Here is a 57,671-nt window from a genome sequence, read left to right as displayed (position 1 = left end):
CGTGACAGCGTGCGTTGCCTTGGTCAGCTCCGTCAGAATCCAGCGATTGACGGCAAGCTTGGCGTTTTCCGGCTTGAAACCGGCGTCGAGTTTCACGCCATTCATCTGGGCAAAGCGTGTCGCGTTCCAGAGTTTGGTGCCGAAATTGCGATAACCCGCAATACGCGCCGGATCGAGCTTAACGTCGCGGCCCTGTGCAGCCATGATTGCAAGGGTGAACCGCAGCGCGTCGGCGCCATATTCATCCATCAGCTCCAGCGGATCGATGACGTTGCCCTTTGACTTCGACATTTTCGCGCCGTGCTTGTCGCGAACCAGAGCATGCAGGTAGACCGTGTGGAACGGGATCTCCTCCATGAAATGGAGGCCCATCATCATCATGCGGGCAACCCAGAAGAACAGAATGTCGAAACCCGTAACCAGAACGCTGGTTGGATAATAGGTTGCAAGTTCCGGCGTCTTGTCCGGCCAGCCGAGCGTCGAAAACGGCCATAGTGCCGATGAGAACCATGTGTCCAGAACGTCGGTATCACGCTCCAGTACAACATCTTCGCCATAGTGAGCGCGTGCGGAAGCCTTTGCTTCCTCTTCGCTCTTTTCGACGAAGCATTTGCCATCCGGGCCGTACCAGGCCGGAATCTGGTGTCCCCACCAGAGCTGGCGCGAGACACACCACGGCTGAATGTTTTCCATCCAGTCGAAATATGTCTTTTCCCAGTTCTTCGGGACGATCTGCGTGGTACCGTTGCGAACAGCCGCCATTGCAGGCTTGGCAAGTTCGGCAGCGTTTACATACCACTGGTCGGTCAGATAAGGTTCGATCGGAACGCCGCCGCGATCACCATGCGGAACGGCATGCGTATGATCCTCGATCTTTTCCAAGTAGCCGCGTTCGTCCATCAATTCGACGATGCGCTTGCGAACAGCAAAGCGATCCTGACCGTCCAGCTCGGCGATAAGCGCTTTGAGCTCCGGCGTCAGCTGGAGACCTTCGAGGAAATCATTATTGTCCTTGAGGGTAACTGCCGCCGCAGGCGTCAGAATATTGATGGCGCGCAGATCATTGCGCTTGCCGACCTCGAAATCGTTGAAGTCATGCGCAGGCGTGATCTTGACGGCGCCGGAACCGGCTTCCGGATCAGCATAATCATCGGCAACAATCGGAATATGGCGACCGACAAGCGGCAGCACGACGTCATTTCCAACCAGAGCGTGGTAGCGTTCATCCTTCGGATTGACCGCAACACCTGTATCGCCCAGCATGGTTTCCGGACGGGTCGTCGCAACGACGATATAGGTATGCGGGTTTTCCGGATCGAACGGGACATTTTCAAGCGGATAACGGAAATGCCAGAGATGGCCTTTCGTTTCACGCGACTCGACCTCGATATCGGAAATCGCCGTCAGCAGCTTCGGGTCCCAGTTGACCAGGCGCTTGTCGCGATAGATGAGATTCTGCTTGTAGAGCGAAACGAAAACTTCCAGAACCGCGCGCGACAGCCCTTCGTCCATGGTGAAGCGCTCGCGCGACCAGTCGCACGAGGCACCAAGACGGCGGAGCTGGTTGGAAATCATGCCGCCGGATTCAGCCTTCCACTGCCAGATCCGTTCGATGAACTTCTCACGGCCCATGGCATGACGGTTTGGTTCCTGCCGTTCAGCCAGCTGGCGCTCGACAACCATCTGCGTTGCAATGCCCGCATGGTCCATGCCTGGCTGCCACAGCACATTCTTGCCGCGCATGCGCTCGAACCGAACCATGATGTCCTGGATCGTGTTGTTGAGCGCGTGGCCCATATGCAGCGATCCGGTAACGTTCGGCGGCGGAATGACCACAGCGAACGGATCAGCTCCCGGCTTCGCGCCCGCACCCGCCTTGAATGCACCCGCTTCTTCCCAGCGTTCAGCAATTTTCGGCTCTATCGCCGCGGCGTCATAGGTCTTCTCAAGCATGGAATTATCCGGTCTTTATGCGCGATGAATGGATTGAAGGCTCAATAGCAACTAACAGCAGACAAATCACTTTAAAAGTGATTGTGCCCCCCTGCGGCCACTTTAAAAGTGAAAACCCGCCTGTTGCACAGACGGGTAACACTTCAACAGATCGGCTTATGCCGCTTATCGTTCGCCGCGAACCACGCGCTCGATTTCTTCCCGAACAAGCCGCTCAACAAGTGTCGGCAGATTATTGTCGAGCCAGTCCTGCAACATCGGGCGCAGAAGTTCCGCTGCTATATCGTCAAACGAACGGCGCGGTTCGGCCCGAACTGCGTGATTCAAGTCCTGAAATGCCGCTGCGACCTGACGTTCGGCGATCTGGGACAACATATGGGCAGCGGGTTGCATCTTTGCAACGGGCTCCGCAATCGGCGCTATGGTCTCGGGCTGAGCCGAAGCCTCCGGCTCGGCGGCAGCAGGTTCCAGTTCCATTTCTGCATCAAGTTCAGGTTCGAGCAGTTCGTCAACTGCTTCGGCAATCCCGGCTTCGACGGAAAGGTCGATTTCATCCAGCGATATATCCGCCTCATCTGACTGCTCCAGGAGTGAAGTAGCCCTGGCGTGGGAATGATCGTCGTTCCCGGCATCCAGGATGACTTCGTCCTCGTCATCGGCTTCGATTTCCGGTTCAGGCGCTACCTGTGACGGCTCGCTGATAGGGCCGCGCAATATCGGCTCTTCCTGGAACACATTGCGCATCATTGCTGGCTTTTCAGGCTGGGCAACGGGCTGCTCGGTGACTGGGCGACGGAATTCCGCAACCTCTCCACGAACTGGAGATGCCGCCGCGACCGGTGCTGGCTGGCGGGTGACATCGCTATCTTCAATGATCCTGCGGATGGAAGCGAGAATCTCTTCCATCGACGGTTCACGTGCTGCGCTGGATGTCTGTGCCATGGCTACTATCCGCTTTCCTGTATTGCGACATTGTCTGCAAAAGACAGAGAATCAATGGATTAAGGGTAGCGGACGATCCCCCGTTTGAGAATCCCCGGCCAAGGCGCAACGGTTCAAACTCACAGCTTTATGGATTTGTTAAGAATTGACAGCGCCAACAAATATCGAATCGGCAGCAAAATAAAAGGCACCCGAAGGTGCCTTTTCAAGTCTCATACAATGGCGAACAATCAACGACCGTCCGGCGTGCGCAGGCCGAACCACTTGTCCTTGACGGCCTTGTAATGTTCTTCCGGCTTGTACTCCGCAACCTGCAAGCCCATCTGGCTGGCGGTCATGCGACCGGTGGCATTCAGAAGAGCGTAGCTGGCAACAACGACGTTGCGTTCGGATTCGACCAGAGCGATCTGCGCCGTGATAAGATCGTTCTGCGCATTCAAGACGTCGAGTGTCGTGCGCTGTCCAACTTTGCGCTCTTCGATGACGCCATCGAGAGCAAGCTGTGCAGCGGAAATACCATCGCGATTTGCCTTGACCGACGCACGGGCAGCTTCGAGCTGCGACCAAGCCGATCCGATTGCCTGACGAACCTGATCGCGGACGACATCGACTTCGATGCGGGCCTGACCGAGCTGTTCCTTGGACTGACGAACCTGAGCCGACGTACGTCCACCAGTATAGATCGGAATGCTGACACCAACGCCGATGGAAGCCGAGTTGCCGTCTGTCTGCGAACCGCCTTCACCGGAGTAAGTATCGAGGCGGCTGGCGCTTGCTGTGAGACCGACGGACGGAAGCAAAGCGCCTTCCTGGGCCTTCACATTATATCCAGCGGCATTGACGGCGTACTGCGTGGCGAGAATGCCTGGATGTCCGGCCGTCGCAATAGAGAAGGCCTGATTAGGCGAGCTCGGCAGGTTCTTTGCCGCCGCTGCAGTTGCAAGCTTGTCCGGCTGAACGCCGATCACCTGCACATAGGTTGCTTCTGCCGATTTGACGTCAGCGCGAGCAGAATTCAGCGCAGCAACTGCGGTCGAACGGCTGGCGTCTGCTTGTGCAACGTCCGTACGGGTGCCCTCACCGACATCGAGGCGAGCGCGAGCAGCGCGAACCTGTTCGTTCAGTGCTGCAAGGTTGCGCTCACGCAGAACCGCGATCTGGCGAGACTGGTAGACATCCATATAAGCGGTTACCGCCTCGTAGAGTCGGTTCTGCTCTTCGTTGCGGAGGTTTTCACGCTGGGCGAAGACCTGCGTTTCTGCGGCGGCGACATTGTTCTTGGTTTGAAACCCATCGAACAGCATCTGGTTCAGCTCGATGCCGAACGTACCCGTCGTACGATACCCCCGACTTGAAGGTGTCTTGCCATGCCCTACGTTATAAGAACCGGTAATCTGCGGACGATAACCGGATTTGGCAATGGCCACGCCTTCATCCGTAACGCGGACGCCAGCGCGGGAGTAGTTCAGGTTAGCATTGTTCTTGTAGGCCTTCACGAGAGCGCCGGTTAACGTCTCCGAGAACGCCGCCTGCCCCGTTAAAATGGTGCCAGACAACAATGCTGCGGCCGCTACCAGTCCTTTGCACGTTTTGAACACCGGGTACCTCATATTAAGAACAAACGAATCCAACTATCGAACCGATCGGTTCGGGCAAATCCTAATAACCTCTAAATTCGGTTATTTCCATTGCCCCCGCCAGAGCTTGCACAAACAAATTCCGCAGCGTTGCAGAATTGTATCATCCGCTAAAATTAAAATTCGAACTGCGCAACGCGCTCGAATCCCGGCAGCGGACGAACCGCAGTGTTGAACACACCGCGTCCCGATGCAACACCATTTTCTTTAACGTAAATCCGCGCAACGCCAGCATTCCCGCGGCCCTCGACGGCGACCAAGCGTCCGCCATCCTTCAACTGGCCGAGAAGTGCGTCCGGAACAAAATCGACCGCGCCCTCAATGACGATCACATCATAGGGTGCTTCGGACGGATAGCCTGCCTGCAGTTCACCTGAAACGATCACAACATTGTCATAGCCCAATTCAGCGAGACGGGCCGTCGCAGCAGCCGACAATACGGAATCACTTTCCAGACCGATCACCGAACCAGCGAGCTTGGAAAGGATGGCTGCCGAATATCCGGTACCGCAGCCAACATCGAGAACGACGTCGGTATTCTTGATGCGTGCAAGCTGCACGAGTTTGGCGAAAGGCGAAGGTTCCATGATGTAGCGCGGCTGCTTGCCTTCGCTTTCAAGAAGCTGGTCTTCGTCGATATAGGCCAGAACCTGACGGGCGGCGGGAACGAAAGCCTCGCGCGGAACGGTCAGGAAAGCATCGATAACCGCCAGATCGGTTACGTCCGTCGTGCGAATCTGGTTGTCGACCATCTTTGTGCGAAGATCCTGGAAATCGGCTGCCATAGCCCTAAACCCTTCCTTGTCGCGGAATGCGATGTTTCATGCCATTGGAGCCCCGCGCTTCTTTCTTGACGCACCAGGAGCACCATAAACGAGATTTGCCGTTGATGTGGCAAAAATCACGGGTCCAGTCAATGAAACACAGCATTTGCGGCATTTATGCTCACTGATACCCGCTTCTTGTTACCAGCATCTGGATATGGAAATGCCGGAAAGCTTCCGCTTCCCGGCATCTCGGTGTCTGTTTTGACACACGGCCTGCCCGAAACCGTTTACGCTTTTCGGGATGGGCTCTATCGTTCGCAGCACTTTGAAACAAGCGCCCCTGAAATCACATTATTGAGCGTTCGATGCCGGATAACCGGCTGCAGCCAGTGCGGAAAGAACGGCGTCCTGCGAAACATTGCCGCCGAATTCGACCTCTTTCCTGTCGAGATCGATTTCGATTGGTGCCGTTGCATCAAGCTTGCGCAGCGCGACGGTAACGCTATCGGCGCAACCGCCACACTTCATCTTGGGAATGGAAAACTTCATCAATTCAGTCACTCCTTTCAGGACTGAACATAAGATGGGGCTTCCCATCGTGGTAAGGTCAAGAGCCAATCTGCCAATTCTTTTATGGCGCTTCGCAAGTCTCCGGAACGCTCTTTTCCAGCTCCAGCGGCGACTTGGTCAACGACCCCGTCATAATCTGCATCGGCTTGAAAGGCGGTTCCTCCTGCATGCCGGGATTTGTGAGATGGATCGTGTAGCAGCCTGTAAAGACTTCCTTTTTGCCATCTGTCGTTTCAGCTTCGATGGCTAGCGGCTGGCTCCAGTAGATCTGGCCTGCGCCGGGGTCCGGATCGGTCTTGCGCAGCGCCACCTTTACGCTCTTGGTGTTCTCATAGCCCTTTATGAAGGTATTGAAGTCGGGCTCCCGCCCCTCCTCGGAATAATAGCCATAGGCTCGGGTATATTCCTTGCGATTGATTGCATTGTAATAGGATTCGATCAGCGCCTGCGGTGTGGAGCGATCATCACGATAGTCCGGGACCGTTACGCCTCCGGCTGCATCCTGGGTCTGCTCGGAAGGTTTGGTTTCCTCAACCGGCTTGGCAGCTTTATCGTGCTTTTCCTCAACGTTTCTGGGTGTTTCTTCGGGCGCGGCCTTCGGCGGATTTTGCGCCAGGGCAATTCCAGCCGAAAAGCCTGCCAGCCCCGTGCTCAGAACGCCGATCACAGCAGCCAGCATCAGAGGTTTCATCCGGTCATTCGACATTCGCTTCTCCTCTTCCTAGCAAACTTATTGTGGAACGCTTCAGTGACGCTCCCGATTTGGTGTATTGCAGTAATGATGTTACAACACTAACTATAGTGAAAACGTGGCAGACGCAGAGGAAACTCAGCCTGTTGCGACATGATTGGACGATTCTTCGTCCATATGCCAGCACGATACCGGAAGAGAGAAAATGGGCCGTTTCGCAGTCATGACGCTAACTGACAAGGCAGCTGATCGCGTTCGCGAGATCATCGCATCACGGGACGGCGCTCTTGGTATCCGCGTGGGCGTAAAAAAAGGCGGTTGCGCCGGGATGGAATATACCATCGATCTCGTCACCGAAGCCAAAGCAGGCGACGATGTGATCGAGAAAGACGACGCAAAGGTTTTCATCGCGCCCGAAGCCGTTCTGTTCCTGCTCGGCACCCAAATGGATTTCGAAGTGACGACGCTGCGCACGGGTTTTGTCTTCAACAATCCGAACCAGACATCGGCTTGTGGTTGCGGCGAATCCGTAGAAATCAAAGCCGCCTCGCCGGAAAGCCTTCGCCAGATGCAAGGCGCGGCCTGATCCAGGACAAGGTGCTCGCCGATGGATGACGAAGCTCTTCGCGATTTGTTGCAGGACTTCGGCCCCATCAGCATCCGCCGCATGTTTGGCGGCAAGGGCATCTATCACCAAGGCCTGATCTTTGCACTCGTCGTCCGCGACGAGTTACTCTTAAAAGCTGACGAAGTAACCATCCCGGATTTCATTGACGCAGGCGCCACCCAATGGACCTATGAAGGTCGTAAGGGTGGTGATCCAATTGCCATGCCTTACTGGAGTGTGCCAAGCGAAGCGTTCGACGATCCGGAAGTGATGACGCACTGGGCCCGCCTTGCCTATGATGCAGCCCTGCGGAGCGAGAAAACCAAGCCAAAAAAGAAATCGGCTGCGAAGCGCTAGCCTGCAGCCGATTGATCCGTTTCCCTATTGCTTCCGTCAGATTCCCGTTGGAATCAACATGAAGGCAGGAATATCGTTGCCGAAACCTACAGGCGTCGGGCCGTCATCGTCACGATCACGACGACGCTTCTGCTCATGCTGCGGCTTGCCGCGGCGCTCATCATTGGAAGCGCGGATCGCATCGCGGCGCTCGCTGGCTTCGATGACTGGCTGCGGCTGTTCGGCAGGATCGAGAACTTCGACAGGCTTTGCCTTCGGCTTGTCTTTTGGCTTGTCCTTGCCCTTGGCATCCTTGCCTTTGCCACGAGCATTCTTGCCCTTGCGCTGATCGTCTGCCTCGTCAACGGCAGGCAGCGTCGACAGATCACCGTCGAGCCATTCGATCTTTTCGCCGATCATATTCTCGATAGCTGCAAGATACTTCGTATCGGAGGGCGTCACGATCGTGAATGCCTTGCCGGAACGTCCAGCGCGACCGGTACGGCCAATGCGATGAACATAATCTTCCGAATGAATCGGAATGTCGAAATTGAAAACGTGGCTCACATCGGGAATGTCGAGACCGCGTGCAGCAACATCGGACGCCACCAGCAACTGCAGCTTGCCTTCCTTGAAGTTCGCCAGCATGGTCATGCGCGCGCGCTGATCCATATCGCCATGCAAGGCACCGGCATTGAACTCGTGTCGCGTCAGCGAGCGGAATAGTTCGGATACATCTTTCTTGCGATTACAGAAGATGATCGCGTTCTTGAGCGTGTCGCCTTCCGCACGGATGAGATCGCGCAGAACCGCGCGCTTGTCCCAATCCTTCTTGCTGGACTTCACCAGACGCTGGGTTACAGTTTTGGCCGTGGATGAAGCTTTTGCAACTTCAATGCGCGTTGGCGAATGCAGGAACTGTTCGGTCAGCTTGGTGATTTCCGGCGGCATGGTAGCCGAGAAGAAAAGCGTTTGACGCGTAAACGGAATGAGCTTGCAGATGCGCTCGATGTCGGGGATGAAACCCATGTCGAGCATACGGTCGGCCTCGTCGATGACGAGAATTTCAACACCAGTCAGGAGCAGCTTGCCGCGTTCGAAATGATCGAGCAGGCGACCGGGCGTGGCGATGAGAACATCGGCACCACGTTCCAGCTTGCGTTCCTGTTCATCGAACGACACGCCGCCAATCAGAAGGGCTACGTTCAGCCGATGGTTCACACCGTATTTGACGAAATTTTCCTCGACCTGCGCTGCGAGTTCGCGGGTTGGCTCCAGAATGAGCGTACGCGGCATGCGCGCCCGCGCCCGGCCCTTTTCCAGAAGCGTGAGCATCGGAAGCACGAAAGACGCAGTCTTTCCGGTTCCCGTCTGCGCGATACCGAGAACGTCCTTGCGTTCAAGGGCTGGAGGAATGGCTCCTGCCTGAATAGGTGTGGGCGCAGAATATCCCGCCGCTTCTACAGCAGCGAGCACTTTCGGGGAAAGACCGAGTTCGGCAAATGTCGTCAATGGAGGCGCAGCTCTCTGGTTTGGAAATGATTTCCACCCATCCTGTCATTGCAGCCGCGTCATCGGGCGCAGGAACCAAGGCAGAATAAGGCGTCTGCAACGCAATATGCGTTTTCTTGCAGCATCGCGTACGTCCACAGCGTGCAAAAGTCAACTAAAATACCATCGAAAGATATCAAATTGCTTCGATTGTGCTGCAACAATCGAAATCAATGCGGAACTGGAACAAATTTATTCAAATTATCAAAAGCTAAAGAGCATTTGCCTAGCTGAACCGATGCACCACTTATCTGCCAAAACTAATGCCTGAACTGTTCTGTCAGGATGCGCTCGTCCCAGGAATGATTTCGGTCAAAGAGGATGGCTACCTGGCTGTTCGGCGCCTCCCGCACGGTTACAGACTTCACCGACTTGACTTCGTTATTGTCAGCGACCGCATTGACCGGGCGTTTTTCGGTTTCCAGCAAATCCATGCGAACGGTCACGTGCTTGGGTAGAAGCGCCCCGCCCCAGCGACGCGGACGGAAGGGGCTTACCGGGGTCAGCGCCAATAGCGGCGCTTCAAGCGGCAGAATGGGGCCTTGCGCCGAAAGATTATAGGCAGTGGAACCTGCTGGCGTCGCGACCATGACACCATCGCAAACGAGTTCGTTCAACCGCACCTTGCCGTCAATCGTTATCTTGATCTTGGCGGCCTGATAAGACTGGCGGAAAAGGGAAACTTCGTTGATGGCCAAAGCCTCGAAAGATTGTCCCGATTCCGTTTCTGCGACCATCACAAGCGGGCGAATGGTTTCCATTTGCGCAGCCAGAATACGTTCCGGCAGATCGTCCACGCTGAACTCATTCATCAGGAACCCGACAGAGCCGCGGTTCATGCCATAGATCGGCGTGCCGCTGTTCATGAAATCGCGAAGCGCCTGAAGCATGGTTCCATCGCCGCCAAGCGCGACGATGATATCAGCATCTTCGGCAGCCACATGGCCATATCGAGCGACGAGCTCTTTCTGGGCGACAAGTGATTCTTCGGTTCCCGATGACAGAAAATGAAGCGCGAGCGATTTATCTTCCATATTTACAGTCCCGAATCTGGCCCAACTCTGACAAGTTTGCCACTGTTTCCCCAACCCGCTATTGGCTATCACATGAAAAACCCGGTTGCCATGACCTGCATGCGATGAATTTTCGTTTTACACGCGCTGCATTTGTGCTAATCGGGCGCAAGTGCCCTTATAGCTCAGTTGGTAGAGCACCTGATTTGTAATCAGGGGGTCGGGAGTTCGAGTCTCTCTGGGGGCACCACTTTTCCAGCTGACACATGATATGCTGGCATCATTTAACGTATTTCTTATGTATCTGATGAGATCGCTGCCCTGCTCCGCAGGCAGTTTAATTTTCTTGACATCTTCACACCAAGAATAAATATTATATTATTATATGTTTTTAATTTATCTGTATTTTCCAAATTTCTTTTTTAACAAATTATATATTTGAAGATTTTAAAATGAAAAGATTTAAGATTGTTATTGCGACTGTTACGCGCAATCGCCCAAAAATGCTGATAAGTCTTTATCGATCACTTTCCGAACTGTACCTTCCAGGTAACGTAGATGCTGAATTTCTGGTTGTAGAGAATAATCAGGTCAGCACCTCAGACATCTGGCTTCAAGAAATCGCAACTCAGCTCGGCTCGCGCCCCATAACCTATTCACTTGAAACAAGCATCGGTATTTCATGTGCTCGCAATCGCGCGCTTGATTATGCAAAGCTGATCGGAGCTGACTTTCTTGTTTTTATCGATGATGATGAACAGGCAAAGCCGGATTGGTTGCAACAACTGTTCGCAGAGCAACAACGTTTGGATTTCGATATTGTCGGATCACCGGTAAGACCACAGGCGTTGGAAGGGCGATTGAATCTTTGGCAGAGATTGATCTGGTCGGGTGTTGAAAGAAACGGCACCAAAGCCGAACTAAGAGCCCGAAAGAAGTGGCAAGAGAACAGAGGCGATACCATCAAAGTGGCAACCGGAAGCTGGTTGGGCAAGCTCGATTTCTTCCGAAAAACCGGCTTGCGATTCGATTCTCAACTGGGGCTGACTGGTGGGGAAGACTGGAATCTCTGGCTAAAAGCCAAGAGATTGGGTGCGAAAACAGGCTGGGCTCCGGATGCAATAGTCTATGAGACAGTGCCTCGTTGCAGGATAAGCCTCTCCTACCACTTCCGCAGGAACCGGGATCATAATGCGACTGAATTTGCGCTGCGATACGACGAAAACCCGCAACAGGCGATGAAGCAAGTTCCTTTCAAGTTTTTCAGTCGTTTTTGGAAGCTGCTGATCGCAATTTGCACTCTCCCGTTCAACGGCGGACAAGCCCTTATTTCATCCGCAATGGCGCTGGGAGGGATTGTCGGGCTGCTTCAAGCCTGTTGCGGTAAGCGGCCCCTGCATTATGCGAAGACGACCGGCTTTTAGCGCGCTTCCCGTTACGGAATCAAAAATGCGGCCCAAAGAGCCGCATTTTTTTGTTTCGGTCAGATTTCAATACCAGCCGACGGCAACCTGAGCCTCCTCGGACATACGGTCCGGCGTCCATGGCGGATCGAATGTCATCGTGACCTCCACCATGGAAACACCCTCAACGGCGCTGACTGCGTTCTCAACCCAGCCCGGCATCTCGCCTGCAACCGGGCAGCCGGGAGCGGTTAGAGTCATTTCGATTTTCACGGTGCGATCATCTTCGATGTCGATCTTGTAGACGAGGCCAAGCTCGTAGATATCGGCCGGAATTTCCGGGTCATAAACCGTCTTCAGGGCCGCGATAATGTCGTCCGTCATGCGCAAGAGGTCTTCCTGCGGGATGGCAGAAGCGGAAAATACCGAATTGCCTTCGGCCTTTTCTCCGCCCTCGACAGGCGCGGTATCGGCTTTGTCCTGAACTTTCTGTTCCATATCGGTCATCCGAAAAACTTCCTTGCCTTTTCCAAGGCTTCCGCCAATGCATCCACTTCAGCACGGGTATTATACAGGGCGAAGGATGCACGGCATGTAGAGGTGACGCCGAAGCGTTTCAAGAGCGGCTGCGCGCAATGTGTTCCGGCGCGGACCGCAACCCCTGCCCGATCAATTACCATCGATACGTCATGCGCATGAATTCCCTCAAGCGCAAACGAGATGATCGCTCCCTTGTCCGGTGCATTGCCAAAAATACGCAATGAGTTGATCCGGCCAAGCTGCTCATGAGCATAATCACGTAAATCCTCCTCATGAGCGAGGATCGCATGACGACCGATCTTTTCCATATATTCAAGCGCAGCGCCAAGACCGATGGCCTGAACGATAGGCGGCGTACCCGCTTCAAAACGATGGGGCGGATGGTTATAGGTGACGTTTTCTTCCGTCACTTCCTCAATCATTTCGCCGCCGCCCTGGAAAGGACGCATCTTCTCAAGCATTTCCGAACGGCCATAAAGGACGCCTATGCCGGATGGTCCGTAAACCTTGTGGCCGGTAAAGACATACCAGTCGCAGCCAAGATCCTGTACGTCGACAGGCAGATGCACAGCCCCCTGACTGCCATCGACCAAAACCGGAATGCCGCGCGCATGGGCAAGTTCCACGATCTTCTTGATCGGCGTAACAGTCCCCAGCGCATTCGACATATGCGTGATGGCGACGAGCTTGGTGCGCTCCGTCAGACGTTTTTCGAATTCTTCGATATGGAAGATGCCTTCATCGTCTACCGGCGTAAAGACCAGCTTTGCGCCCTGCCTTTCGCGAATGAAATGCCACGGCACGATGTTGGAGTGATGCTCCATGATCGACAAGAGGATTTCATCACCCTCACCGATATTCGACATGCCATAACCATAGGCGACCGTGTTGATGGCTTCGGTCGCGTTTTTCGTGAAGACAATTTCGTCCACCGAACCGGCATTCAGAAAGCGCCGTACCGTTTCACGCGACTTTTCATAGGCATCCGTTGCCGCATTCGACAAAAAATGCAGGCCACGATGAACATTGGCATATTCGTTGGAATAAGCGTGCGTCACAGCGTCGATGACACTCTGAGGCTTTTGCGCCGATGCACCATTGTCGAGATAGACGAGCGGCTTGCCGTGTACTTCTCTCGAAAGGATCGGAAAGTCCCGGCGGATCGCTTCGACGTCATAGCGTGCTACAAGCGGATTCTTCTGGTCCATGATCGTTCCTCTTGCCGTTTCGGCAGGAAAAGGCAGAGCGTGCACCTGCATACTCTGCCTTAATCAATCAGGCGTGGGTGGCGAGCCAGTTGGACAGCACTTCTTCCAGTGCCTCAACCAGCGTTTCGTCTTCCAGCTCTTCGATAATCTCGGCGATGAATGCCTTGATCAGCAGGCCACGTGCCTCGTTTTCCGGAATGCCGCGGGCCATCAGATAAAACAGATAGTCCCTTGACAATTCGGCAACCGTTGCACCGTGACCACAGGCCACGTCATCGGCAAAGATTTCGAGTTCGGGCTTGGCATCGAACTCACCATCATCCGAAAGCAGCAGCGTATTGCAGGCCATACGGGCGTCGGTCTTCTGGGCGATCTGCGCAACGCGGATCATGCCCTGGAAAACGCCACGCGCACGGTCCTTGACCACGTTGCGAATGATCTGGGTCGAACGCGTATTTTCCACCAGATGGCCAACCGTCATGGTGATATCGGTGTGTGTGTCGTCGGCCAGAAGATTAAGACCACGAAGCTCGAAGTCGGAATCCTCACCCGTCACATTGACGTGCACTTCCTGACGAACCAGCTTGCCGCCCGCATTGACGATATAGAGCGTGAGCTTGGAGCCCTTGCCAATCGTCGCATTGAACTGCGAAAGCTGCGTTGCCTGACCGAAGTCGCGCAGGATGATCCAGAGGATTTCAGCACCGTCGCCAACGGTCACGTGGTTGACAGAGGTGGAAAAGGCATCGCCCTCGCCGCCATTCTGGCACTCCACGATGGTGCCCTTGACGTTCGCACCGATGCGAACAGGAAAACGTGTGTGTCCCTGTCCGGCCTTCTGGATGTTCTGAAGCTCCAGTGGCGCTTCCAGTTCGATGTCATCGGCGATGGAAACCATCCAGCCATCGCTGACATAGGCAGCGTTGATCTGGCCGATCGTATCATCAAAGCCGCGCGACCGAAGCTGGGTGACGAGTGAACCGTCAGCCAATGCCTCGCGAACAGGCGTCAGCGACACGCCTTCAGGCGCTTTTGCGGCAAGAGCTACGCCATTGCTTGCGGCAGCGACAAACGAACCGGCGATGAGCGCAGGCAATACCTGCGTTCCGGCTGCAGTGTCGAATGGAGCCACACCCTTCAGAAGCGTGCGGAAATCCGTATAGTGCCAGCTTTCGACGCGGCGGGACGGAATGCCGTTTTCCTTGAGTGTTTCGAGCGCCGCATCACGTGCAACGACAACATCGCCATTGCCCGGCAGGTCGCCCATGCGGTCGGCAAAACTGTCGATCAGCACGCTTTCAGCCGGCGTTCGCGGCTTGGCAGCCGGGGCGGTCTGGATATTCATGATCCATCCCTCCTCAGGCAGCTTCGCCGATTACATCGGCATAGCCATTTTCTTCAAGGTGCAGCGCAAGGTTCTTGTCACCGGACTTGATGACCTGACCCTTGTAAAGCACGTGCACGCTATCTGGAACGATGTGTTCGAGCAGACGCTGATAGTGGGTGATGACGATCACGGCACGATCCGGCGAACGCAGCGCGTTCACGCCTTCCGAAACGATCTTCAGCGCGTCGATGTCGAGACCGGAGTCGGTTTCGTCGAGGACGCAGAGGCTCGGCTCCAGAAGCTGCATCTGAAGAATTTCGGCACGCTTCTTCTCGCCGCCCGAAAAGCCGACATTGAGCGGACGCTTCAGCATATCCATGTCGATGCTGAGCTTGCCGGCAGCGTCCTTTACGCGCTTGATGAATTCCGGGATTTTCAGTTCCGGCTCCCCGCGCGCCTTGCGCTGGCTGTTCATCGCGACCTTCAGGAATTCCATCGTGGCAACGCCCGGAATTTCCATCGGATACTGGAATGCGAGGAAGATGCCCTTGGCGGCGCGTTCAGCCGGGTCGAGCTCAAGGATCGACTCGCCGTTATAAAGAATGTCGCCTTCCGTCACTTCATAATCTTCGCGGCCAGCGAGGATGTAGGAAAGCGTGGACTTGCCCGAACCGTTCGGACCCATGATCGCAGCAACTTCACCCTTGTTCACGGTGAGGTTCAGGCCGCGGATGATCTCGGTATCCGTGTCGGCGATTTTTGCATGGAGGTTCTTGATCTCAAGCATGAATGTAAACCTTGTTCTAATGCCAGGAAAAGGCTGGCCAGAAAATCTGATGCGAGATGGAAGGAGCGCGTCGGTTAACCGACGCTACCCTCAAGCGAAATGCCGATAAGCTTCTGGGCTTCAACGGCGAATTCCATCGGCAGTTCCTGAATGACTTCCTTCACGAAGCCATTGACGATGAGAGCGATTGCCTCCTCTTCCGGAATGCCGCGCTGCATCACATAGAACAGCTGGTCTTCCGAAATCTTGGAGGTGGTGGCCTCGTGTTCGAACTGCGCCGTGGCGTTTTTCGCCTCGATATACGGCACCGTATGCGCGCCGCAATCGTTGCCGATCAGGAGCGAGTCGCACTGGGTAAAGTTACGGGCATTTTCGGCCTTGCGATGGGCAGAAACCTGTCCGCGATAGGTGTTGTTCGACTTGCCGGCCGAGATACCCTTGGAGATGATGCGGCTCGACGTGTTCTTGCCGAGGTGCAGCATCTTGGTGCCCGAGTCGATCTGCTGATGACCGTTCGAAACAGCGATCGAATAGAACTCGCCGCGCGAATTGTCGCCACGCAGAATACAGGACGGATATTTCCAGGTGATCGCAGAGCCGGTTTCAACCTGCGTCCACGAAATCTTGGAATTATCGCCACGGCAATCGCCACGCTTCGTAACGAAGTTGTAGATGCCGCCCTTGCCGTCCTTGTCACCGGGGAACCAGTTCTGGACCGTCGAATATTTGATTTCGGCGTTTTCGAGCGCAATCAGCTCAACGACAGCCGCGTGCAGCTGATTTTCATCGCGCTGCGGTGCGGTGCACCCCTCCAGATAGGAAACATACGCGCCTTCATCAGCGATGATGAGCGTACGTTCGAACTGGCCAGTATTCTTTTCGTTGATGCGGAAATAGGTCGAAAGCTCCATCGGGCAACGAACGCCCTTCGGAACGTAGACAAACGAACCGTCCGTGAACACAGCCGAATTCAGCGTCGCGTAATAGTTGTCCGACACGGGAACCACAGAAGCCAGATACTTCTGCACCAGTTCAGGATGTTCGCGGATCGCTTCCGAAATCGAACAGAAGATTACGCCAGCTTTGGCAAGTTCGTCCTTGAAGGTCGTAACCACCGACACACTGTCGAACACGGCATCAACGGCAACGCGACCGGACGCATAGACATTGTCGGAAGGATTGCCATCGATTTCGCTCGGCTCGCCCTGCTTGCGAACGCCAGCAAGGATTTCCTGCTCGCGCAGCGGAATGCCAAGCTTTTCGTAGGTCTTCAGCAGCTCCGGATCAACTTCATCAAGCGATTTTGGACCGGACTGGTTTTTCGGCGCCGCATAATAATAGGCGTCCTGGAAATCGATCTTGGGGTAATCGACGCGCGCCCATGTCGGCTCTTCCATTGTGAGCCAGCGTTCATAGGCTTTCAGACGCCATTCTAGCATCCATTCCGGCTCGTTCTTCTTGGCGGAAATGAAGCGAATGATATCTTCGTTCAGGCCCTTGGGGGCCTTCTCGGCTTCGATCGTCGTCTCGAAGCCATACTTGTACTGGTCCACGTCAAGGCCGCGGACCTGATCAATGGTCTCCTGCACTGCAGGCATTGGCGTTCTCCATCCTCGTCGGGGTCAAGGCCCGACAGTTGCAAACGTCAAGGTGATATGTCTTGAACAATACCGCCTCAATATAGTGTGCGTGGCCCTTCTTTAAAACCTCTCTAAACTGAATTTCAAGCACCGGGTTCAAATTTGCCCCTAAAAATGCCGATTAAAACGATCAACTTAATGAAACAGTCCGATGAAACGGCGATTGCAGTCGATACGTCCCGGCTTTGATGCCTTGATTTCCTTTAAAGAATTGGAATTACCGGACAGTCGATCAGAATCATGCCTGCCCTTGCCCTGCGCATGTAGGAACATAGATAGCGAAAAGAAAGGGAGACCATGATGAGCACTCAAAATCTGCAGGACTATGTAAAGTTTCTCGAACAGCAGGTGAATGACGAGGGCCGCACCATCGAGCAACTGAAATTTTTTCAGGACGCCCACGACAAGTTCAATATTTCAAACGCCAGCGCTTCCGACGATATCGCCGCTGACATCGCCAAGCGGGAAGAGTTCAAAACGCGCTACGAAGGCTATATCGCCGCTGCAAAGAAGAAGCTCGGCCTCGATTTTTAAGTTGCAATCATGCCTTCCTGGCACGGCGCTCGATAATCTTGCGGAACACGCCGAGAAACGCATCGACTTGATCGGGCGTTGCTGTTGGCTCAAGCGACACGCGGATCGCTCCGAGACTGTCCCCATGTCCCATGGCCGACAGCACATGGCTGGGGCCGACTTTTCCAGATGAACAAGCCGATCCTGCCGAAAGAGCAATTCCGCCGAGATCAAAGGCGATCTGCACGGTTTCCGCCTTCTGCTCCTCAAGGGAAAAGAACGTCGTATTGGGCAATCTGCCAACCGACTTTCCGTATATCACCGCATCCGGGGCTATGGCCTCAAGTCCGGCTTCCAACTTGTCCCGCATCGCCGGGGACCAGCCATCATCGTCCAGTCGCGCCTTTGCAATATCAGCCGCAGCACCGAAACCCGCGATAAGCGGCAGAGCTTCCGTTCCTGCTCTATGCCCCTTTTCCTGACCGCCCCCGCGAACAAGCGCGCGCGGCATCATGAGATCGGAAATGGCGATAATTGCACCGACGCCTTTCGGGCCACCAATCTTGTGCGAGGAGATGATGAGGTAGTCGCCACAATTATCTGAAATATCTAATTTAATGCGCCCTGCCGCCTGAACCGCGTCGACGATATAAATGCCGCCTGCAGCCTTCACGATAGTGGCAATTTCCGCAATCGGCTGGATGATGCCGGTCTCATTGTTGGCGGCCTGTATGGCCACGAGTGGCAAACCCTGGCTTTTGTCGTGACTGGCGAGAACTGTTTTCAGGGCATCAAGTTGTACAATGCCATTTCCATCAACCGGCAGGACGCTGATGTCTTGCGCTGCAAACTGCCCCCCGGACAGCATGCAAGGGTGTTCCGTGTCACTCACATAAAGATGCGACAGGCGGACCGGTGAACGCCCCATCATGTAATTGGGTGTCAGCAGCGTCGATGCGGCTTCCGTTGCTCCAGATGTAAAGAAAACATGGTCTGGCCTGGCATTGACGAGCGCTGCAACGCTGCGGCGTGCCGCTTCAATGAGGGCGCGCGCAGCGCGGCCTTCACGATGCACGGAGGACGGATTGCCAGTAATGCCAAGAGCATTGATGACTGCATCCCGTGCCGCATCAAGCAACGGAGCACTGGCATTATAATCCAGATAGAGCCTCTTGCCGCTCCCGTTCACCGTACCTATCTCCTAAACAAAATTCTGGAAGCGCAATTTTCTTGAATTTTCAATCAAGAAAAGCCTATTAAGCCCCCATAGGAACTGAAACTCGCTTTCAGTCTGTCGAAATTTCAAACCGGTTCTAGAAGCGGCGTCCAACAACGTCAAGTTTCGTCGCCCCAGTCCGGTCTTCCCGTTACGAGCGGAGTACACATGCCAGAAGTTATTTTCAACGGTCCTGCCGGACGCCTCGAAGGTCGCTATCAGCCTTCCAAAGAAAAGAATGCTCCGATCGCGCTTATCCTTCATCCGCATCCGCAGTTCGGTGGAACGATGAACAACAAGATCGTTTATGATCTTTTCTACATGTTCCAGCAGCGCGGCTTCACCACGCTGCGCTTCAATTTCCGCGGCATAGGCCGCAGCCAGGGTGAATTCGACCATGGCGCAGGTGAATTGTCGGATGCTGCAAGTGCACTCGACTGGGTGCAGGCGCTTCACCCTGACTCCAAGACATGCTGGGTCGCCGGCTATTCGTTCGGTTCATGGATCGGGATGCAGTTGCTGATGCGTCGCCCGGAAATCGAAGGCTTTATTTCCGTTGCGCCGCAGCCGAACACCTACGATTTCTCCTTCCTGGCACCCTGCCCTTCGTCCGGTCTCATCATCCATGGCGATCAGGACAAGGTTGCTCCACCGAAGGACGTGCAGGCTCTGGTGGACAAACTGAAGACCCAGAAGGGTATCACAATCACCCAGACCACGATCCCCGGTGCGAACCACTTCTTCGCCGGACAGGGCGACGAACTCATTGAAGATTGTGCCGAATATCTTGATCGCCGTCTGGCTGGCGAACTGGTTGAAGCGCGTCCGAAGCGCCTGCGTTAAGCTTTACAAGAATTTCGCAAGTCGTTTTCCAGATTTGCAGCGTCTCATCCGGCGGGTCTCCCGCCGGATTTTTCATGCGATGCTACCATCGCAATCCAGTGATTCGTTCTCTCCAATCCATCTCATGAGCGTGACATGCCGGTTTATGCTATCCTCGCTATTGCCATCGTGTCCGAGGTCATCGGAACGCTCAGCCTCAAGGCATCAGATGGTTTCACACGATTGGGGCCGTCCCTGATCGTTGTCGTCGCTTACGGTCTGGCCTTTTACTTTCTCTCCATGACCTTGAAGAGCATTCCCGTCGGTATTGCCTATGCGGTCTGGTCCGGGATCGGTGTTACACTCGTGGCCCTGATCGGCTGGCTGGTGTTTGGCCAGAAGCTTGATCTTGCCGCAGTACTCGGCATGGGATTGATTATTGCTGGTGTCATTGTGCTCAATCTGTTTTCAAACACCGCACAATACTGAGACTAACCAACACCGGCTGCTTCCAATCATTGAAGCCAAATTACTGGTTCGCAACCCTCCAATTCGGGAGTTTCCTTGTTATTGGCGGTTGATTGGTGCTAAAGGCGGACTTATCAAAGGGATGTAAGCAGCCGCTTGCGACCAGTTTCAACTTCGCCTTATCAGTCAGGGAAAAGGAATGTCCGGTTTCAAATCCGATTTTCTTCGCACGCTTTCCGAGCGTGGCTTCATTCATCAGATTTCCGATGAAAGTGGCCTCGACGAATTGTTGGCCAAGGAAACCGTGACGGCCTATATCGGCTTCGATCCTACGGCTCCTAGCCTTCATGCAGGCGGCCTGATCCAGATCATGATGCTGCACTGGCTCCAGCAGACCGGGCACAAGCCGGTCGCACTGATGGGCGGCGGCACCGGCATGGTCGGCGATCCGTCCTTCAAGGACGAAGCCCGCAAGCTGATGACCGAAGATACGATTGCCGAAAACATTGCTGGTATCAAGCGTGTCTTCGCCAACTACCTCACCTTCGGTGACGGCGCGACCGATGCGCTTATGGTCAATAATGCCGACTGGCTGCGCAACATCAACTATCTGGAATTCCTGCGCGATGTAGGCCGTCATTTCTCGGTCAACCGTATGCTTTCGTTCGATTCGGTAAAGACGCGCCTCGATCGTGAGCAGTCGCTGTCATTCCTCGAATTCAACTACATGATCCTGCAGGCCTACGATTTCGTGGAACTGAGCAAGCGCTACGATCTGCGCCTGCAGATGGGCGGCTCTGATCAGTGGGGCAACATCATCAACGGTATCGATCTCGGTCACCGTATGGGAACCCCGCAGCTTTATGCCCTCACCTCGCCGCTGCTGACGACAGCATCCGGCCAGAAGATGGGCAAGTCGCTTGGTGGCGCAATCTGGCTGAACGCGGATATGCTGAGCGCCTATGATTTCTGGCAGTACTGGCGCAACACGGAAGATGCCGATGTCGAGCGGTTTCTGAAGCTTTACACGACGCTTCCGCTGGACGAAGTCGCCAAGCTGGCCGCACTTGAAGGCGTCGAAATCAATGAAGCGAAGAAAATCCTCGCAACGGAAGTAACGGCTATGCTTCATGGTCGTGACGCAGCCGAGGAAGCCGCAGAAACGGCTCGCAAGACCTTTGAGGATGGCGAATTGTCGGAAAATCTCCCGACAGTCGGCGTTCACAAGGCCACGCTGAACGGCGGCATCGGTGTGCTGGCATTGATGGTTCTGGCCGAACTTTGCAGCACCAATGGCGAAGCCCGCCGTCATGTCGAAGGTGGTGCCGTGCGCATCAATGACGAACCTGTCAGCGATCCTCGTATGACCATCGATGCGACTGCGTTGAATGACCAGGGCGTCATCAAGCTGTCGCTGGGCAAGAAGCGTCACGTGCTGATCCGTCCTGCATAAGCTGGACGACGATTGAACAAACAAAGCCGGGCCTCGTGCCCGGCTTTTTTGTATCAAAATTCGAAGATTGAGCGGAATATGCCCGGCGCAATGACGGAGATTGGATTGACGATCACCTGCGGCTGCTTGGCACTGCCCGCAAGCTTGTAGGTAATTCCGATCAGGCCGCGATCACGGCCATTGCCGAGCAACGCACCGACGATGGGCAGTTCACCAAACAACCGGTTAACGCCATAGGCAGGCATGAATGTTCCGGTGATCGACATGTTGCCCTGCTTGTCATAAAGCGTTCCCTGGAAGGTCGTGCCGACAGTCGGCCCGCGCACTACGCCCTTGGACAGGTTTAGATAGCCATTGCCCTTTTCAATCAGCGAAAAGCCGCGCTCGATATCAACGCGCGAAACGTCGATATCGCGCTTTACAGCCTGACTGAGACTTGTTCCGCCGTTCGATGGCGAACTGGAAACGATTTTCGCAAGACGCGGTTCGTTGATGATCGCAAAGTTGCGCGCATCGATCTGGCCACGCAACGGGCCGTTGCCCTGTGCCGCGAGACCAACCGTGATCTTGCCGCCGCGCATCTTGTCATAGAAGTCGAAGAAACGAAGAACCGCCCCCGCATCATTAGACTGCAACGAAATGGAGCGCGCATCGCCCTGATCGTTGTTCGTGGCAACAAAGGATTCACCGGACGACGTAACGGCATTGACCGAAACGCCCGAAACTTTGCTGCCCGCGCTTTCATAGGAAACAGCGACATTGCGTAGCGTTTCACTGTTAAAGCCACTGACTTCATCAATCTGGGCACTCACCACCACACGGGGATTGTTGGATTTACCCCCGGCGGCGCCCTTCTCGCCAAAATCGGAGACCTGCTTGATGAGCGCTCGTGCGTCGAACTGCGAACCACGCACATTGACCCGATAGCCGCCTCCGCTTTTGGTCGCCTTGACTGCAAGATTATCGTTTCGGTTCAGACGTATCTCGCTGAAATTCGCCGACTGGAAATCACCCTTTGCAATGGAAAGATCACCCTTCGCGCCAAAGGCGTCGCCTGAAAAGACAAGATTACTGATGTCCATCTTGCTCTTGTCGTCCGCGCTCTGGGCCAGGTCGAACGTCGCTTTTGCCGGAATGCCTGCGCCCTTGCGCCAGCCGAGCCAGGGGAGATCGATCTGTGTTTTGCCAAGATCGGCTGACACGTGGCGCTTGCCGCCATTCTCCATGCCGAGATCAACCGACATAGGACCGGAGAAGATGGAATTAAGACCCGGAAAAACCGCGTTGCGGGTTTTGTCGTCGATATCCAGCTTGACCTTCTGCTCGCGTTTGACCGGTCCGGAACGGTCTACAGGTTCGACCATACTGACCTTCGCAGGAACGCCATCCAGCTTCGCATCGGCAGTAATAATGGCGGCCGACTGATCCACCTTTATACTGCCTGTCGCATCGCTGACGGACGATCCCGCTATTGGCTTTGAAATGTCCAGACCGGTGAAGCCTATATCAGCGTTCCAGCGAAGCGTGCCGGGCGGTGGGTCCTTGGAAACGGCAAAACTCACCTTTACGCGCGATTTCACATCGCCCGTCACATCGCCGGGCAGAAACGGCACATTTTTCAGAACATCGATGGGCTTGTTTCCGGCAATTTCAGCAATAGCCGATGCCTCACCGGAGACACCCAGATCCAGTTCTGCAATCACGGGACGTTGCGGCCCCCAGGGGATTATCAGCGTACCGTCGGAAACGTCGACCTTACGATTATTTGGTGTGTAGGCTACGCCATCCAGAAGCTTGATGGTCGTATAGGCTCCACGGACCGATATTTCGCCATCGGCATCCCGCACAGGCGGCAGTTCACCAACGACGTCGAAGCGCGTATCGAAAACCTTGAAATCGGCCTTGATTTCATCACCCGTCAACGGTGGAGGAAGGCCCGGCCCGTTGAAGCGACCGCCCGCGAGCGAAATATCGATGCGGCTGTCCTTCAGGGTTCCGCCGAAAAGGTTCTTCAACACCCATTCGCGTGCACCATCGGCAACATCGATCGGCCATAGATGCTTGGCATCGGCAACCGGCATTTTGGGAATGCGCAGCATGAAGATCATTTCCGGCGAACCGGCGCCGAATCCCATGCTTCCTTGACCGAACAGTTCCCCGGTTTCCGTCTGAACATCAAGATTGGCAAACTGGATGCGTTGCTGATCCGCCAGGTAACGCCCGGCAATCCGCGTTGCGAAGGACAGTGGCGGATCAGTCGATTCCGCAGGCATACTTGTCGCCGATGTCGTCAGAACCTCGAATCGATATGTCGGTCCGCCAGTGTTGTTTTCGGTGTCCGGTTCCGGACCAAACGCACCGTTGAACTGTGCCTGCATTCCGCCAAGTTGCAGTCGCGACGACTTGATCTCGATTTTACGGCTTCCCACCGTGTGTTCGAGATTGAGACGAACGCCACCGCGCACGTCCTCCACTTTGCCGAGTTGCATATCTATGCCGTCAACGGCCAGTTCAGTCGCGATACGTTCGGGCTTATCACCATCGGCTGCCGATCCCATCAGCGACAAGCGGGCGGATGCTTCCAGCTCAAAATGGGCTGGATTGACACGATTGCCGTTTATGACCGGCGCAACTTCTGGCGGAGAGCCCAATGCAACAGGAATATCGCGGATATTCAGTTCAAAGCCGGCAAGACTGTTGTCACCTGCATGACGGTCGATCTTGCCATCCAGTGCAATTTTCTTGCCTATCCAGACGACGCTGCCGGTAATTCCGATCTTCCCGCCATTTTCGACGAGGCGGGCTTGTTCAATGTCCAGAACCTGCTGTTCATCGCCGACCTTGAAAGCAACGGTACTGTTGAAAATGCCTATGACATGCGTGTCCTGGGCGCGCAAAAGCTCCAGACTGCGACGCATGGCAGCGAAAAGCTCACCTGAAACCGCATCAAAATCGAGAATGCCATGTTCGTCGTAGGGCAGAGATTTCCAGAATCCCGGCCCCTTCGTTTCCGGCATTTCAAAGGAAACCCCATCCACTTCTAGCTGGGCTACGCGCACCTTGCCCGTCAAAAGGGGCAGTGGCGCCAGCCCCAGGCGCACGGATTTGATTCCGCTGATTTCGACGCCCTGCTTCGGATCGGCGATCGATACATCACGAGCTTCCAGCGCCACATGGCTATCCTGATCCAGCGACAGCGCCGCACTTCCGATGGAAGCGGAAGCACCTTCGCCGAGAATATGCGTCAGGCTTTTCTGTGCTTCATCACGCAGAAGATTGCTGTCGACACCGCTACGAAGAATGACGAAACCGGCACCAACGACAAGAACCAGAAGAATACAGATCGATAAAATCGCGTGGGAACAGCGCGATAGAATAGAACGGCTCGAACGCGCCGGGCCGGGCAAAAAGCCGTCCTCGCCATCGGCGGCGAGACGCTCGATTCTTTTCATCTCCCGCTTGCTGAAGCGGATCTTCTGCGGTTTCTCTGTCAACAACCCAGCCAGAAAAAGAGTGTCATTCCATACGACCCTTTAGAACTTGCTTCATTAAGTGATCGTAATTACCTGTTTTATAATTACTTTCTACCTGTACCGTGCGCTTGAAGCGGCAGCCTTGCGCCTCTCAACCAGCATCACAATGATGCCAGCATCAATGGTTGCACAAGCCCTGCCTGAATGCGATAGCTCAGACTGTAACAGGTGGTTTCCATCCTAATCCATAAAAGAAAGGCGCAGATATGGCTCATCCCCAAGTTGGCGATCCGGCACCAGATTTCACTCTGCCGTCGGATGGCGGCGAAATCTCCCTTTCGTCCCTCAAGGGCAAGCCGGTTGTTGTCTATTTCTACCCCAAAGACGATACTTCCGGCTGCACCAAGGAAGCGATTGCTTTCTCGCAATTGAAACCGGAGTTCGACAAGATCGGCACTCGCGTCATCGGTCTTTCCCCCGATAGTGCGACGAAGCATGCGAAATTCCGTAAGAAACATGACCTGACTGTCGATCTCGCAGCCGACGAAGATCACGTGGCGCTCGAAGCCTATGGCGTGTGGGTCGAGAAGAGCATGTATGGCCGCAAATATATGGGCGTGGAACGCACGACATTCCTGATCGATGCAGAAGGACGCATCGCTCGTGTCTGGAACAAGGTCAAAGTCGATGGCCACGCTGAGGCAGTTCTGGAAGCTGCCCGCGCTCTTTGAACGATGTCAAACAAGCCTTCATACGAGCAAACGCTGCGCGGCAATGCCATCCGCGCCATATCCGCCAGCGATCTCGACGAAAAGGTCAGGCTGACGCGAGAAACCGCTGCTCGCTGGTTCGGTCGCACGCTGTCGGTTCGCAGCCCCCTCGATCCGCCTTTGCCCGAGCGTCCCGGACGCCCCGAAAAGCCGGAGCTCTTACCTCCTCGTATGTTGAAAAAGCGGTCGCTCCACACGGAACACGGGCGCATCGCGCTGATGCACGCGCTCGCCCACATTGAACTGAACGCCATCGATCTTGCACTCGACATCGTTGCCCGTTTTGCATCCAAACAGATACCGCGCAGTTTTTTCGATGGTTGGATGAAAGTTGCCGACGACGAAGCGCGGCATTTCACGCTGCTGCGTGATCGCCTCAAGTCGCTTGGCGCAGACTATGGCGACATGCCTGCCCATGACGGGCTTTGGCAATCGGCGCACCAGACCCGCAACGATCTGGAAGCTCGTCTCGCTGTCGTGCCGCTCATACTCGAGGCCCGTGGGCTGGATGTCACGCCCTCACTACTCGAAAAGATGATCGAGACCGGCGACCGTGAGACCGCAGCAATTCTTGGCGTCATCTACAATGACGAGAAAACCCACGTCGCTGTTGGCGCTAAATGGTTTCGCTTCTTCTGCGCCCGAAACAAAATCGATCCGGCAGCGAGATTTCGCGAACTGGTTCGCGCCAACTTCCGTGGCGAGCTCAAACCACCCTTCAATGAGCTGGCGCGCGCCGAGGCTGGACTGACGCCGTCCTTCTACCGCTCTTTGTCGCCGGTCTCCATCTAGCCGTTTCAAAACTCTTCGGTAAAAACAAACCTCATCGCATGGCCCGCGCAAGCCTCGAATGTAAAGGTCTGTTAACCCTAATAAGTTGTAATCAAGTAAGGGAATCGAGAAGGGGCATGCGGCTGGCATGACTGGGAATCAGGCGAAAACATCGACGAAAAAGGTGTTCGGAGAGCGCAAGGAACCACCCGTCCTGATTATTGCGCGTGGCGAAAAGATCAGCCATTTCACATTTCGTCCATGGATGGCCGCTCTTGGAGGCGCTGCATTTCTGGCGCTTTCGGTGGGTTATCTCGGAGCAACAGCCTATCTGGTGCTTCGCGACGACCTGATGAGCGCCGGTATCGCACGTCATGCCCGCAACCAGCAGCTTTACGAAGATCGCATTTCAGCTCTTCGCACCGAGGTTGACCGCATTACCAGCCGGCAGATGCTCGATCAGCAGGTGATGGAGAACAAGGTTGCCGAACTGATGCAACGCCAGCAAACGTTGAGTGCACGTGACGGGAAACTTGCACCCCTGCTGGAACGAGCTTCGCAATTGCAGCCGATGCCGGAAATGCCGACGGAAAAAGCACCCGATCTTGAGCAGCATAGCCAGCTTATCCCCGATGAAGCGCTGGCTGGACGCGAATTTCCGGGTGTCGATCCAATCATCACTGGGCCTGTTCCTGGAAAATCTCCTACTGGAAAGCCTGACCGCCGCGCCGACGCTGGTTCCATCGGATTGCGTCTTTCGGGAGGACTTTCGGGTGAATCGACACTTGAGACTTCCGACAAGATATTGGCCACTATCACACAGAACCTTCATCGCATCGAAAGCGAGCAGAATGGCAAGGTCCGCGTTCTGGCTGACGCCGCTTATGAAAAGGCCGACAGCATTCTCGACACTTTGAACGCCGCCGGGCTGCGTATCGAAACGCCTGCCAATGCGGCTGTGGCCATGGGTGGGCCGCTTATCCCGGTTTCGTCGCCCGGTATGGTCATCAATGATTTCGACATGCAATTGCGCAACCTCGACAGCGCGCTTGATCGGCTTGATCAGGTGCGCAAGCGGGTGAGCGCACTGCCCCTGGCCAACCCGGCTCCGGGCAAGCCCGTAACGAGCCTGTTCGGCGTGCGCCGCGATCCATTTCTAGGTACGGCTGCCTTTCACTCCGGTATCGACTTTCGCGCCGCTTACGGCCAGACGGTGAAGTCCACCGCAGCGGGTAAGGTCGTGAAGGCTGGTCGTTTCGGCGGATATGGCAACATGGTCGAAATCGATCATGGTAATGGATTTTCGACCCGTTTCGCCCATCTGAGCAGCGTTCTGGTACGCGACGGTCAACAGGTTGCCGCCGGAGCCATTGTCGGGGAGGCCGGAAGTTCGGGACGCTCGACCGGCAGTCACCTCCACTATGAAGTCCGAGAAAACGGTCGGGCGATCAACCCCGTCAATTTCCTCAAGGCAGGCAAACAGATAGAGCCATTGCTCTAATATCCTGAAACGAAAAAACCCGGCCTCCGGCCGGGTTTCGCTTTCTGTACGCATGTTTGCGAATAATCAGTCGATATCGTCGATCATTTCACCGCCACCCTGAATACGGTGGGCCAGTGCGGCTTCCATGAATGGCGTAACGGAGCCATCCAGCACTTCCTGCGGGTTGGTGCTTTCAACGCCAGTGCGCAGATCCTTGACGAGCTGATAAGGCTGCAGGACGTAGGAACGAATCTGGTGCCCCCAACCGATCTCGGTCTTGGTGGCGTTCGCCGCGTCCGTCGCTGCTTCGCGCTTTTTCAGTTCCTCTTCATAGAGGCGAGCGCGCAGCATCGACCATGCCTTTTCGCGGTTCTTGTGCTGCGAGCGTTCCGCCTGACACTGCACCACGATCCCGGTCGCAATATGCGTGATACGCACTGCCGAGTCGGTGGTGTTGACGTGCTGGCCACCGGCACCTGAAGCGCGGTAGGTATCGATGCGAACATCCGCTTCAGTAACCTGCACATCAATATTGTCATCGATGACAGGATAGACCCATATGCTGGCAAAGGACGTGTGGCGACGGGCGTTGGAATCATAGGGCGAAATTCGCACCAGACGATGGACGCCCGATTCGGTCTTCATCATGCCGTACGAGTTGTGCCCCTTGACGAGAATGGTCGCGGACTTGATGCCCGCTTCTTCGCCTTCATGCACTTCCATCACTTCAACCTTGCGGCCGTTGCGTTCGGCCCAGCGCGTATACATGCGCAAGAGCATCGACGCCCAGTCCTGGCTTTCCGTACCACCGGCACCAGCATGCACTTCGACATAGGTGTCGTTCGCATCGGCTTCGCCCGACAGGAGCATATCGATCTGGCGACGGTCGATCTCTTCCTTCAGTTCGCGGATAGTTTTTTCCGCGTCCTGAATGATCGACTTGTCGTCTTCTTCTTCGCCCATGGCGATAAGTTCGATACTGTCGTTCAGCGTCTGTGTCAGATGGTTGATGCCATTGATACTGTCTTCCAGCTGCTGGCGCTCGCGCATCAGCTTCTGGGCTTCCTGGGCATCATTCCAAAGCGTAGGATCTTCGGCTCTCTGGTTGAGATAGCCGAGACGTTTTATCGCCTGATCCCAGTCAAAGATGCCTCCTCAGCAGGCTTATGGCCTGCTGGATTTCGTCAACCAGCGTCTCGATTTCCGCGCGCATGGGCAAATCGTTCCTTCAATATCATTCTGTTTATTTGAGAAGCTGAGCCCGTCGTTGAGAAGCTCAGACTTTCAGGCATGGACAGACAGTCCAAGCGCCGCGGACCATAGTGAGCACGCGGCGCGGTGTAAAGGGCAAAGCCCTGCTTTCCTGGTCAGTAAAGTCCGCCGGAACCCGAGTTGATCGCACGTGTTGCCTGCGGCGACTGCGGCGCAACCGGAGACCCCTCGCGGAAGGAATCCATGCCGATAACCGAATAGCTGTCCGATGGACCCGTACCCGGCTTGAAAGCTTCCATGATGACGTTCGGATCGCCGGGATTTGCACGCATGCCGGTCTTGCGGTTGATCGCGATGACCGTCATGCCTTCCGGTACGCGGAAATCCACTTTCGGCGTGCCAACCAGAGCCTGTTCCATGAAGGACTTGAACACAGGCGCTGCCAGACCACCACCGGTATTACCGCGACCGAGCGGCGTCGGCGTATCGTAGCCCATGAAGACACCAACCACGAGATCGGGGGTAAAGCCGACGAACCAGGCGTCCTTCTCATCGTTGGTCGTACCGGTCTTGCCGGCCATCGGACGGTCGAGGCTCTTCAAAATCTGCGCTGTACCGCGCTGAACGACGCCTTCCATCATCGAAGTGATCTGGTAGGCGGTCATAGGATCGAGCACCTGATCGCGATTGTCGATCAGCGTCGGCTCATCCTGATTTGCCCAATCCTGCGCATTGCAGCCCTCACACTGGCGGGCATCGTGCTTGAACACGGTCTTGCCGTAGCGATCCTGAATGCGGTCGATCATCGACGGGGTTATGCTCTGGCCGCCATTCGCCATGATGGAATAGGCTGTCACCATACGCAGGACAGTGGTTTCGCCAGCGCCGAGCGCCATTGAAAGAACCGGCAGCATCTTGTCGTAGATACCGAAGCGTTCGGCATATTCAGCCACCAGCTTCATGCCCATGTCCTGCGCGAGACGCACAGTCATAACGTTACGCGATTGTTCGATACCGTAGCGCAGCGTAGAAGGTCCGGAGAACTTGCCTGAATAATTCTTCGGTGCCCAAACGCCCAACGTGCCGCCCTGATTAACTTCCAGCGGACCATCAAGGACCACGGAAGCAGGCGTATAGCCATTATCGAGAGCCGCAGCATAGACGAACGGCTTGAACGACGAGCCGGGCTGACGATAGGCCTGCGTTGCGCGGTTGAATTCCGATTCCGCATAGGAGAAACCGCCAACCATGGCCAGAACACGACCTGTATGCGGATCCATGGCAACCAGTGCGCCTTCGAGCTTTGGCGGCTGCTGCAGACGGAAACGGGATTCGCCCGCCTTGGAGACGTAAACAATATCGCCAGCTTTCAGCACACCTTCCGGCGATTTCGCACTGGTACGCTTGCCGCCGATATTTACGACGCGCATCGCCCACTTCATATCGTCCGCAGCGATGAATGCGCGCTTGCGCTCCTTGCTGCGCGAGCCTGATGCCTCAAGCGACGGCTGCAGACCGATATCTGCGCCAGCGGCGGACACATTAAGCACGATGGCGAGCTGCCATTCCGGCACGTCCGCGTAGGACTGCATGTCACCGAATGCCGTACCCCAATCATTGCCGAGCTCGACATTCTTCATCGGGCCACGCCAGCCACGCGCCTCATCATAACGGAGCAGCGCCGCCTGCAAGGACTTGCGAGCTTCAACCTGCAAAGTCGGATTCAGCGTAGTACGGACTGAAAGGCCGCCTTCGTAAAGCGCATCGACGCCGTATTTCTGGATGATCTGGCGGCGTACTTCCTCGGTGAAATATTCAGATGCAAACACATAATGGGCGTCTGAACGTTCCTTCACACCGAGCGGTTGCTTCTTGGCTTCCGTCGCTTCTTCAGCAGTGATGTAGCCGTTTTCGTTCATCCGGTCGATCACCCAGTTGCGGCGCTCGATGGCGCGCTCTGGCTGACGGAATGGATGATAGTTGTTCGGGCCTTTTGGCAAAGCCGCAAGATATGCGCTTTCCGCGATGGAGAGTTCGCCAACCGATTTGTCGAAATAGGTCAGCGCCGCGCTGGCGATACCGTATGACCCCAGACCGAAAAAGATTTCGTTGAGATAAAGCTCGAGAATACGGTCCTTTGAATAGGCCTGCTCGATGCGCATCGCCAGAATAGCTTCCTTGATCTTGCGATCATAGGTCTGCATCGACGTCAGGAGGAAGTTCTTAGCGACCTGCTGCGTGATGGTGGATGCGCCAACAGGACGGCGACCGGAGCCCATATTCTTGACGTTCGTCAACATGGCGCGGGCGAGACCCGCAAAATCAAGACCATGATGTTCGTAGAAGGTCTTGTCTTCGGCAGAAACGAACGCCGCTTTCACGCGGTTGGGCACAGCCTGTATCGGCAGATACATGCGGCGTTCCCGCGCAAATTCCGCCATAAGACTACCATCCGAAGCGTGAACGCGCGTCATTACGGGCGGCTCGTATTTTGCGAGCACCTCGTAATCTGGCAAATCCTTCGTGAGACTTCCGACGTAAAGGGCGACGCCACCTGCCACGAGGAGCATCAGCACCGTTCCGATCCCGAAGAAATATCCGATAAGCCTTACCATAAATGCGGAATCCTGCCTTCAGATTATTCATATGATAAGGGTCAAAGCACAAACAGCCAACCCTTTAACCCAATTATGCCATATGGCAACCACTGGCTTAGTGACCAGCAAATGAGTCAAAGGCAAGATGGTTTACGTGTTTTTACCAATTTAACACGGTCACTTTTGTCCGCACGATGAAAATCCGCAAAACTGTTGCATGCATGCATCTTATAAGCTGGAGCGAATTTAAGGAGAATCTCCTTATTTCATTCCCCTACCCTTTGCTCATGCTTGCAGGATGTTTCAGCGTTTCGAATGCCTTGATTGCAATCGCCATGCGGTCCGCCAGTTTTTTGCGCCATTCAGGATTGCTGATCAGTTTTTCATCCTCGGCGTTGGACAGATAACCGATTTCGATCAGAACGGAGGGTACATCCGGCGCGCGCAGCACCTGAAAACCAGCAAAGCGATGCGGGTTATTGATGAGATTCACCTGCCCTTGCAGGGAATGAATCACCTTTTCAGCGAAGCTGAGCGAGAACGTATGCGTTTCGCGTCTCGTCAGATCGAGAAGAATGTCGGTGACCTCAGGCTGCTCCTCTGGTGCCGCGCCTGCCAGGGTGTCAGACTTGTTTTCGCGCTCGGCCATGGCACGGGCGACAGAGTCTGACGCCTTGTCGGAGATGGTATAAACCGTCGCGCCACGAATATCATGCTGGTTGATCGTATCGGCATGGATGGAGATGAACAGGTCCGCCTCATGCTGGCGGGCGATCCGCACGCGTTCTGAAAGACGCAGGTAAGTGTCGTCGTCGCGGGTCATCAGTACTTTGATGTTCTTGTCCTGCGCCAGACGATCCCGCAGCTCCTGTCCGAAAGCCAGTGTCAGGTCTTTTTCCTTGATACCGCTCAGGCTTTCCGCACCGCTGTCAATGCCGCCGTGACCGGGATCGATCATGACTGTGAACGAACGGGCCGCCTCATTCTGTGTAGATGCTTGAACAGGTTTTTCACTGCGATCCGTGGAACTTGTTATTTCCGCGTGGCCCTTCAGTAGGTCTGCAAACTCCCGATCCGAAGTCGCAACAATATCAGCCACAAGGCGATAGCCCGAGGCGCTTTCATTTTTCAGGACACGCAGATCCTCGACCTTGAACGGGCCGCTTAGTGTCAGGATGAGGCGCGAGCGCCCCTTACCCACCAGTCCGTAACGAACCCGCGATACCAGTCCCCGAGCTTCCAGACTCTTCTCATCAAAACCAAATCGTGTTTCAGGCAGGTCGACGACAAGGCGATGCGGATTATCGAGAAGCAAGGTCGATAGCTTTGGTTCGCGATCAAACATCACAACGATGCGCGTTCGCAGATCGTCACCGGCCATCCGGAATGTCAGCGCTGATAATGGAGATGTCACGCGATCGGCAGCGGAAACGGATACAACCTGCAACAGCAAAACCGACAAGAGAGCAAACAATGCCAGAAGGCATCGCAAACTCGACAATCGTGTCATAGCGTTTTCAGCGCTTCGAAAATGCATCGGCTGCCACAATCAAGAATCTCATTGAATGACCGGTATCAAAAACCGCGATACCGGCACGCTCGCCCCTGCACCATCTCGCCCGAATACCCATTAAAACACTCGTACAGAACTATAATTAATGAAGGATTTCCAGCCGTATTTCGACCTTGAACAGGGCCTATACTCAGCTTTCGGCAAAATTGCGATGCGAATGTCAAATGATATTCGCACTTGTCATCGTTCAAACGACGCCATAAAAGCTATGAAAGGTTTTGGGTGAACTATCAGAATCGTTTGCCGGTTCTCAAAATGAACCGCAAGGAATGATAGTGAAAACAGCGGCATATTCATTCGCCGCCCCCGATAACCGGCACAGAATTCAGCGGAGATGTGGCTCCCCCGCCCTCCGTTTCTATCGGCCGACTGCGCATCATTACGCGCTGTCGCCAACGCTCGAAAAGAGCAATGAGGTCGGCCCGGCTTTTTCGGGTCATATATGAGGTCGTTTCGTTCGGAACAGCTATGGGTCAAGCAAGACTGACCACTGCAAGCCTGAAGACCGTGATCGCCACGAGGCCGTCGCGCGCGGAGGCAGCAGCTTTTATTCCGACGAACCCAGAACCATCCGGCAGATGCAACGCAGTGAGCACGACAGCCCTCAGGGTTTCGTCCGGCGCACGCGTTTTGCGTCTTCGCGCCGGCAGGAAAGACAATAATGTCCAACAAAATGCTTATCGATGCCTCCCACCCGGAGGAGACCCGGGTTATCGTCACTCGGGGCAACAAGATTGAAGAATTCGACTTTGAGTCGGAACACAAGAAGCAGCTGAAAGGCAATATCTATCTCGCACGTGTCACCCGCGTCGAACCCTCGCTTCAGGCTGCGTTCGTGGAATATGGCGGCAATCGCCATGGCTTCCTCGCGTTCTCGGAAATCCATCCTGACTACTACCAGATCCCGGTAGCTGATCGTCTTGCGCTGCTCGAAGCGGAAGCCAAAGCCGCACGCGCGGAAGACGATGAAGACGAACCACGCGCCAAGAGCGAGCGCAGCGACCGGAACGATCGCTCGCGCCGCAACCGTCGTCGCGGTCGTCGTGACGGCCAGAATGGCGACGCGCAGGCCAATGCAGCCGACAAGGGATTGCCAGCGGCTGAGCCCGTCGGCCCGGCTTTTGAGAATTACGTGCCAGGCACACCGGCCATCGCCCTTTCTCAGAAAAGCGATGTGATCTCCGAAGCCATCGATAACGGCGACGAGGACGACATCGAACATGAAGAGGACATGGTTGAATCTGTTGGTTCGGAAGATGCACTTGAAGAGCTTCCGACGCCTGCCCGTACCAATCGTCGCCAGTACAATATTCAGGAAGTGATCAAGCGTCGCCAGATTCTTCTGGTGCAGGTGGTCAAGGAAGAGCGCGGCAACAAGGGCGCAGCTCTCACGACCTATCTTTCGCTTGCCGGACGCTATTCGGTACTGATGCCTAACACGGCACGGGGCGGCGGCATTTCGCGCAAGATCACCAATCCGCAGGACCGCAAGCGCCTCAAGGAAATCGTCAAGGAACTCGAAGTGCCGCAGGGCATGGGCGTGATCCTGCGTACGGCTGGCGCAAACCGCACCAAGGCGGAAGTCAAGCGCGACTATGAATATCTGATGCGTCTTTGGGAAAATGTACGCTCACTGACGCTGCAATCGACGGCGCCCGCCCTCGTCTATGAAGAAGGCAGCCTGATCAAGCGGTCGATCCGTGATCTTTATAACAAGGACATCTCGGAAATCCTCGTTTCCGGTGAAAACGGCTACCGTGAGGCCAAAGACTTCATGCGCATGCTCATGCCGAGCCATGCGAAGGTCGTCCAACCTTACCGCGAACAGGTCCCGATCTTCACGCGCAACGGCGTGGAAGCACAGCTCGACCGCATGTTGCTGCCACAGGTCACGCTCAAATCAGGTGGCTACCTGATCATCAACCAGACGGAAGCGCTTGTTGCCATCGACGTCAACTCTGGCCGGTCAACGCGTGAACATTCGATTGAGGACACGGCGCTGCAGACCAATCTGGAGGCAGCAGAAGAAGTCGCACGCCAGCTTCGCCTGCGCGACCTCGCCGGTCTGATCGTCGTCGACTTCATCGACATGGAAGAAAAGCGCAACAATCGCGCTGTCGAAAAGAAGATGAAGGACTGCCTGAAGGATGATCGCGCGCGCATCCAGGTGGGCCGTATCTCGCATTTCGGTCTTCTGGAAATGTCACGCCAGCGTATCCGTGCATCCGTACTGGAAAGCACGATGCAGGTCTGCCCGCATTGCGGCGGCACCGGCCATATCCGCTCGGATTCCTCCATGGCGCTGCATATTATTCGCGGCATCGAGGACTATCTGCTGCGTCACTCCGGTTTCGACATTCATGTCCGCACACCGGCTGCCTCGGCGCTTTATGTTCTCAATCACAAGCGCCAGCTTCTTGCCGATCTGGAAGGGCGTTTTGGTGTAGCGATCAGCATCGACGCCGACGAGAGCGTCGGCCACCAGCATTTCGTCATCGACAAGGGCGCGCCGTCGACACGGCCGATTATCCAGCCTCCGGTTCAGCCGATGGCCTACATCGAGGACGACATCGAAGATCCGGAAATCCCGGTCGATGAGGACGAAGCCGAAGAAGAAACGACGGCAGACGTTCAGGCTCGCGAAGATCGTGGTGACGAAGGTGATCGCAAGCGCCGTCGCCGTCGTCGCCGTCGCGGTGGTCGTGATCGCGAGAACCCGGAACAGGCTGCAAAGACCGATTCCGTTTCGGAAGATGCCTCCGACGAAGATGATGACGCCGATGACGCGCAGGATTCATCGTCTAATGCTTCGCTGAGCGAAGAAGATCGCCGTAAGAAGCGTCGCCGCGGTCGCCGGGGTGGACGCAAGAACCGTCGTGACGACGAACCGCGTACACGCAAGGTTCCTGATCCGGAATTCGTCGGTTATACGCCGGTTCTGCCGGTCAAGGCCAAGGAAGCTGTTGTCGAAACAGTGGCAGCGGTGGAACAAACGGCTGACGTCGCTGAAGCTGTAGTTCCGGTTACCGAAGCAGCAGTCGAGGAAAAGCCCGCCAAACCCGCCCGTAAGCCTCGCGCTCGCAAGTCTGCTAAGACTGAGGAAGCGGCTGAGGACGTCGTCGCTGCTGAAGCAGAGGAAAAGCCTGCCAAGCCTGCTCGCAAGACCCGTAGCCGCAAGAAGGCAGCCGAAGAAGCTCCTGCCGAGCCGGTAGTGGTCGCTGACGAACCTGAAGCGGAAACCGAGAAGCCGAAGCGGCGTACTCGCAGAGCTGCTGCGAAACCGGCGGTTGAAGTCGAAGAGACAGTTGCAGTCGAAGCAGAAGTGACGACAATTGCCGAGCCGCAGAAAAGCGCTGAGCCCGTTGTGACTTCGAGCGAGAGCGAAGACCAGAAGCCCAAGCGCGCTGGCTGGTGGCAGAAGAAGGGTTTCTTCTGAGACCCGTTTCATGATTGAAATGAAAAAACCGGCGGAAACGCCGGTTTTTCTTTATCTTTTAATACTGTAAATGGTTTGAAGGAGCCTGCTCAGGCTTTCTGCTGTGGCAACCAGCCTTCCAGGCGACGGACGGCTTCTTCCATTTCCTCAATCTTTCCAGCATAGGAAAAGCGCATCGTTCGATGCCCGTCCAGCGGGTCGAAATCCCGTCCCGGCGTTGCAGCAATATTGATTTCAGCAATCATCCGGCGGGCAAATTCCATGCTGTCGTTGGTAAAGCGCGAAACGTCACAATAGGCATAGAATGCACCGTCCATTGGTGCGGCCAGGCTGAGACCTATACGTGGAAGATGGTCCAGCAGGATGCGCCTGTTCTTGCGATAGCGATCCTTTACCCGCTCAAGTTCTGTCGTTGCATGGAAGGCTTCGATGGCAGCGCGCTGCGAAAGCTCCGGCGCAGAGATATAAAGGCTCTGGCTCAGTCGTTCGATTGCGCGGATATCGCTTTCAGGCAAAACCATCCAGCCAATACGCCAGCCGGTCATGCAGTAATATTTGGAAAATGAGTTGATGACCGTCACATCATTGGAAATCTCCAACGCTGTGACGTCGTCCGTCTCATAGGAAAGCCGGTGATAGATTTCGTCCGAGATGACCCGGATGCCCAGATCTCGGGCTGTTTCGATGATTGCCGTCAGTTCCAGCTTGTCGATGACCGCCCCGGTCGGATTGGCCGGACTTGCAAACAATACGCCTTTCAACGGCTTTTCAACATGTGCCGCTGCAAGCGCCTCGGCAGTCAATGACGCCGACGTTCCATTGCCCGTCGGTATTTCCACGACCTCGAGGCCTAGTGCCGTCAATATATTGCGATAGGCAGGATAGCCCGGGCGTGTAATAGCAACCCTGTCGCCCGGATCGAAATAGACCAAAAAGGCCAGATTGAAGGCAGCGGAGGAGCCGGTTGTGACCGCAATTCGTTCCGGCGAAACCGAAACACCGTAATGATCGGCATAATGCGCAGCAATCGCCTCTCTCAGTTCAATCAGTCCCAAAGCGTCGGTGTAACCGATGCGACCATCCTTCAAGGCACGTTCAGCAGCTTGTCGAACGACTTCCGGTGCCGGGTCGGCAGGCTGGCCTACCGCCATGGAAATGATTGGATGGCCGGCTGCGCGACGACGATTAGCCTCTGCCAGAACATCCATGGCATGGAAGGGCTCGACCGCGCTGCGGCTGGAAAGAGTGACCAACTTTACCTCCAGAAAATTGCGAGTTTCGCATTCTACATCCGCCGTATAATCGCCGGATTGGTAAAGCAACAGCACCTTTCGAGAAAATACGACCAAATTCCGAGATGGAGATTATCTCTCGCCTGCCTATCGATGATTGAATGCAAAGGCTATAAGATTCGTGCCGGTTTGAAGAAGGAAGAACAACACGATGGGGACGATGACTACACCATTCCCACCCAGAAGATTTTCTTTCCATAGTTTGGTTCGCCGTTCGGTTGCGGTGGCAGCCGCGATGTCCATAGCCGTTACCAGTGCCCTGCCCGCATTCGCGCAGTCGCGCGGCGGTGGTGTCCCCATCGTGCGCGACGCTGAGATCGAGGCACTCGTCGCCGACTACGCTGCGCCGATCCTCAAGGCTGCAGGTCTGGGTGGTCGCGGCGTTCGCGTTATTCTGGTCAATTCGCAAAGCTTCAACGCCTTTGTCGATGGACGGCGTATTTTCATCAATACAGGCGCGATCATGCAGGCGGAAACGCCCAATGAAATCATTGGCGTGATCGCACACGAATCGGGGCACCTTGCAGGTGGGCATCAGGAACGGTTGCGTGAGCAGTTGAGCCGTGCCCGCAACATGGCAATCATCGGTATGTTACTTGGTGTTGGTGCCGGTGTTGCAGGTGCCGCAAGCGGCAGCGGCAATGCAGCGGGCGCAGGCGCAGGCATCGCCATGGGCTCAAGCGAAGTTGCCATGCGCAGCGTGCTCAACTATCAGCGCACCGAAGAAATGACCGCCGATCGCCTGGCCGTGAACTATCTCAACGCCACCGGGCAGTCGACCAAGGGAATGCTCGATACATTTGAGCGCTTCGCATCAGCCTTGTCGCTTACCGGCACCCAGATCGACCAGTATCGTATCAGCCACCCTCTCCCGCGTGAACGAATTGCCAATCTGGAAGAACTTGCGAGAAAGAGCCCGTATTTCAACAAAGCCGATTCTCCGGCATTGCAGATGCGGCACGATATGGCGCGTGCCAAAATTGCCGCCTATTCGGGCAATATGGGCGCACTACAGCGCATGTTCCGCAGCAATCCCGGCGGGCTCCCTGCCCGTTATGGCAATGCCATCACAACATTCCTGAATGGTTCAGCCCGCGCTGCGCTGCCAAAGTTTGATGTACTTATCAAGGAACAGCCAAAGAACCCGTATTTCCAGGAAATGCGCGGTGAAGTCCTGCTGAAAGCCAATGATGCAGCAGGCGCAGCAAAGGCTTTCCAGAAGGCAGTTTCGCTCGATCCGCGCAAGTCACCGTTGCTGCGCATGAGCTATGGGCGCGCCCTTATGCTCACCGGTGCCAAGGCGAACATGCCGACGGCGATCAAGGAGATCAAGACAGGCATAGCCTCCGATCCGGAGTTTCCAGGAGGCTACGGTTATCTCGCGCAGGCTTATGGCCAGCAAGGTGACATGGCGCTCGCCGACCTCGCAACGGCCGATATGAACTACTATTCTGGCAAGCTTCAGCAGGCCCAGATATTCGCCATCCGTGCGCAAAAGCAGATGAAGCCCCGTTCACCCGAATGGCTTCGCGCGCAGGACATCATTAATGCCAAGAAAAGCAAGTAAGGCGGCATTTTGCGCCTGAAACCGGTATTCTAGACAGATTGGAATTTGGAATGAAGAATGCAGTTTCCATAACAGTTGCCAGCGGGGTTGTAGGCATCGCCGCTCTCGCATTGGGTTATTATGCAGGCACTGCCCGACAGGCTCCGGCCGCCGTGGACAGCCCTGCTGCTGTGGCCCCTGTGGCCCCTCCTGTGGCGATGAACCAGCAGGCCATTGAAAACGTCGTGCGCAATTATCTCATCCAGAATCCTGAACTGATGCTGGAAGTGCAAAGCGCACTTGAAACCAAGCAGGCGCATGCGGCGCAGGAACAGATCAAGCAGGTGCTGACGGCCAATCGCAGCACCCTTTATGATCCCAAGCATGATGCAGTCTTCGGTAATCCAGACGGCGATGTGACGGTCTATGAGTTCTTCGATTACAATTGCGGCTATTGCAAGCGGGCGCTGCCGGACATGGAAGCGATCCTGAAAACCGACAAGAACGTCCGGTTCGTCATGAAAGAATTCCCGATTCTCGGCCCGGATTCGGCCAAGGCGCATATTGTGGCACAGGCATTCAGAGCGCTGATGCCGGAAAAATACGCCGAATTCCATGAAGTGCTTCTGGGCGCGCAGGAGCGTGCAACGGAAGATTCCGCCATCGCCGATGCAGTGAAACTGGGAGCCGATGAAGCACAGCTACGCGACAAGATGAAGGATCCGGCCATCACCGGCGCATTCCAGCAGACCTATCAGCTGGCGCAACAGCTCAATATTACCGGAACGCCATCCTACATCATCGGTGATGAACTGGTTCCCGGCGCGATCGGTGTTGATGGGCTGGTCGAGAGAATCGCGGCAGCGCGCGCTGCAGCGAAAAATTAATCTGGTCGGCCATGGCTTGACTGGTCACTTTTGTGAAACAGTTTATGCCGTGGCATCCAATGTTTATGTTGCGAGAAGAGAAATTGCCGTATTGCCTGCTTATTTTGCAAAGAATAGCGGGAAAAACTGGTACGGCAAAACATCTGCAATGATTTAGAGGGTTTCGGCTTGCGTCCAAGCCCTCTATATGAAATGCGAAGTGTACCGAAATTTCGCGGTAACGCGTTATCAGTCGCGGACGGATATGGCAAAAACGGTTTTTGTTTTGAACGGCCCCAATCTCAACCTTCTCGGTAAACGAGAACCGGGGATATACGGTGTTGCAACGCTCGATAATATCGAGGCGGACTGCAAGCGTGAGGCTGAACAACTCGGACTTGATGTCGATTTCCGTCAGTCCAATTACGAAGGCGATCTGGTGACCTGGATTCAGGAGGCTGGCGATAAAAACGCCTATGTCCTCATCAATCCTGCCGCCTATAGTCACACTTCGGTTGCTATTCATGATGCAATCCGCTCGGCCAAGGTAACGGTCGTGGAAGTGCATCTTTCGAACATTCATGCGCGTGAGGCTTTCCGGCATCACTCCTATGTATCCGCAGTCGCCAAAGGCGTTATTTGCGGCTTTGGCGCGGAAGGATATCTGCTCGGTCTGCGCGCGCTTGCGGCAATTGCCAAAGAAGAAGAAAACAACGGGCAAAGCGTTAAAGGGGCCTGATATGTCCAGCAAAAATTCCGTCATCGACAAGGAAACGATCCGCGACCTGGCGGACATCCTCAACGAAACTGACCTTACCGACATCGAAGTGGAACACGGCGATCTGCGTATCCGCGTTTCGCGCAAGGTCACGGTTCAGGCCGCAGCGACAGTTATGCCTGCCGCAGCCCCTGTTGTTACTGCTGCTGCGCCAGTTGCTGCAGCCGCCGAACCAACCAAGGCTGATCTGTCGAAGAACGCCGTTCCGTCGCCGATGGTTGGCACCGCCTATCTCGCTCCGGCTCCGGGCGCCCGCAACTTCATCGAAGTTGGCGCACAGGTAAAGGAAGGTCAGACGCTTCTCATCATCGAAGCCATGAAGACCATGAACCAGATTCCAGCCCCGCGCGCTGGTACGGTCAAGGCCATCCTCATCGAAGACGCTCAGCCGGTTGAATTCGGTGAGCCGCTCGTCGTAATCGAATAAGACAGCAGATTACGGCTTATTCAATGAACGGGCAGCAAAGCGCAATGTTTCAAAAGATACTCATAGCCAATCGTGGCGAAATCGCTCTTCGCGTGCTCAGGGCTTGTAAGGAACTGGGCATCAAGACCGTCGCCGTTCACTCCACGGCAGACGCCGACGCGATGCATGTGCGTCTGGCAGACGAAAGCGTCTGCATTGGACCGCCGCCGTCGCGCGACAGCTATCTGAACATCCATCAGATCGTTGCTGCATGCGAGATCACTGGTGCCGACGCAATCCATCCGGGTTACGGCTTCCTGTCGGAGAACGCCAAGTTCGCGGAAATTCTTGAAGCGCACGGCATCACCTTCATCGGCCCCACCGCTTCGCATATCCGCATCATGGGCGACAAGATTGAAGCCAAACGCACTGCAAAGCGCCTTGGCATTCCAGTCGTTCCGGGCTCGGACGGCGGCGTGACGGATGACGTCGAAGCTGCACGCATCGCGAAGGAAATCGGTTATCCGGTCATCATCAAGGCTTCTGCCGGTGGTGGCGGACGCGGCATGAAGGTTGCCCGCACCGAGGACGATCTTTCGGTGGCACTTGCAACGGCTCGTACGGAAGCCGGTGCAGCCTTTGGTGACGATGCGGTCTATATCGAGAAATATCTCGAAAAGCCGCGCCATATCGAAGTTCAGGTCATGGGCGATGGCGCAGGCAATGCCATCCATCTGGGCGAACGCGACTGCTCGTTGCAGCGCCGCCACCAGAAGGTTTGGGAAGAAGCCAATTCACCGGCGCTCAACGCCGAAGCACGCGACAAGATCGGCATGGTTTGCGCCAACGCCTGTGCGGAATTGGGTTATCGCGGTGCGGGAACGATCGAGTTCCTGTATGAAGACGGCGAATTCTATTTCATCGAAATGAACACGCGCCTTCAGGTGGAACATCCGATTACGGAAGCCATCACGGGCATCGATCTCGTTCACGAGCAGATTCGCGTTGCAGCCGGTCTCGGCCTGTCGGTAAAGCAGAAGGATATCCGCTTCTCTGGCCATGCCATTGAATGCCGTATCAACGCTGAAGATCCGCTGACATTTGCGCCTTCGCCGGGGCTGATCACGCATTATCATACGCCGGGTGGCCTCGGCATCCGCGTGGATTCGGGCGTTTATTCCGGCTATCGCATTCCGCCTTACTATGACAGCCTTATCGGCAAGCTCATCGTGCATGGTCGCAATCGCGTCGAATGCATGATGCGTCTGCGCCGCGCGCTGGACGAGTTCGTGGTCGATGGCGTGAAAACCACTCTCCCGCTTTTCCAGGACCTGATTGCAAATCAGGATATTGCCAACGGCGATTACGACATTCATTGGCTGGAAAAATATCTGGCCAAGAAAACCAAGGGCGAAAGCGCCTGACGAAAATGACCGCAGGAGTGTCCCCGGACGACTATTCAATCGAACCGGAGTTGCTCCTGCGGGCCTATGCCACGGGAATATTTCCCATGGCTGAAGAAGCCGACGATCCCGAAGTCTTCTGGGTTCGTCCCGAGAGGCGCGGTGTCATACCCCTCGATGGCTTCCACCTACCGAAAAGCCTCCAGAAAACCATTCGCCAGGGCATTTTTGATATAAGGCTCGACAGCGATTTTGATGGCGTGATCGAAGGTTGTGCCAGCGGAACCGGCGAACGCGCGCGTACATGGATCAACGGTCCAATCCGCGAAGCCTATAAGGAATTGTTCGAGATCGGACATTGCCACACGGTCGAAGCCTGGCATGACGGACAGCTCGTCGGTGGGCTTTATGGCGTCACACTCGGACGCGCCTTCTTTGGTGAGAGCATGTTCACCCGCAAGCGAGATGCTTCAAAGGTCTGCCTCGCCTATCTGGTCCAGCATCTGGTCAGCCGAGGCTTCGTACTTCTCGACACGCAGTTCACCACGCCACATCTCGAAAGATTCGGCGCTGTGGAAGTTCCACGGAAAAAATATGAAAAACTGCTGGAAAACGCACTCGACGGAATCGCGCGTTTCTAACGCGCATCTTATCCGAAAACCGTTTCACACGTTTCGGGATGCGCTCTAGTGTGGTGGATTTGAATCCGAAATTCGTTCGCAACCCCGCTCCAGAGTGATACGAATTTCGGATTCAAATCCACCACACTAGTTGCGCTGATCCGGCGGCGGCACTTCCGACTTCTGCTTGCAGTCCTTCAGCCAGACGTCATAGATCGGATGCTCGACAGCATTGAGACCCGGACTATCGGCAAACATCCAGCCAGTAAAGATACGGCGAATCTTTCGATCCAGTGTGATTTCATCCACTTCAACGAAGCCATCCGTGCGCGGCGCTTCATTCTCCGTGCGCGAATAGCAGACTTTCGGCGTTACCTGAAGCGCACCAAACTGGACCGTCTCATTGATATAGACATCGAATGTCGTGATGCGTCCGGTGATTTTATCGAGACCCGAGAACTCAGCAACCGGATTGGTGATGCGTTCGGCCATGGCTGTCTGAAAGCTGCTGGTGGTCGCAATCAATGAAATCAGGGCGATTTGAACAGCCCTTTTGATCGAGTTTTTCCCGTTGCCAGCCGTGCCGTGAGATTGCTTCGTCAAAACGGAAATCCGCATCCAAAGGGTTTAAATTAAGCAGGAACAATTCCTAAGCATGAAATGTGACGATTCGTTGCCCTGTCGCAAGCCGCAATACAGCCATCGGCATGAAGCAAGCCGTCTATCCTCAAACCTTTTCTGCAATAGCGTCAAAAGGCGGACATATAAGAAATCCGGCGCGGATTAACGCGCCGGACAAAAATCAAAACCGATTATCAGTTGCCCGGTGTCCAGGCATCGTATTCGCCGGTCACGCGCGGACGCTCCGCAGGTTCCGTACCCGGACGAGCAATAGCGCCTTTCGGACGGTAAGCCAGCGGAGAACCGGTCAGGTTCTGCAGGTGCGGCTTCTGCCAGTCACGTGGCTTGTAGTCTTCCTTGGTAGGCGGCGTGTCGACGCGATGATGCATCCAGCCATGCCAGCCGGGAGGAATAGCGCTTGCTTCCGCATAGCCATTGAAGATTACCCAGCGACGCGTGCGACCTTCGGAGTCCTTGCCACCCTGATAATAGATATTGCCGAACTCGTCTTCACCGACGCGCTCGCCCTTGCGCCACGTATGAAACCGCGTGCCGAGCGTCTGGCCGTTCCACCAGGTGAAAACTTGCGTAATAAATTTCTTCATGACCTATTCCAGATCCATTATTGCCACAGGTGACCGAAACCACCGGGTTTTCTTGCTTATGGCCCTATCGACCGGCCATGGCAAGGGTCAAGTTGCCGCTGTCACAAGAGTATGATGAGCCCAAAACGCGACGCGCTTCAGGCTTCTACATGCCCACATGTCTTAATCCCCAAACCGGTCTCCACTTTGGGAGATATGCTTTACATATTCCAGCTCTCGAGCGACTTTTCCATCACCAGCACCGGCTCCTTGCAATTGGGATCACCCCAATCTTCATTGCGGCCGACTTTGGCATAGCCCTTGCGCTCGTAGAAGTTCACAGCTTTGGCGTTTCTCTCGATCACTTCAAGCTTCATCGTACGAACGTCGGGAAAAGCCATCTCTATTTCAGCGAGAAGCATCGTCCCGATACCCTGAACCTGTGTGTCGGGACGAACATAAAGCTGATGCAGCGAAGCCTTGCCTTCTTCCGACTGGCTGGCAAAAGCCATGCCGTCAATGCCGCCATTGCCGTTATCGGCAACGATGAATTCAGAATAGGGCTTCTTCAGATTGGCCTTCAGAACACCAATGCTGTGCCATTGGGCGGTAACGGCATCCACCGTTTCCCGCCCAAGGATGTCATCAAAGGTCGCGTGCCAGGTCGAGACAAGCAGCTCGTGCACTGCCTTGAGATCAGCCTCCGTCGCACTTCTGACCCACATCACTCTTCAATCCCGAGCTTGGCCTTGACCAGTTCATTGACAGATTGCGGGTTGGCTTTACCGCCGGTCGCCCTCATGACCTGACCGACAAACCAGCCGGCCAGTGTCGGCTTGGCTTTTGCCTGCTCCACCTTTTCCGGATTGGCCGCAATGACGTCGTCCACAGCCTTCTCAATGGCACCGGTGTCCGTGACCTGCTTCATGCCACGTTCTTCAACGAGTTTCTTCGGATCGCCACCCTCATTCCAGACGATCTCGAAAAGATCCTTGGCGATCTTGCCGGAAATCGTGCCTTCCTTGATGAGGTCGATGACAGCACCAAGCTGTTCGGGGCTGACCGGTGATTCCTCAATGTCCTTGCCAGCCTTGTTCAGCGCGCCAAGGAGGTCGTTGATGACCCAGTTCGCTGCGGCCTTGCCGTCACGACCGGCAGCAACGGCTTCATAATAATCAGCAATAGCCTTCTCGGTAACGAGAATCGATGCATCATAGATCGAGATACCCTGCTTCTCGACGAGGCGCTGCTTCTTGACGTCCGGCAGTTCCGGCAGGTCCACTGCCAGCGCATCCACGAATGCCTGGTCGAACTCGAGTGGCAGAAGGTCCGGATCAGGGAAATAGCGATAGTCATGCGCTTCTTCCTTGGAGCGCATGGACCGGGTTTCACCCTTTACCGGATCGAACAGGCGTGTTTCCTGATCGATGGAGCCACCGTCCTCGAGAATGGCAATCTGGCGGCGAGCCTCATATTCAATTGCCTGACCGACGAAGCGGATCGAATTGACGTTCTTGATTTCGCAACGTGTACCGAATTCACCGCCCGGACGGCGCACGGAGACATTCACGTCGGCGCGCATCGAGCCTTCATCCATGTTGCCGTCGCACGTGCCGAGATAGCGGACAATCGTGCGCAACTTGGTCAGATAAGCGCGTGCTTCATCGGAGGAACGCAAGTCCGGCTTCGACACGATTTCCATCAAGGCTACGCCAGAACGGTTCAGGTCCACATAGGACATGGTCGGATGCTGGTCGTGCATGGACTTGCCTGCATCCTGTTCCAGATGCAGGCGTTCGATGCCGATTTCCACGTCTTCGAACTGGCCCTTATTGTCCGGGCCGACCGAAATCATGATCTTGCCTTCGCCAACGATTGGCTGCTTGAACTGCGAAATCTGATAGCCCTGCGGCAGATCGGGATAGAAATAATTCTTGCGATCGAAAACCGACTTCAAATTAATCTGAGCGTTGAGCCCAATGCCCGTGCGAACCGCCTGCTTGACGCATTCCAGATTGATGACCGGCAGCATGCCCGGCATGGCAGCATCAACCAGAGAAACATTCGAATTAGGCTCTGCGCCGAACGAGGTGGAAGCGCCGGAAAACAGCTTCGATTCTGACGTGACCTGCGCATGGACTTCCATGCCGATGACGACTTCCCAGTCGCCGGTCGCGCCGGAGATAAAGCGTTTGGGTTCAGGTATACGCGTATCGATTAGGGACATTACTGGCTCGACAATACTGTGATTGGGCTGAAACTGATTGTTGTATTGGCTAGAGCAAAGCCCCACCGGATGCAAGCTTTTCAGCCACCATTTCCATGATCGCAAAACGAAAAGGCCGCGCTATGCGCGGCCTTTCCGAATTCATGCTGGGAGCAAAGATCAAGCCTCTTCGGACTTGCCTTCGTCAGCCTTCTTCTTAGGAGCGGCCTTCTTCTTCGCTGCAGCCTTCTTGGCAGGCTTTGCTTCCGAAGCTGCATCTTCGTCTTCAGCCGTCAGCTCTTCCTTCGAAACCTTCTTGTCGGTCACGTTGATATTGGCGAGCAGATGGTCAACGACCTTTTCTTCAAAGATCGGAGCGCGAAGGTTGGCAACGGCATCCGGCGTCTTGCGCAGGAATTCGTAGATTTCCTTTTCCTGGCCCGGATAGCGACGAACCTGATCGTAAACAGCGCGCTGCAGTTCTTCTTCAGAAACCTCAACGCCAGCCTTTTCGCCGATTTCCGACAGAACCAGACCGAGGCGCACGCGACGCTCAGCAAGCTTGCGATATTCTTCGCGAGCGGCTTCTTCAGTGGTTTCTTCGTCTTCGAACGTGCGGCCAGCCTGCTGCAGGTCGAAGTTGATCTGCTGCCAGATGTTGTTGAACTCGGCGTCAACAAGCTTCTGCGGCGTTTCAAACTGATAGTCGCCGTCCAGAGCGTCGAGAATCTGACGCTTTACCTTCTGGCGGGTGATCTGGCCGTACTGGCTTTCGATCTGTTCACGAACGACCTGACGCAGACGCTCAAGCGATTCGATGCCGAGCTTCTTTGCAGTTTCGTCATCGAGGACCAGTTCGTTCGGCTTGGCAACTTCCTTGACCTTGATGTCGAAGGTAGCTTCCTTGCCAGCCAGATGGGCAGCGCCGTACTCAGCAGGGAAAGTTACGTTGATAACCTTCTCGTCGCCAGCCTTGACGCCAACGAGCTGCTCTTCGAAGCCAGGAATGAACTGGCCGGAACCGAGAACGAGCTGTGCGTCATTGTCCGCGCCGCCGTCGAACGGCTCGCCGTCGAGCTTGCCCAGATAGTCGATCGTAACGCGATCTTCGTTTTCGGCCTTGCCCTTCTTGGTTTCGAAGGTGCGGGTCGACGAAGCGATGCGCTTGACCTGATCGTCAACTTCCTCATCGGAAATATCGACGACTTCACGGGTAACAGCGATCTTCGAGAAGTCCTTGACTTCGATTGCCGGCAGAACTTCGTAGTTCAGCGAAAAAACGAAATCGGCCTTGCCGTCGAGAACCTGTTCGGCCTCTTTTTCGTCTTCCGACATGATGACTTCAGGCTGTGTAGCCGACTTTTCGTTACGTTCAGCAAGAAGCGAACGCGACGAGTCATTGAGGATTTCGTTGACGATTTCCGCCATGAAGGACTTGCCGTACATCTTGCGGAGGTGAGCCGCAGGCACCTTGCCCGGACGGAAACCGTTGATCTTGGCGCGGTCACGCGCAGTTTCCAGCCGCTCTGCGAGCTTGGCTTCGAGGTCCTTGGCCGGAACCACGACTTTGATCTCGCGCTTCAGCCCTTCATTGAGCGTTTCGGTAACCTGCATGTTCAAACCTTCACTTCTTGTCATTGTCCCGCCGTTACCGGCCTGTTTGCCTTGTCGCGGGAGAGAAATTCTTTTGCCTTATGGCAGTTGGTGCGGATGGAGGGACTCGAACCCCCACGGTCTCCCGCCAGAACCTAAATCTGGTGCGTCTACCAATTTCGCCACATCCGCTTCTGAACCGATGTACATTCCTCAGAAGGCACCATAATTCGTCTCAGATATTGAACCGCCCCTCGAAAGCGCGCGTCTCTATATCATCCAATTTTCCCGGTTCAAAGGAAAAAAGCCGCCTGCCCTGCATAGATTTACAAGGTTCGATCAGGCTGAGCTCTTCCTGCCCTTTCCGTCTCTATATAGCGATCCTGTCGCGTCAGCCAACCCTTTTGAAACAGTGCGTGATGACAGGATCAATAAAGAGGCTCCTGATAGAGCTGCCTTCCGTCTTCCTGCAGGGCCTTAATGACCGGCATTCCCTTCGGATCAACCGCCACAATGGCGGTAATCCGCCGCTCTCGCTGACTGTCTTCAATCGCGCGTCCCTGCCCCTCGGGTACATAATATCGTTCAATGCCGAAATTGAGACGGATATTCGATTCCGGATCATCGGATATGGAATAGGCCGCCTCGCCCCGAATCTGCACTTCGCCCGCAGCGAGTTCTGAAAGCGGAACGAATGAGGCGCGTGAAAAGCGCGCTATTCCGTTTGCATCGGGCTTCACCACAACATACACGGTACGCGAACCGGCAGGGTGCTCACCCTGAATATCCTTTCGGGACAGACTGGAAATCTCGTAACCCAGAACAACGTATTCGCCGCGCATCAGGTCGCGCGGGTCGAAAGGTTCCGTCTGCAGCGTCACTTCCGCGCCTGAGCGCAGGACAGAGGCGCGTTTTTCTATGCCTGCATAAAGAATACCGGTTTGCAGCAATGCAGTGATGGTCGCCCCGACATAGAGCCATTTGAATCGAATAGTCATGGTAGGGCCTCCACGCTGCTTTTCTTTCCAAAGCGGTTCTCCATGCGCCGCACAAAAGCAGCCAGCAGCAGCACGAGAATACCCGCAGTCAGGAAAAACCCGGATGTTCCGATCATGGTGCCGACCGTCTCAAAAGCCAGATAGAGGACCTGGATCGAAAATGCGGCATAGGCGATGGAGCGCAGGCCGCCATTATTTCGACCAGCCACAGCAATCGCCCCGATCGCGAGCGCCAATATGAAGATGCTATATAATATGTCGCGGTCCAGACTTGCACTAACGCTGGAATAGGAGATCATCTGGTTGATCTGAAGCGTGACAAGCGCCAGCAATGCGAGAGCCAAGCCGTATGCCGCAAGCGGATGAGCGAAGCGGGTCAGTCTCTGCACCGTATCATGGGCAAAACCGTCAGCCAGTATCAGACCGATTCCCACGACCAGCATAAGCACCAGCACCGTATTGCTCTCATGCTCCGCATAGACGAGCAAAGCCCAGCCAATGGAGAACATTGCCCACAGATGGGCTGCGTGTCGCGAGCGCGTGAACAAGGCCGCTGCAGCGCCGAACAGCAAAAGCAGCGGTCCGATCCAGCGATAGGTCATGTCATCATAGGACGACGTATCAAAAACGTAGGTCGAAAGATAAAAGCAGGCGACACCGGCGCCGAAAGCCGCCAGTACCGGCGCGCGTAGAAGAAAAGCCGAAACCAGAACGCCTACGGACCAATAGATTGCGGCGGAATGGATGTCGCCGGACAAATGATACATTTGCCCCACAAGCGCCAGCCCTGCCCCGAACGATGCAGCACCCACAATATAGAGCGTAGCCGGAAACAGCTTGTCACCACGAGACTGCCGCCAGGCTCCACCGAGATAACTCACCCAAATAAGAACGAATATGAGGCCGATGCGCATGAGGCGCGGCATTTCCTGCCAGTTCGCGGCAACCAGCATGATAACGGCTGCGCCGAGAAGCAGCCCGCCAAGCGTGGCCAGAACGGAACCAAGGCTGAAGACCGAAGCGCGCTTTTCAAGGTCGGCATTCAGTTTCGATGCTGTTTCCGCATCGATCAGACCGTCCCGCTGCCATCTCTCGATCAGGCGTTCAACAGAAATGGAAAATGACAAATTAGCTCCTGGTCATTCTGTCAGTTGTTGCTGTCGCAACCGTAAGCGTTTGAGAACATATAGGAAACTGCGCTGCCGGCAAAGAGTGGATCAAATCGCTTTGCGGCAATTTTGTGCCATACCAGTCTAATCGATTTAACGTGTCGTGCAGAACCCGCAGAGCAGCTATGCAAACTCGGGTCTGCAACCTGCGAAAACAATAGCTTATATCATGGGCAACAAACGAGATGAATTGAACAGAACTCCAGTTCCTCAACGATGAAGGAATAGCACGATGAACCTCCTCCGCTCTTACAACAACTGGCGCCGTTACCGCGACACCGTCAATGAACTCAGCCAGCTCTCCACCCGTGAGCTGAACGATCTTGGCATCTCCCGCGCGGACATCCCGTTCGTGGCTCGCCAGACCAAGGCCCGTTAAAGACCAGGGCTCGCTAATTCAACGAGCTTTAAAGTTTCTCCAAGTCTGGATCCTCCTCCCACCAGACCTGGTTCATCGCAGAGCCATCCTCCTCCCAGGTTTTGCGATAACAAGGCCGGTTCTCCTCCTCCCAATGCCGGTCTTACCATAATGGCATCCGTCGCTCCTCCTCCCGCGACGGATGCCATTTCTTTTTGCGGCATGATTCCCATCCTTGGCGAGCCTTCTCCATTGAAGGCGTTCAGCAAAGGCGATAAGGGAATGGCCCATGTTAAACACATCCGATCTTTCTCCCGTTCACGTCGTCGGCGGCGGCCTTGCCGGTTCTGAAGCTGCATGGCAGCTCGCGCAGGCGGGCGTGCCCGTCATATTGCACGAAATGCGTCCCGTGCGCGGCACCGATGCCCACAAGACCGAGCAGCTTGCCGAGCTCGTCTGTTCCAACTCTTTCCGCTCGGATGATGCCGAAACCAATGCCGTCGGCGTTCTTCACGCCGAAATGCGCCTTGCCGGATCGCTCATCATGGCGTGCGCCGATGCCCATCAGGTCCCGGCCGGTGGCGCATTGGCTGTCGACCGCGAAGGCTTTTCACAGGCCGTCACTGCCAAGCTTGAAGCCCATCCACTGATTACAATCGTTCGGGAAGAAGTGACCGGTCTTCCGCCAGAGGAATGGGGAACGACCATCGTTGCCACCGGACCTCTGACCGCGCCTTCACTGGCTGAAGCCATCCAGGCGCAGACCGGTGCTGATGCTCTGGCCTTCTTTGATGCCATTGCTCCGATCATCCATTTTGATTCGATCAATATGGATGTCTGCTGGTTCCAGTCGCGCTATGACAAGGTTGGCCCCGGCGGCACCGGAAAGGACTATATCAACTGCCCCATGGACAAGGAGCAGTATGAGGCGTTCGTGGCCGCATTGGTCGAAGGCGACAAGACCGACTTCAAGGAATGGGAAGGCACACCCTATTTCGATGGTTGCTTGCCGATCGAAGTGATGGCCGAACGCGGACCGGAAACCTTGCGTCATGGGCCGATGAAGCCGATGGGCCTTACCAACGCCCATAATCCGACTGTGAAGGCTTATGCCGTCGTGCAGCTCCGTCAGGACAATGCGCTCGGCACGCTCTACAACATGGTCGGTTTCCAGACGAAGCTGAAATACGGCTCGCAGACCGGCATCTTCAAGATGATTCCGGGTCTGGAAAATGCGGAATTCGCCCGCCTCGGCGGTCTTCACCGCAACACCTATCTGAACTCTCCCGTGCTGCTCGATGGTACGCTTCGCCTGAAATCACGCGAAACACTGCGCTTTGCCGGCCAGGTGACGGGTTGTGAAGGCTATGTCGAATCGTCAGCCATCGGATTGCTGGCAGGTCGTTTCACTGCGGCAGAAAAGCTGGGGCAGACATTGACGCCACCGCCGGGAACAACCGCATTCGGTGCCCTGCTCGGTCATATAACGGGTGGGCACATCGTTGCCGATGACGAACCGGGCAAGCGTTCGTTCCAGCCGATGAATGTGAATTTCGGCCTGTTCCCGCCCGTCGACGTTCCGAAGCCGGAAGGCAAGCGTCTGCGCGGCAAGGAAAAGACTGTTGCCAAGAAACGCGCGCTTTCCGCACGTGCTCTGGCTGATTGCCGTCAATGGCTGGACTTGGGGCTGGGCTCGGGGCTAGGACCGGCTGAGTGATATTGCGATGGGCTTCGTTCGATTGAACTAAAGCCCATCGGCTCTGGCTGCTCAGAAATTGGCTCTAAACATGAGCCATTGCTTTCGGATGGCAGAAATGTCCGCCACCTTTTCCGCAGCCTGTGCGCCCAGGCGTTCGATTGCTCGCAGATAGGCCGGAACAAGCGCCAAAGGCAGAAACGCTGGAACAAGGCTCTTCGGCAGCTGTGACTTGTTCTTCTCGAAAATCGCCAGATGTTCACGCGCGAAAGCAAGCATGATGCTGATCACGCGCTCGACAGCAGCCTTGTCTTCGCCAGCAATGAAAGTCTCGCGGGTCACACCGACTGCCTGCAACATATCGGCAGGTACATAGAGCTGCCCACGCCGCCGATGAATAGGCATAAGGCGAAGCAAGCCGGTTACGGCCTGTGCCACGCCAGCATGGCCGGTTGTTTCCGTCTGCGCCTGCGCGGCATCCCTGTCCAAGATAAAGCCGGCTAACTGGATGATAGCCGATGCGGTTTCACCGCAATAACCTTCCAGATCATTGCAGCTGGGCATCGGGTCATCATAAAGATCGAAGATGCGCGCTTCGCAATAATTGTCGAAAGCAGTTTGCGGCAGTTCATATTTTTCAATGGTGCCGATCAGCGCTGCGGCAACGGGATGCGCTTCTGCACTACCCCTCGCCTCGCCGTTGATGAGATCGCGCCACCATTGCAGCCGGACTTCACCCGGTAGCGGTTCGTGGACCAGATCACGGATACGCGCAACTTCCGCATTAAACGCATACAACGCAGCCAAACCGCCGCGACGATCCTCCGGTGCATAAAGCACTGAAAGATAACGATCCCGGTCAGCTTCGCGTAGCAATGCCAGGCAATGAGCCTCATTCTCGTTCATGATGTCAGTCTACAGCAATCAAGGCTGCCGCGACTGCGCGATCTTCGGCCAGCAGCACATTATAGGTGCGAACGGCAGCGCCCGTGCTCATGGGATCGGAAGAAATACGGTGTTCGCGCAGGATAGCGCGAACGTCTTCGGGGATACGGCGCAGATCCATGCCTGTGCCCACCAGCAGAATTTCAATATCGGATGCCTGTTCAAGGATCATCTTTAGATCGGCTTTGCCCAGTATCGGCGGTGTCGCAGGTTCCCAGCCGTGAATGCCCGAAGGCAGGCAAAGAATGGAGCCGCGATGCGACATTTCGGCGAAACGGAAGCCCCCGTCGCCATAGGCATCAATGGGAGCTCGGCCAGGAAAATGGGCCTCGCGTATCTCTATCCCTTTGGCCATTTTCAGCTTTCCAAATTCAGCGATTGCGCCAGTTCATCATCCATTTGATCGCTGGATTCATCCGGCCCGCGCGGCTTGAGGCCGAACTGAACCAGCAATGGAGCGGCGATGAAGATCGATGAATAGCTTGCAACAATAATACCGACGCTGAGCGCCAGCGCAAAGCTGCGGATATCCGCGCCACCGAAGGCATAGAGCGGAATATGCGCCAGAAATGTCACAAAGGACGTCAGCAAGGTACGCGACAGTGTCTGGTTGATCGAGGCATCGATGATGGCAGGCAATGGTGCGCTTTTATAGACCCGCAGATTCTCGCGCACGCGGTCGTAGATCACGACCGTATCATTCAACGAGTAACCAATGATCGTCAGGATTGCCGCGACGCTCCACAGATTGAACTCCATGCGAAACACGATGAACATACCCGCAAGGATGATAACGTCGTGCAAGGTCGACAGCACCGCGCCAAGCGCGAGTTGCCAGCGGAACCGAACCCATACGTAGATGAAGATGCCGATCAGCGACAGAATAACCGCCAGAATACCGGCGCGGGAAAGCTGTTCCGAAACTGTCGGGCCAACGACTTCAACGCGCTGGAACGAATAATCCTGCTCGAACTCTCCACGCAGTTTCACGGCGACGGTTTGTTCGGCATCGTCGCCAACTTCCTGACTGCCTATAATGACAAGGGCAGAGCGCGGGGACTTTGCCGGCAGGACACGGGCGCTTTCGATGTTGAGTTCGGTAAGGCGCTCGGTGATATCCTCAAGGTTGGCGTCGCCGCTTCGGGCCTGCAACTCGACCATTGAGCCGCCACGGAAATCAATGCCGTAGTTGAAGCCGATATTGACGAACAGCGCTACCACGATGGCGCAGGCCAGCACCGAGATGCCGAGCGTCACGAATTGCAGACGCATGAACGGAATGTGCGTTACAGTCGGAACCAGTTTCAGACGACGCTTCGGCACTTCCTTCGGCTTGGCCGTGCGCACCCACTGCGCGATCAGCAAGCGAGTGAAGGTAAGCGTCGTGAAAAGCGTGGTGCCGATACCAACCGCCACCGTCAGCGCGAAGCCATGAACCGTTCCCGATCCGAGCAGGAACAGGACAAGCGCTGCAATAAGTGTGGTTAGGTTTGCGTCGATGATAGTCGAAAGAGCGCGATAGAAGCCGGATTCCATCGCCTGAACAACAGAATAGCCTTTGCGGCGATCTTCGCGCACGCGCTCATAAATCAGGATGTGGGCGTCAACGGCCAAGCCGATCGTAAGCACCAGACCGGCAATGCTGGCGAGACTGATCGAAGCGCCGATCAGCGAGAGTATGGCTGTCAGGATGATGATGTTGACGGCCAGCGCGATCATGGCGATCACACCAAGGATTCCGTAGGACAAGACCATGAACAAGCCGACTAGCAGTGCCGCAAGCAATGCTGCCAGTGCAGCAGCGCTGGCATAGTCTTCGCCCAAAGCCGATGCGATCGTACGTTCTTCCAGAACCGTTACGTTTTGTGGCAGCGCACCGGACCGCAGCACAACCGCCATGTTGTTGGCGGCCTGAAGATCGAAAGCACCTGAAATCTGCAGCTCGTTGGTGTCGAGCTTCTCATCGACAGCGGGCGCGGAAACGATCTGGTTGTCAACGACGATAGCAAAGCTACCACCAACCAGATGCGATGTTGCTTCGGCAAGGCTTTTGCGGCCTGCATCGTCCAACGTCAGTGTGATGAGAGGCTCAGTATCGTCGTCCGACAGCGTCGCCTTGGCGTCAGTCACATTGGCGCCAGTCAGAATCGGCTGCTTCTTGACGAGATAGCCGACCGGCGGATCGTCATAGGAATAAATGATTTCACTGTCAGCCGGTGGCGTGCCACGAATGGCGTCATCCGGCGACATGGTGCTGTCTACAGCGCGGAAAGAGAAGTCGCCGCGAACGCTGAGAATGTCTTTCAGAAGCTGCGCGTCATAAACGCCGGGAACTTCGACCCGAATCTGATTGCGGTTTTCCGCTTCAACAAGAGGTTTGCCATAACCAAGCTCCTCCAGGCGCTGCCGCATAATATTGGCTGTGCGCTCGAGGTCGCCTCGTCCCGCATTCTGCACTTGCAGGACCAGACGAGAGCCGCCGGAAAGATCAAGCCCGAGGGCGATCTGCTGCTTCGGCAGGAAATTTGGCAGCTTCGCCAACGTTTCACGCGAGAAAAAGTTAGGGGATGCGATGATGAAACTCACGAGAACCGCGAGCCAGATCAGGGCAGATTTCCAGCGTGAAAAATAGAGCATAGAGCAGCAATTCCGTATCAGCTTGGATAGAGCATGCCGGAGTTCACCTGTTGCGAACCGCTCTCCGGCGTCGTGGCACGCGCATCGTATATTAGCGCACACCGAATAATGCGCAGGCCCCGGTTATGGAAATCTTACCGGGGCCTGCGTGTCGTAAAAAGAATTACTTGTTCTTGTTGTCGGCGACGGGCTCGCCTTTGACGCGAACATCCATCAGCGTGCTGCGCATGACGCGAATGCGAACGCCTTCAGCGATTTCGACTTCAAGTTCGTTGTCGTCAACAACCTTCTGTACCTTGCCGACAATGCCGCCGCCGGTCACGACGGTATCGCCGCGACGAACCTGGGTCAGCATTTCCTGACGCTTCTTCATCTGGGTCCGCTGCGGGCGGATGATAAGGAAGTACATGATCACGAAGATCAGGATGAACGGCAGAATGCTCATGAGCATATCTGGTCCAACAGCGCCGCCGGATGCCTGAGCGAAAGCCGGTGTTACGAACATTAGGAACTCCTCTGAAGTCTCGAAGACAAATTATTATCGGCATTACAATGGTTAGCGCGCCAAATGCAACCGGCGATGACCTCGCCTGCGCCAAGGTCGCACACTTTTCGCCTCCGCTGTGACATGTTAAGCCGTTACCCCTATCATCAGGGGCATGAAATGACGACCGAAGACATACTCAGCCAGAAACTGGACCGTTTGATCGCCGCTCTGGAACGCATTGCGCCACCGGAAGCCAAAACACCCGATCTTGATGCCGCAGACTGCTTTGTCTGGGCTCCCGAACGACTGACCCTGGATCCGGTCAGCCATGTTAACCGAGTGGATATCGCACTGATCCGTGGCGTAGATTTGGTACGTGACCAGCTCGTAGACAATACCCGCCGCTTCGCAAAGGGATTTCCAGCCAATAATGTGCTGCTCTGGGGCGCGCGCGGCATGGGCAAATCCTCGCTCGTCAAGGCTGCGCAGGCCAGCGTGAATGCAGAAATGCCGGACCGCGTTCCGCTCAAGCTGATCGAAATTCATCGCGAGGATATCGATAGCCTTCCAACATTGATGAACCTCATCAAGGAAACGGACTATCGCTTCATCCTGTTCTGCGACGACCTTTCCTTCGATCATGACGATACGTCCTACAAATCGCTCAAGGCGGCGCTTGAAGGCGGCGTGGAAGGTCGCCCCGGCAA

General features: G+C 55.4%; 51 protein-coding genes and 2 tRNA genes (2 of these 53 only partly in view). 21 read left to right on the top strand and 32 right to left on the bottom strand.

Annotation, left to right across the window (positions count from 1 at the left end):
- The 6 genes from F9K94_RS02020 to F9K94_RS01995 all read right to left on the bottom strand — a co-directional run.
- A protein-coding gene (locus F9K94_RS02020) for a valine--tRNA ligase (RefSeq protein WP_151643347.1) crosses the window boundary here: on the bottom strand, nt 1-1,953 show its 5' portion. 780 nt of this gene lie to the left of the window's left edge; 1,953 of the gene's 2,733 nt are visible here — the first part of the coding sequence; its start codon is at nt 1,951-1,953; the stop codon falls past the left edge of the window.
- Between the two features lie 165 nt (nt 1,954-2,118).
- Entirely contained in the window at nt 2,119-2,895 is a 777-nt protein-coding gene (locus F9K94_RS02015; protein WP_151643345.1) for a PopZ family protein, read from the bottom strand.
- Between the two features lie 230 nt (nt 2,896-3,125).
- A complete protein-coding gene (locus tag F9K94_RS02010; RefSeq protein WP_151643343.1) occupies nt 3,126-4,505 on the bottom strand; it encodes a TolC family outer membrane protein in 1,380 nt (459 codons plus the stop codon).
- Nucleotides 4,506-4,648: 143 nt separating this feature from the next.
- On the bottom strand, nt 4,649-5,317 hold the full coding sequence (locus tag F9K94_RS02005; RefSeq protein ID WP_061346377.1) for a protein-L-isoaspartate O-methyltransferase family protein: 669 nt from the start codon (nt 5,315-5,317) through the stop codon (nt 4,649-4,651).
- 333 nt (nt 5,318-5,650) lie between these two features.
- Nucleotides 5,651-5,851: a heavy-metal-associated domain-containing protein gene (locus F9K94_RS02000; RefSeq protein WP_151643341.1), complete on the bottom strand. Its 201-nt coding sequence runs from the start codon at nt 5,849-5,851 to the stop codon at nt 5,651-5,653.
- A 79-nt stretch (nt 5,852-5,930) separates the two neighbouring features.
- Entirely contained in the window at nt 5,931-6,575 is a 645-nt protein-coding gene (locus tag F9K94_RS01995; protein WP_151643339.1) for a hypothetical protein, read from the bottom strand.
- A gap of 190 nt (nt 6,576-6,765) precedes the next feature.
- Here F9K94_RS01995 and sufA point away from each other — a divergent pair, with 190 nt between their 5' ends.
- The gene (gene sufA / locus F9K94_RS01990; RefSeq protein ID WP_109988210.1) at nt 6,766-7,146 is read left to right on the top strand and encodes a Fe-S cluster assembly scaffold SufA; all 381 of its coding nucleotides are present in this window, start codon (nt 6,766-6,768) and stop codon (nt 7,144-7,146) included.
- 21 nt (nt 7,147-7,167) lie between these two features.
- Nucleotides 7,168-7,524, top strand: coding sequence for a TfoX/Sxy family protein (locus F9K94_RS01985; RefSeq protein WP_061346381.1), 357 nt, complete (start codon nt 7,168-7,170; stop codon nt 7,522-7,524).
- Nucleotides 7,525-7,560: 36 nt separating this feature from the next.
- Here F9K94_RS01985 and F9K94_RS01980 read toward each other — a convergent pair whose 3' ends face one another.
- On the bottom strand, nt 7,561-9,015 hold the full coding sequence (locus F9K94_RS01980; protein ID WP_061346382.1) for a DEAD/DEAH box helicase: 1,455 nt from the start codon (nt 9,013-9,015) through the stop codon (nt 7,561-7,563).
- 299 nt (nt 9,016-9,314) lie between these two features.
- Nucleotides 9,315-10,088, bottom strand: coding sequence for an NAD kinase (locus F9K94_RS01975; RefSeq protein WP_061346383.1), 774 nt, complete (start codon nt 10,086-10,088; stop codon nt 9,315-9,317).
- 153 nt (nt 10,089-10,241) lie between these two features.
- Here F9K94_RS01975 and F9K94_RS01970 point away from each other — a divergent pair.
- Both F9K94_RS01970 and F9K94_RS01965 read left to right on the top strand, forming a co-directional pair.
- Nucleotides 10,242-10,317 (top strand) — tRNA-Thr (locus F9K94_RS01970).
- A 202-nt stretch (nt 10,318-10,519) separates the two neighbouring features.
- Nucleotides 10,520-11,491: a glycosyltransferase family 2 protein gene (locus F9K94_RS01965; RefSeq protein WP_151643337.1), complete on the top strand. Its 972-nt coding sequence runs from the start codon at nt 10,520-10,522 to the stop codon at nt 11,489-11,491.
- A gap of 66 nt (nt 11,492-11,557) precedes the next feature.
- On the opposite strand, the gene F9K94_RS01960 is transcribed toward F9K94_RS01965, so the two are convergent.
- From F9K94_RS01960 to sufB, 5 genes are all read right to left on the bottom strand, one after another.
- Nucleotides 11,558-11,977, bottom strand: a complete 420-nt coding sequence (locus F9K94_RS01960) for an SUF system Fe-S cluster assembly protein (RefSeq protein WP_010661287.1) — start codon at nt 11,975-11,977, stop codon at nt 11,558-11,560.
- Nucleotides 11,974-13,218, bottom strand: coding sequence for a cysteine desulfurase (locus tag F9K94_RS01955; RefSeq protein WP_151643335.1), 1,245 nt, complete (start codon nt 13,216-13,218; stop codon nt 11,974-11,976). The genes F9K94_RS01960 and F9K94_RS01955 overlap by 4 nt, the downstream gene beginning before the upstream one ends.
- A gap of 67 nt (nt 13,219-13,285) precedes the next feature.
- Nucleotides 13,286-14,563, bottom strand: a complete 1,278-nt coding sequence (sufD, locus tag F9K94_RS01950) for a Fe-S cluster assembly protein SufD (RefSeq protein ID WP_151643333.1) — start codon at nt 14,561-14,563, stop codon at nt 13,286-13,288.
- Nucleotides 14,564-14,576: 13 nt separating this feature from the next.
- Nucleotides 14,577-15,332 carry a Fe-S cluster assembly ATPase SufC gene (sufC, locus tag F9K94_RS01945; RefSeq protein WP_012092132.1) on the bottom strand — a complete coding sequence of 252 codons (756 nt, stop codon included), beginning with the start codon at nt 15,330-15,332 and terminating at the stop codon, nt 14,577-14,579.
- 74 nt (nt 15,333-15,406) lie between these two features.
- Nucleotides 15,407-16,930 (bottom strand): Fe-S cluster assembly protein SufB, encoded by a 1,524-nt coding sequence (gene sufB, locus F9K94_RS01940; protein ID WP_061346386.1) that lies wholly within the window; start codon nt 16,928-16,930, stop codon nt 15,407-15,409.
- A 342-nt stretch (nt 16,931-17,272) separates the two neighbouring features.
- On the opposite strand from sufB, the gene F9K94_RS01935 reads away from it, so the two are divergent.
- Nucleotides 17,273-17,506 (top strand): hypothetical protein, encoded by a 234-nt coding sequence (locus F9K94_RS01935; protein ID WP_151643331.1) that lies wholly within the window; start codon nt 17,273-17,275, stop codon nt 17,504-17,506.
- A 7-nt stretch (nt 17,507-17,513) separates the two neighbouring features.
- On the opposite strand, the gene F9K94_RS01930 is transcribed toward F9K94_RS01935, so the two are convergent.
- Nucleotides 17,514-18,674 carry a cysteine desulfurase family protein gene (locus F9K94_RS01930; protein WP_151643330.1) on the bottom strand — a complete coding sequence of 387 codons (1,161 nt, stop codon included), beginning with the start codon at nt 18,672-18,674 and terminating at the stop codon, nt 17,514-17,516.
- A 195-nt stretch (nt 18,675-18,869) separates the two neighbouring features.
- On the opposite strand from F9K94_RS01930, the gene F9K94_RS01925 reads away from it, so the two are divergent.
- The 3 genes from F9K94_RS01925 to tyrS all read left to right on the top strand — a co-directional run bounded on the left by F9K94_RS01925 (nt 18,870) and on the right by tyrS (nt 21,444).
- Nucleotides 18,870-19,544 (top strand): alpha/beta hydrolase, encoded by a 675-nt coding sequence (locus tag F9K94_RS01925; protein ID WP_061346388.1) that lies wholly within the window; start codon nt 18,870-18,872, stop codon nt 19,542-19,544.
- Nucleotides 19,545-19,679: 135 nt separating this feature from the next.
- Nucleotides 19,680-20,012, top strand: coding sequence for a DMT family transporter (locus tag F9K94_RS01920; RefSeq protein ID WP_151643328.1), 333 nt, complete (start codon nt 19,680-19,682; stop codon nt 20,010-20,012).
- Between the two features lie 178 nt (nt 20,013-20,190).
- On the top strand, nt 20,191-21,444 hold the full coding sequence (tyrS, locus tag F9K94_RS01915; RefSeq protein ID WP_151643326.1) for a tyrosine--tRNA ligase: 1,254 nt from the start codon (nt 20,191-20,193) through the stop codon (nt 21,442-21,444).
- Between the two features lie 53 nt (nt 21,445-21,497).
- Here tyrS and F9K94_RS01910 read toward each other — a convergent pair whose 3' ends face one another.
- Nucleotides 21,498-24,896, bottom strand: a complete 3,399-nt coding sequence (locus F9K94_RS01910) for an AsmA family protein (protein ID WP_151643324.1) — start codon at nt 24,894-24,896, stop codon at nt 21,498-21,500.
- 287 nt (nt 24,897-25,183) lie between these two features.
- Between F9K94_RS01910 and bcp the strand changes: the two genes are divergently transcribed.
- The 3 genes from bcp (at nt 25,184) to F9K94_RS01895 (ending at nt 27,959) form a co-directional block, all read left to right on the top strand.
- Nucleotides 25,184-25,648, top strand: coding sequence for a thioredoxin-dependent thiol peroxidase (gene bcp / locus F9K94_RS01905; RefSeq protein ID WP_061346391.1), 465 nt, complete (start codon nt 25,184-25,186; stop codon nt 25,646-25,648).
- 3 nt (nt 25,649-25,651) lie between these two features.
- Nucleotides 25,652-26,479 (top strand): ferritin-like domain-containing protein, encoded by an 828-nt coding sequence (locus tag F9K94_RS01900; protein WP_151643322.1) that lies wholly within the window; start codon nt 25,652-25,654, stop codon nt 26,477-26,479.
- 127 nt (nt 26,480-26,606) lie between these two features.
- Nucleotides 26,607-27,959, top strand: a complete 1,353-nt coding sequence (locus F9K94_RS01895; RefSeq protein ID WP_151643320.1) for a M23 family metallopeptidase — start codon at nt 26,607-26,609, stop codon at nt 27,957-27,959.
- A gap of 66 nt (nt 27,960-28,025) precedes the next feature.
- Here the strand turns inward: F9K94_RS01895 and prfB are convergent.
- The 4 genes from prfB to F9K94_RS01875 all read right to left on the bottom strand — a co-directional run bounded on the left by prfB (nt 28,026) and on the right by F9K94_RS01875 (nt 33,982).
- Nucleotides 28,026-29,154 (bottom strand): peptide chain release factor 2 gene (gene prfB / locus F9K94_RS01890; RefSeq protein ID WP_151643318.1). Its coding sequence is split into 2 segments (ribosomal slippage): nt 28,026-29,084 and nt 29,086-29,154, totalling 1,128 coding nucleotides; the frame shifts between segments, so codons are not numbered across the junction.
- Nucleotides 29,155-29,308: 154 nt separating this feature from the next.
- Nucleotides 29,309-31,768, bottom strand: coding sequence for a penicillin-binding protein 1A (locus F9K94_RS01885; protein ID WP_151643316.1), 2,460 nt, complete (start codon nt 31,766-31,768; stop codon nt 29,309-29,311).
- A gap of 256 nt (nt 31,769-32,024) precedes the next feature.
- On the bottom strand, nt 32,025-33,287 hold the full coding sequence (locus F9K94_RS01880) for an N-acetylmuramoyl-L-alanine amidase (RefSeq protein ID WP_407922019.1): 1,263 nt from the start codon (nt 33,285-33,287) through the stop codon (nt 32,025-32,027).
- A gap of 509 nt (nt 33,288-33,796) precedes the next feature.
- A complete protein-coding gene (locus F9K94_RS01875; RefSeq protein WP_061346398.1) occupies nt 33,797-33,982 on the bottom strand; it encodes a hypothetical protein in 186 nt (61 codons plus the stop codon).
- A 2-nt stretch (nt 33,983-33,984) separates the two neighbouring features.
- Here F9K94_RS01875 and F9K94_RS01870 point away from each other — a divergent pair, with 2 nt between their 5' ends.
- Nucleotides 33,985-36,759 (top strand): Rne/Rng family ribonuclease, encoded by a 2,775-nt coding sequence (locus F9K94_RS01870; RefSeq protein ID WP_151557965.1) that lies wholly within the window; start codon nt 33,985-33,987, stop codon nt 36,757-36,759.
- An 89-nt stretch (nt 36,760-36,848) separates the two neighbouring features.
- On the opposite strand, the gene F9K94_RS01865 is transcribed toward F9K94_RS01870, so the two are convergent.
- The gene (locus F9K94_RS01865; protein WP_151643312.1) at nt 36,849-38,012 is read right to left on the bottom strand and encodes a pyridoxal phosphate-dependent aminotransferase; all 1,164 of its coding nucleotides are present in this window, start codon (nt 38,010-38,012) and stop codon (nt 36,849-36,851) included.
- A 190-nt stretch (nt 38,013-38,202) separates the two neighbouring features.
- On the opposite strand from F9K94_RS01865, the gene F9K94_RS01855 reads away from it, so the two are divergent.
- The 6 genes from F9K94_RS01855 (at nt 38,203) to aat (ending at nt 43,691) form a co-directional block, all read left to right on the top strand.
- On the top strand, nt 38,203-39,618 hold the full coding sequence (locus F9K94_RS01855; RefSeq protein WP_151643310.1) for a M48 family metalloprotease: 1,416 nt from the start codon (nt 38,203-38,205) through the stop codon (nt 39,616-39,618).
- Between the two features lie 50 nt (nt 39,619-39,668).
- Nucleotides 39,669-40,484, top strand: a complete 816-nt coding sequence (locus F9K94_RS01850) for a DsbA family protein (protein WP_151557973.1) — start codon at nt 39,669-39,671, stop codon at nt 40,482-40,484.
- A 244-nt stretch (nt 40,485-40,728) separates the two neighbouring features.
- Complete coding sequence (aroQ, locus tag F9K94_RS01840) at nt 40,729-41,202, top strand: type II 3-dehydroquinate dehydratase (protein WP_151557977.1); 474 nt, start codon at nt 40,729-40,731, stop codon at nt 41,200-41,202.
- A 1-nt stretch (nt 41,203) separates the two neighbouring features.
- The gene (accB, locus tag F9K94_RS01835) at nt 41,204-41,668 is read left to right on the top strand and encodes an acetyl-CoA carboxylase biotin carboxyl carrier protein (RefSeq protein ID WP_061346402.1); all 465 of its coding nucleotides are present in this window, start codon (nt 41,204-41,206) and stop codon (nt 41,666-41,668) included.
- Between the two features lie 44 nt (nt 41,669-41,712).
- Nucleotides 41,713-43,071 carry an acetyl-CoA carboxylase biotin carboxylase subunit gene (accC, locus tag F9K94_RS01830; RefSeq protein ID WP_081104473.1) on the top strand — a complete coding sequence of 453 codons (1,359 nt, stop codon included), beginning with the start codon at nt 41,713-41,715 and terminating at the stop codon, nt 43,069-43,071.
- A gap of 5 nt (nt 43,072-43,076) precedes the next feature.
- The gene (gene aat, locus F9K94_RS01825) at nt 43,077-43,691 is read left to right on the top strand and encodes a leucyl/phenylalanyl-tRNA--protein transferase (RefSeq protein WP_176038505.1); all 615 of its coding nucleotides are present in this window, start codon (nt 43,077-43,079) and stop codon (nt 43,689-43,691) included.
- Nucleotides 43,692-43,817: 126 nt separating this feature from the next.
- On the opposite strand, the gene F9K94_RS01820 is transcribed toward aat, so the two are convergent.
- The 8 genes from F9K94_RS01820 to F9K94_RS01785 all read right to left on the bottom strand — a co-directional run bounded on the left by F9K94_RS01820 (nt 43,818) and on the right by F9K94_RS01785 (nt 50,799).
- Nucleotides 43,818-44,288, bottom strand: a complete 471-nt coding sequence (locus F9K94_RS01820; RefSeq protein WP_151557979.1) for a DUF2155 domain-containing protein — start codon at nt 44,286-44,288, stop codon at nt 43,818-43,820.
- Between the two features lie 197 nt (nt 44,289-44,485).
- Nucleotides 44,486-44,896, bottom strand: coding sequence for an NADH:ubiquinone oxidoreductase subunit NDUFA12 (locus tag F9K94_RS01815; protein ID WP_010661260.1), 411 nt, complete (start codon nt 44,894-44,896; stop codon nt 44,486-44,488).
- Nucleotides 44,897-45,096: 200 nt separating this feature from the next.
- Nucleotides 45,097-45,600, bottom strand: coding sequence for a GNAT family N-acetyltransferase (locus F9K94_RS01810; RefSeq protein ID WP_151557981.1), 504 nt, complete (start codon nt 45,598-45,600; stop codon nt 45,097-45,099).
- Complete coding sequence (gene gatB / locus F9K94_RS01805; RefSeq protein WP_109987683.1) at nt 45,600-47,102, bottom strand: Asp-tRNA(Asn)/Glu-tRNA(Gln) amidotransferase subunit GatB; 1,503 nt, start codon at nt 47,100-47,102, stop codon at nt 45,600-45,602. The genes F9K94_RS01810 and gatB overlap by 1 nt, the downstream gene beginning before the upstream one ends.
- A 159-nt stretch (nt 47,103-47,261) precedes the next feature.
- Nucleotides 47,262-48,695: a trigger factor gene (tig, locus tag F9K94_RS01800; protein WP_268878386.1), complete on the bottom strand. Its 1,434-nt coding sequence runs from the start codon at nt 48,693-48,695 to the stop codon at nt 47,262-47,264.
- A gap of 88 nt (nt 48,696-48,783) precedes the next feature.
- Nucleotides 48,784-48,866, bottom strand: a tRNA-Leu gene (locus tag F9K94_RS01795).
- A 236-nt stretch (nt 48,867-49,102) separates the two neighbouring features.
- On the bottom strand, nt 49,103-49,672 hold the full coding sequence (locus F9K94_RS01790) for a GDYXXLXY domain-containing protein (protein WP_151643308.1): 570 nt from the start codon (nt 49,670-49,672) through the stop codon (nt 49,103-49,105).
- On the bottom strand, nt 49,669-50,799 hold the full coding sequence (locus tag F9K94_RS01785; protein ID WP_151643306.1) for a DUF2157 domain-containing protein: 1,131 nt from the start codon (nt 50,797-50,799) through the stop codon (nt 49,669-49,671). The genes F9K94_RS01790 and F9K94_RS01785 overlap by 4 nt, the downstream gene beginning before the upstream one ends.
- Before the next feature lie 274 nt (nt 50,800-51,073).
- On the opposite strand from F9K94_RS01785, the gene F9K94_RS01780 reads away from it, so the two are divergent.
- Together F9K94_RS01780 and trmFO are read left to right on the top strand one after the other, a co-directional pair.
- Entirely contained in the window at nt 51,074-51,220 is a 147-nt protein-coding gene (locus F9K94_RS01780) for a DUF1127 domain-containing protein (protein ID WP_006466676.1), read from the top strand.
- Between the two features lie 268 nt (nt 51,221-51,488).
- Nucleotides 51,489-52,916: a methylenetetrahydrofolate--tRNA-(uracil(54)-C(5))-methyltransferase (FADH(2)-oxidizing) TrmFO gene (trmFO, locus tag F9K94_RS01770; protein ID WP_151643304.1), complete on the top strand. Its 1,428-nt coding sequence runs from the start codon at nt 51,489-51,491 to the stop codon at nt 52,914-52,916.
- 51 nt (nt 52,917-52,967) lie between these two features.
- On the opposite strand, the gene F9K94_RS01765 is transcribed toward trmFO, so the two are convergent.
- The 4 genes from F9K94_RS01765 to yajC all read right to left on the bottom strand — a co-directional run bounded on the left by F9K94_RS01765 (nt 52,968) and on the right by yajC (nt 56,982).
- Nucleotides 52,968-53,801, bottom strand: a complete 834-nt coding sequence (locus tag F9K94_RS01765) for a phytoene/squalene synthase family protein (protein WP_151643302.1) — start codon at nt 53,799-53,801, stop codon at nt 52,968-52,970.
- 4 nt (nt 53,802-53,805) lie between these two features.
- Complete coding sequence (locus tag F9K94_RS01760) at nt 53,806-54,195, bottom strand: Mth938-like domain-containing protein (protein ID WP_061346414.1); 390 nt, start codon at nt 54,193-54,195, stop codon at nt 53,806-53,808.
- A 2-nt stretch (nt 54,196-54,197) separates the two neighbouring features.
- Nucleotides 54,198-56,477 (bottom strand): protein translocase subunit SecDF, encoded by a 2,280-nt coding sequence (gene secDF, locus F9K94_RS01755; RefSeq protein ID WP_235920557.1) that lies wholly within the window; start codon nt 56,475-56,477, stop codon nt 54,198-54,200.
- Nucleotides 56,478-56,640: 163 nt separating this feature from the next.
- A complete protein-coding gene (gene yajC, locus F9K94_RS01750; protein WP_010661250.1) occupies nt 56,641-56,982 on the bottom strand; it encodes a preprotein translocase subunit YajC in 342 nt (113 codons plus the stop codon).
- A gap of 159 nt (nt 56,983-57,141) precedes the next feature.
- Between yajC and F9K94_RS01745 the strand changes: the two genes are divergently transcribed.
- Nucleotides 57,142-57,671 carry the 5' portion of an ATP-binding protein gene (locus F9K94_RS01745; protein ID WP_151643300.1) on the top strand. It continues 334 nt past the right edge of the window, so the window shows 530 of its 864 coding nt (coding positions 1-530); its start codon is at nt 57,142-57,144; its stop codon lies beyond the right edge, outside the window.

This window comes from Brucella tritici, assembly GCF_008932285.1.
GTDB classification, from domain to species: Bacteria; Pseudomonadota; Alphaproteobacteria; order Rhizobiales; family Rhizobiaceae; genus Brucella; species Brucella tritici.
The sequence above is the reverse complement of the archived record's forward strand: the minus strand, read 5'-3'. Positions and strand labels throughout refer to the sequence as shown.

What these genes read in the sequence shown, in the direction of transcription:
- F9K94_RS02015 (WP_151643345.1), bottom strand. Translation starts at nt 2,895, where the DNA reads ATGGCACAGACATCCAGCGCAGCACGTGAACCGTCGATGGAAGAGATT.
- F9K94_RS02010 (WP_151643343.1), bottom strand. Translation starts at nt 4,505, where the DNA reads ATGAGGTACCCGGTGTTCAAAACGTGCAAAGGACTGGTAGCGGCCGCA.
- F9K94_RS02005 (WP_061346377.1), bottom strand. Translation starts at nt 5,317, where the DNA reads ATGGCAGCCGATTTCCAGGATCTTCGCACAAAGATGGTCGACAACCAG.
- F9K94_RS01995 (WP_151643339.1), bottom strand. Translation starts at nt 6,575, where the DNA reads ATGTCGAATGACCGGATGAAACCTCTGATGCTGGCTGCTGTGATCGGC.
- sufA (WP_109988210.1), top strand. Translation starts at nt 6,766, where the DNA reads ATGGGCCGTTTCGCAGTCATGACGCTAACTGACAAGGCAGCTGATCGC.
- F9K94_RS01985 (WP_061346381.1), top strand. Translation starts at nt 7,168, where the DNA reads ATGGATGACGAAGCTCTTCGCGATTTGTTGCAGGACTTCGGCCCCATC.
- F9K94_RS01975 (WP_061346383.1), bottom strand. Translation starts at nt 10,088, where the DNA reads ATGGAAGATAAATCGCTCGCGCTTCATTTTCTGTCATCGGGAACCGAA.
- F9K94_RS01965 (WP_151643337.1), top strand. Translation starts at nt 10,520, where the DNA reads ATGAAAAGATTTAAGATTGTTATTGCGACTGTTACGCGCAATCGCCCA.
- F9K94_RS01960 (WP_010661287.1), bottom strand. Translation starts at nt 11,977, where the DNA reads ATGACCGATATGGAACAGAAAGTTCAGGACAAAGCCGATACCGCGCCT.
- F9K94_RS01955 (WP_151643335.1), bottom strand. Translation starts at nt 13,218, where the DNA reads ATGGACCAGAAGAATCCGCTTGTAGCACGCTATGACGTCGAAGCGATC.
- sufD (WP_151643333.1), bottom strand. Translation starts at nt 14,563, where the DNA reads ATGAATATCCAGACCGCCCCGGCTGCCAAGCCGCGAACGCCGGCTGAA.
- sufC (WP_012092132.1), bottom strand. Translation starts at nt 15,332, where the DNA reads ATGCTTGAGATCAAGAACCTCCATGCAAAAATCGCCGACACGGATACC.
- sufB (WP_061346386.1), bottom strand. Translation starts at nt 16,930, where the DNA reads ATGCCTGCAGTGCAGGAGACCATTGATCAGGTCCGCGGCCTTGACGTG.
- F9K94_RS01935 (WP_151643331.1), top strand. Translation starts at nt 17,273, where the DNA reads ATGAGCACTCAAAATCTGCAGGACTATGTAAAGTTTCTCGAACAGCAG.
- F9K94_RS01925 (WP_061346388.1), top strand. Translation starts at nt 18,870, where the DNA reads ATGCCAGAAGTTATTTTCAACGGTCCTGCCGGACGCCTCGAAGGTCGC.
- F9K94_RS01920 (WP_151643328.1), top strand. Translation starts at nt 19,680, where the DNA reads ATGCCGGTTTATGCTATCCTCGCTATTGCCATCGTGTCCGAGGTCATC.
- tyrS (WP_151643326.1), top strand. Translation starts at nt 20,191, where the DNA reads ATGTCCGGTTTCAAATCCGATTTTCTTCGCACGCTTTCCGAGCGTGGC.
- F9K94_RS01910 (WP_151643324.1), bottom strand. Translation starts at nt 24,896, where the DNA reads ATGAAAAGAATCGAGCGTCTCGCCGCCGATGGCGAGGACGGCTTTTTG.
- bcp (WP_061346391.1), top strand. Translation starts at nt 25,184, where the DNA reads ATGGCTCATCCCCAAGTTGGCGATCCGGCACCAGATTTCACTCTGCCG.
- F9K94_RS01900 (WP_151643322.1), top strand. Translation starts at nt 25,652, where the DNA reads ATGTCAAACAAGCCTTCATACGAGCAAACGCTGCGCGGCAATGCCATC.
- F9K94_RS01895 (WP_151643320.1), top strand. Translation starts at nt 26,607, where the DNA reads ATGACTGGGAATCAGGCGAAAACATCGACGAAAAAGGTGTTCGGAGAG.
- F9K94_RS01885 (WP_151643316.1), bottom strand. Translation starts at nt 31,768, where the DNA reads ATGGTAAGGCTTATCGGATATTTCTTCGGGATCGGAACGGTGCTGATG.
- F9K94_RS01880 (WP_407922019.1), bottom strand. Translation starts at nt 33,287, where the DNA reads ATGCATTTTCGAAGCGCTGAAAACGCTATGACACGATTGTCGAGTTTG.
- F9K94_RS01870 (WP_151557965.1), top strand. Translation starts at nt 33,985, where the DNA reads ATGTCCAACAAAATGCTTATCGATGCCTCCCACCCGGAGGAGACCCGG.
- F9K94_RS01855 (WP_151643310.1), top strand. Translation starts at nt 38,203, where the DNA reads ATGGGGACGATGACTACACCATTCCCACCCAGAAGATTTTCTTTCCAT.
- F9K94_RS01850 (WP_151557973.1), top strand. Translation starts at nt 39,669, where the DNA reads ATGAAGAATGCAGTTTCCATAACAGTTGCCAGCGGGGTTGTAGGCATC.
- aroQ (WP_151557977.1), top strand. Translation starts at nt 40,729, where the DNA reads ATGGCAAAAACGGTTTTTGTTTTGAACGGCCCCAATCTCAACCTTCTC.
- accB (WP_061346402.1), top strand. Translation starts at nt 41,204, where the DNA reads ATGTCCAGCAAAAATTCCGTCATCGACAAGGAAACGATCCGCGACCTG.
- accC (WP_081104473.1), top strand. Translation starts at nt 41,713, where the DNA reads ATGTTTCAAAAGATACTCATAGCCAATCGTGGCGAAATCGCTCTTCGC.
- aat (WP_176038505.1), top strand. Translation starts at nt 43,077, where the DNA reads ATGACCGCAGGAGTGTCCCCGGACGACTATTCAATCGAACCGGAGTTG.
- F9K94_RS01820 (WP_151557979.1), bottom strand. Translation starts at nt 44,288, where the DNA reads ATGCGGATTTCCGTTTTGACGAAGCAATCTCACGGCACGGCTGGCAAC.
- F9K94_RS01815 (WP_010661260.1), bottom strand. Translation starts at nt 44,896, where the DNA reads ATGAAGAAATTTATTACGCAAGTTTTCACCTGGTGGAACGGCCAGACG.
- F9K94_RS01810 (WP_151557981.1), bottom strand. Translation starts at nt 45,600, where the DNA reads ATGTGGGTCAGAAGTGCGACGGAGGCTGATCTCAAGGCAGTGCACGAG.
- gatB (WP_109987683.1), bottom strand. Translation starts at nt 47,102, where the DNA reads ATGTCCCTAATCGATACGCGTATACCTGAACCCAAACGCTTTATCTCC.
- tig (WP_268878386.1), bottom strand. Translation starts at nt 48,695, where the DNA reads ATGCAGGTTACCGAAACGCTCAATGAAGGGCTGAAGCGCGAGATCAAA.
- F9K94_RS01790 (WP_151643308.1), bottom strand. Translation starts at nt 49,672, where the DNA reads ATGACTATTCGATTCAAATGGCTCTATGTCGGGGCGACCATCACTGCA.
- F9K94_RS01780 (WP_006466676.1), top strand. Translation starts at nt 51,074, where the DNA reads ATGAACCTCCTCCGCTCTTACAACAACTGGCGCCGTTACCGCGACACC.
- trmFO (WP_151643304.1), top strand. Translation starts at nt 51,489, where the DNA reads ATGTTAAACACATCCGATCTTTCTCCCGTTCACGTCGTCGGCGGCGGC.
- F9K94_RS01765 (WP_151643302.1), bottom strand. Translation starts at nt 53,801, where the DNA reads ATGAACGAGAATGAGGCTCATTGCCTGGCATTGCTACGCGAAGCTGAC.
- F9K94_RS01760 (WP_061346414.1), bottom strand. Translation starts at nt 54,195, where the DNA reads ATGGCCAAAGGGATAGAGATACGCGAGGCCCATTTTCCTGGCCGAGCT.
- secDF (WP_235920557.1), bottom strand. Translation starts at nt 56,477, where the DNA reads ATGCTCTATTTTTCACGCTGGAAATCTGCCCTGATCTGGCTCGCGGTT.
- yajC (WP_010661250.1), bottom strand. Translation starts at nt 56,982, where the DNA reads ATGTTCGTAACACCGGCTTTCGCTCAGGCATCCGGCGGCGCTGTTGGA.